General features: G+C 59.9%; 55 protein-coding genes and 1 pseudogene (2 of these 56 running past the window's edge). 20 read left to right on the top strand and 36 right to left on the bottom strand.

Going from position 1 to position 55,129, the window contains the following annotated elements; all coding sequences use genetic code 11:
• Window positions 1-1,126: the 3' portion of an acyl-CoA dehydrogenase gene (locus AC3IT6_RS13695; RefSeq protein WP_489356232.1), read on the top strand. It extends 2 nt beyond the left edge of the window; 1,126 of the gene's 1,128 nt are visible here — the last part of the coding sequence; its start codon straddles the left edge of the window (only 1 of its three bases is visible, at window position 1); the stop codon is at window positions 1,124-1,126.
• 13 nt (window positions 1,127-1,139) lie between these two features.
• Window positions 1,140-1,913 (top strand): enoyl-CoA hydratase, encoded by a 774-nt coding sequence (locus AC3IT6_RS13700; protein WP_057714717.1) that lies wholly within the window; start codon window positions 1,140-1,142, stop codon window positions 1,911-1,913.
• 133 nt (window positions 1,914-2,046) lie between these two features.
• Here AC3IT6_RS13700 and AC3IT6_RS13705 read toward each other — a convergent pair whose 3' ends face one another.
• From AC3IT6_RS13705 to AC3IT6_RS13715, 3 genes are all read right to left on the bottom strand, one after another.
• Entirely contained in the window at window positions 2,047-3,198 is a 1,152-nt protein-coding gene (locus tag AC3IT6_RS13705) for an acyl-CoA dehydrogenase family protein (protein WP_489356234.1), read from the bottom strand.
• Window positions 3,199-3,201: 3 nt separating this feature from the next.
• The gene (locus AC3IT6_RS13710) at window positions 3,202-4,308 is read right to left on the bottom strand and encodes an enoyl-CoA hydratase/isomerase family protein (RefSeq protein WP_489356236.1); all 1,107 of its coding nucleotides are present in this window, start codon (window positions 4,306-4,308) and stop codon (window positions 3,202-3,204) included.
• Window positions 4,309-4,471: 163 nt separating this feature from the next.
• On the bottom strand, window positions 4,472-5,365 hold the full coding sequence (locus AC3IT6_RS13715) for a LysR family transcriptional regulator (RefSeq protein ID WP_489356238.1): 894 nt from the start codon (window positions 5,363-5,365) through the stop codon (window positions 4,472-4,474).
• A gap of 101 nt (window positions 5,366-5,466) precedes the next feature.
• Between AC3IT6_RS13715 and AC3IT6_RS13720 the strand changes: the two genes are divergently transcribed.
• On the top strand, window positions 5,467-6,558 hold the full coding sequence (locus tag AC3IT6_RS13720) for a polyamine ABC transporter substrate-binding protein (protein ID WP_489356240.1): 1,092 nt from the start codon (window positions 5,467-5,469) through the stop codon (window positions 6,556-6,558).
• A gap of 20 nt (window positions 6,559-6,578) precedes the next feature.
• Window positions 6,579-7,538, top strand: coding sequence for an agmatinase (speB, locus tag AC3IT6_RS13725; protein WP_489356242.1), 960 nt, complete (start codon window positions 6,579-6,581; stop codon window positions 7,536-7,538).
• Window positions 7,539-7,669: 131 nt separating this feature from the next.
• On the opposite strand, the gene AC3IT6_RS13730 is transcribed toward speB, so the two are convergent.
• A complete protein-coding gene (locus tag AC3IT6_RS13730) occupies window positions 7,670-8,722 on the bottom strand; it encodes an aldo/keto reductase (RefSeq protein ID WP_489356244.1) in 1,053 nt (350 codons plus the stop codon).
• Between the two features lie 159 nt (window positions 8,723-8,881).
• Here AC3IT6_RS13730 and zapE point away from each other — a divergent pair, with 159 nt between their 5' ends.
• From zapE to AC3IT6_RS13745, 3 genes are all read left to right on the top strand, one after another.
• Window positions 8,882-10,000 carry a cell division protein ZapE gene (gene zapE, locus AC3IT6_RS13735; protein ID WP_489356246.1) on the top strand — a complete coding sequence of 373 codons (1,119 nt, stop codon included), beginning with the start codon at window positions 8,882-8,884 and terminating at the stop codon, window positions 9,998-10,000.
• 15 nt (window positions 10,001-10,015) lie between these two features.
• Entirely contained in the window at window positions 10,016-10,597 is a 582-nt protein-coding gene (locus AC3IT6_RS13740; RefSeq protein WP_489356248.1) for a DinB family protein, read from the top strand.
• Between the two features lie 117 nt (window positions 10,598-10,714).
• Window positions 10,715-11,206: a GNAT family N-acetyltransferase gene (locus tag AC3IT6_RS13745; RefSeq protein WP_150723745.1), complete on the top strand. Its 492-nt coding sequence runs from the start codon at window positions 10,715-10,717 to the stop codon at window positions 11,204-11,206.
• A gap of 81 nt (window positions 11,207-11,287) precedes the next feature.
• Here the strand turns inward: AC3IT6_RS13745 and AC3IT6_RS13750 are convergent, their stop codons facing one another.
• From AC3IT6_RS13750 to AC3IT6_RS13760, 3 genes are all read right to left on the bottom strand, one after another.
• Window positions 11,288-11,497, bottom strand: coding sequence for a hypothetical protein (locus tag AC3IT6_RS13750; protein WP_008053741.1), 210 nt, complete (start codon window positions 11,495-11,497; stop codon window positions 11,288-11,290).
• 144 nt (window positions 11,498-11,641) lie between these two features.
• Entirely contained in the window at window positions 11,642-13,378 is a 1,737-nt protein-coding gene (locus tag AC3IT6_RS13755) for a phosphoethanolamine transferase CptA (RefSeq protein ID WP_489356251.1), read from the bottom strand.
• Window positions 13,379-13,578: 200 nt separating this feature from the next.
• Window positions 13,579-13,761 carry a DUF6026 family protein gene (locus AC3IT6_RS13760; RefSeq protein WP_046042083.1) on the bottom strand — a complete coding sequence of 61 codons (183 nt, stop codon included), beginning with the start codon at window positions 13,759-13,761 and terminating at the stop codon, window positions 13,579-13,581.
• 272 nt (window positions 13,762-14,033) lie between these two features.
• Here AC3IT6_RS13760 and gnd point away from each other — a divergent pair, with 272 nt between their 5' ends.
• Entirely contained in the window at window positions 14,034-15,014 is a 981-nt protein-coding gene (gene gnd / locus AC3IT6_RS13765; RefSeq protein WP_489356253.1) for a phosphogluconate dehydrogenase (NAD(+)-dependent, decarboxylating), read from the top strand.
• Window positions 15,011-16,534 (top strand): glucose-6-phosphate dehydrogenase, encoded by a 1,524-nt coding sequence (zwf, locus tag AC3IT6_RS13770; protein ID WP_489356255.1) that lies wholly within the window; start codon window positions 15,011-15,013, stop codon window positions 16,532-16,534. The genes gnd and zwf overlap by 4 nt, the downstream gene beginning before the upstream one ends.
• Before the next feature lie 51 nt (window positions 16,535-16,585).
• On the opposite strand, the gene nhaB is transcribed toward zwf, so the two are convergent.
• The 3 genes from nhaB to AC3IT6_RS13785 form a co-directional block, all read right to left on the bottom strand.
• Window positions 16,586-18,088: a sodium/proton antiporter NhaB gene (gene nhaB / locus AC3IT6_RS13775; RefSeq protein ID WP_489356257.1), complete on the bottom strand. Its 1,503-nt coding sequence runs from the start codon at window positions 18,086-18,088 to the stop codon at window positions 16,586-16,588.
• A 78-nt stretch (window positions 18,089-18,166) separates the two neighbouring features.
• The gene (locus AC3IT6_RS13780; protein WP_489356259.1) at window positions 18,167-19,456 is read right to left on the bottom strand and encodes an NHL repeat-containing protein; all 1,290 of its coding nucleotides are present in this window, start codon (window positions 19,454-19,456) and stop codon (window positions 18,167-18,169) included.
• A 285-nt stretch (window positions 19,457-19,741) separates the two neighbouring features.
• The gene (locus AC3IT6_RS13785; protein WP_007970062.1) at window positions 19,742-20,008 is read right to left on the bottom strand and encodes a hypothetical protein; all 267 of its coding nucleotides are present in this window, start codon (window positions 20,006-20,008) and stop codon (window positions 19,742-19,744) included.
• A 342-nt stretch (window positions 20,009-20,350) separates the two neighbouring features.
• On the opposite strand from AC3IT6_RS13785, the gene AC3IT6_RS13790 reads away from it, so the two are divergent.
• Window positions 20,351-21,676 (top strand): sigma-54 dependent transcriptional regulator, encoded by a 1,326-nt coding sequence (locus AC3IT6_RS13790; RefSeq protein WP_489356261.1) that lies wholly within the window; start codon window positions 20,351-20,353, stop codon window positions 21,674-21,676.
• A gap of 55 nt (window positions 21,677-21,731) precedes the next feature.
• Here the strand turns inward: AC3IT6_RS13790 and fapF are convergent, their stop codons facing one another.
• The 8 genes from fapF to pnuC all read right to left on the bottom strand — a co-directional run bounded on the left by fapF (window position 21,732) and on the right by pnuC (window position 28,023).
• Complete coding sequence (gene fapF / locus AC3IT6_RS13795) at window positions 21,732-23,039, bottom strand: fibril amyloid transporter FapF (protein ID WP_151213578.1); 1,308 nt, start codon at window positions 23,037-23,039, stop codon at window positions 21,732-21,734.
• 46 nt (window positions 23,040-23,085) lie between these two features.
• On the bottom strand, window positions 23,086-23,847 hold the full coding sequence (fapE, locus tag AC3IT6_RS13800; RefSeq protein WP_489356264.1) for a fibril amyloid subunit FapE: 762 nt from the start codon (window positions 23,845-23,847) through the stop codon (window positions 23,086-23,088).
• Window positions 23,848-23,873: 26 nt separating this feature from the next.
• Window positions 23,874-24,554: a C39 family peptidase gene (locus tag AC3IT6_RS13805; protein ID WP_150753583.1), complete on the bottom strand. Its 681-nt coding sequence runs from the start codon at window positions 24,552-24,554 to the stop codon at window positions 23,874-23,876.
• A gap of 61 nt (window positions 24,555-24,615) precedes the next feature.
• The gene (locus tag AC3IT6_RS13810) at window positions 24,616-25,482 is read right to left on the bottom strand and encodes a heme utilization protein (protein ID WP_489356266.1); all 867 of its coding nucleotides are present in this window, start codon (window positions 25,480-25,482) and stop codon (window positions 24,616-24,618) included.
• A gap of 64 nt (window positions 25,483-25,546) precedes the next feature.
• Window positions 25,547-26,143 (bottom strand): fibril amyloid subunit FapB, encoded by a 597-nt coding sequence (fapB, locus tag AC3IT6_RS13815; protein ID WP_489356268.1) that lies wholly within the window; start codon window positions 26,141-26,143, stop codon window positions 25,547-25,549.
• A gap of 1 nt (window position 26,144) precedes the next feature.
• Entirely contained in the window at window positions 26,145-26,582 is a 438-nt protein-coding gene (fapA, locus tag AC3IT6_RS13820; protein ID WP_489356270.1) for a fibril amyloid chaperone protein FapA, read from the bottom strand.
• 356 nt (window positions 26,583-26,938) lie between these two features.
• Complete coding sequence (locus tag AC3IT6_RS13825) at window positions 26,939-27,463, bottom strand: AAA family ATPase (RefSeq protein WP_489356549.1); 525 nt, start codon at window positions 27,461-27,463, stop codon at window positions 26,939-26,941.
• The gene (pnuC, locus tag AC3IT6_RS13830) at window positions 27,460-28,023 is read right to left on the bottom strand and encodes a nicotinamide riboside transporter PnuC (RefSeq protein ID WP_489356272.1); all 564 of its coding nucleotides are present in this window, start codon (window positions 28,021-28,023) and stop codon (window positions 27,460-27,462) included. The genes AC3IT6_RS13825 and pnuC overlap by 4 nt, the downstream gene beginning before the upstream one ends.
• Window positions 28,024-28,437: 414 nt before the next feature.
• Between pnuC and AC3IT6_RS13835 the strand changes: the two genes are divergently transcribed.
• Both AC3IT6_RS13835 and AC3IT6_RS13840 read left to right on the top strand, forming a co-directional pair.
• Window positions 28,438-29,268 carry an undecaprenyl-diphosphate phosphatase gene (locus AC3IT6_RS13835; protein ID WP_489356274.1) on the top strand — a complete coding sequence of 277 codons (831 nt, stop codon included), beginning with the start codon at window positions 28,438-28,440 and terminating at the stop codon, window positions 29,266-29,268.
• Complete coding sequence (locus tag AC3IT6_RS13840) at window positions 29,265-29,693, top strand: DUF1294 domain-containing protein (protein ID WP_489356276.1); 429 nt, start codon at window positions 29,265-29,267, stop codon at window positions 29,691-29,693. Before AC3IT6_RS13835 ends, AC3IT6_RS13840 begins: the two co-directional genes overlap by 4 nt.
• An 11-nt stretch (window positions 29,694-29,704) precedes the next feature.
• Here AC3IT6_RS13840 and AC3IT6_RS13845 read toward each other — a convergent pair whose 3' ends face one another.
• The gene (locus tag AC3IT6_RS13845) at window positions 29,705-30,064 is read right to left on the bottom strand and encodes an MmcQ/YjbR family DNA-binding protein (protein WP_150723763.1); all 360 of its coding nucleotides are present in this window, start codon (window positions 30,062-30,064) and stop codon (window positions 29,705-29,707) included.
• The gene (locus AC3IT6_RS13850; RefSeq protein ID WP_223444554.1) at window positions 30,061-30,969 is read right to left on the bottom strand and encodes a LysR substrate-binding domain-containing protein; all 909 of its coding nucleotides are present in this window, start codon (window positions 30,967-30,969) and stop codon (window positions 30,061-30,063) included. The genes AC3IT6_RS13845 and AC3IT6_RS13850 overlap by 4 nt, the downstream gene beginning before the upstream one ends.
• A gap of 131 nt (window positions 30,970-31,100) precedes the next feature.
• Between AC3IT6_RS13850 and AC3IT6_RS13855 the strand changes: the two genes are divergently transcribed.
• Both AC3IT6_RS13855 and AC3IT6_RS13860 read left to right on the top strand, forming a co-directional pair.
• Window positions 31,101-31,712: an FMN-dependent NADH-azoreductase gene (locus AC3IT6_RS13855; protein ID WP_008053706.1), complete on the top strand. Its 612-nt coding sequence runs from the start codon at window positions 31,101-31,103 to the stop codon at window positions 31,710-31,712.
• A 167-nt stretch (window positions 31,713-31,879) separates the two neighbouring features.
• Window positions 31,880-32,917 carry an alpha/beta hydrolase family protein gene (locus AC3IT6_RS13860; protein WP_489356279.1) on the top strand — a complete coding sequence of 346 codons (1,038 nt, stop codon included), beginning with the start codon at window positions 31,880-31,882 and terminating at the stop codon, window positions 32,915-32,917.
• A gap of 107 nt (window positions 32,918-33,024) precedes the next feature.
• On the opposite strand, the pseudogene AC3IT6_RS13865 reads toward AC3IT6_RS13860, so the two are convergent.
• Window positions 33,025-34,211: pseudogene (locus AC3IT6_RS13865) on the bottom strand (MFS transporter).
• A 282-nt stretch (window positions 34,212-34,493) separates the two neighbouring features.
• Entirely contained in the window at window positions 34,494-36,080 is a 1,587-nt protein-coding gene (locus AC3IT6_RS13870) for an ABC-F family ATPase (protein WP_223444549.1), read from the bottom strand.
• 470 nt (window positions 36,081-36,550) lie between these two features.
• Between AC3IT6_RS13870 and lpxO the strand changes: the two genes are divergently transcribed.
• The 3 genes from lpxO (at window position 36,551) to AC3IT6_RS13885 (ending at window position 39,217) form a co-directional block, all read left to right on the top strand.
• Window positions 36,551-37,450, top strand: coding sequence for a lipid A hydroxylase LpxO (gene lpxO, locus AC3IT6_RS13875; RefSeq protein ID WP_458369902.1), 900 nt, complete (start codon window positions 36,551-36,553; stop codon window positions 37,448-37,450).
• Window positions 37,451-37,650: 200 nt separating this feature from the next.
• Window positions 37,651-37,998 carry a hypothetical protein gene (locus AC3IT6_RS13880; protein WP_223444546.1) on the top strand — a complete coding sequence of 116 codons (348 nt, stop codon included), beginning with the start codon at window positions 37,651-37,653 and terminating at the stop codon, window positions 37,996-37,998.
• 67 nt (window positions 37,999-38,065) lie between these two features.
• The gene (locus tag AC3IT6_RS13885; protein WP_150753594.1) at window positions 38,066-39,217 is read left to right on the top strand and encodes a PQQ-dependent sugar dehydrogenase; all 1,152 of its coding nucleotides are present in this window, start codon (window positions 38,066-38,068) and stop codon (window positions 39,215-39,217) included.
• 145 nt (window positions 39,218-39,362) lie between these two features.
• On the opposite strand, the gene AC3IT6_RS13890 is transcribed toward AC3IT6_RS13885, so the two are convergent.
• On the bottom strand, window positions 39,363-39,698 hold the full coding sequence (locus tag AC3IT6_RS13890) for a DUF2834 domain-containing protein (RefSeq protein ID WP_489356282.1): 336 nt from the start codon (window positions 39,696-39,698) through the stop codon (window positions 39,363-39,365).
• Between the two features lie 247 nt (window positions 39,699-39,945).
• Here AC3IT6_RS13890 and ilvA point away from each other — a divergent pair, with 247 nt between their 5' ends.
• On the top strand, window positions 39,946-40,959 hold the full coding sequence (gene ilvA, locus AC3IT6_RS13895) for a threonine ammonia-lyase, biosynthetic (protein WP_489356284.1): 1,014 nt from the start codon (window positions 39,946-39,948) through the stop codon (window positions 40,957-40,959).
• Window positions 40,960-41,036: 77 nt separating this feature from the next.
• Here the strand turns inward: ilvA and eco are convergent, their stop codons facing one another.
• Window positions 41,037-41,519, bottom strand: coding sequence for a serine protease inhibitor ecotin (gene eco / locus AC3IT6_RS13900; protein WP_223444542.1), 483 nt, complete (start codon window positions 41,517-41,519; stop codon window positions 41,037-41,039).
• A gap of 279 nt (window positions 41,520-41,798) precedes the next feature.
• Here eco and AC3IT6_RS13905 point away from each other — a divergent pair, with 279 nt between their 5' ends.
• On the top strand, window positions 41,799-42,065 hold the full coding sequence (locus AC3IT6_RS13905; protein WP_223444540.1) for a DUF1652 domain-containing protein: 267 nt from the start codon (window positions 41,799-41,801) through the stop codon (window positions 42,063-42,065).
• Here AC3IT6_RS13905 and AC3IT6_RS13910 read toward each other — a convergent pair.
• The 12 genes from AC3IT6_RS13910 to AC3IT6_RS13965 form a co-directional block, all read right to left on the bottom strand.
• The gene (locus tag AC3IT6_RS13910) at window positions 42,062-42,457 is read right to left on the bottom strand and encodes a hypothetical protein (protein ID WP_223444538.1); all 396 of its coding nucleotides are present in this window, start codon (window positions 42,455-42,457) and stop codon (window positions 42,062-42,064) included. The genes AC3IT6_RS13905 and AC3IT6_RS13910 overlap by 4 nt on opposite strands.
• Before the next feature lie 90 nt (window positions 42,458-42,547).
• On the bottom strand, window positions 42,548-42,814 hold the full coding sequence (locus AC3IT6_RS13915; protein ID WP_150757079.1) for a DUF2790 domain-containing protein: 267 nt from the start codon (window positions 42,812-42,814) through the stop codon (window positions 42,548-42,550).
• 290 nt (window positions 42,815-43,104) lie between these two features.
• Window positions 43,105-44,049, bottom strand: coding sequence for a carbohydrate kinase family protein (locus AC3IT6_RS13920; RefSeq protein ID WP_458369905.1), 945 nt, complete (start codon window positions 44,047-44,049; stop codon window positions 43,105-43,107).
• Window positions 44,050-44,055: 6 nt separating this feature from the next.
• The gene (gene xylB / locus AC3IT6_RS13925; protein ID WP_458369906.1) at window positions 44,056-45,561 is read right to left on the bottom strand and encodes a xylulokinase; all 1,506 of its coding nucleotides are present in this window, start codon (window positions 45,559-45,561) and stop codon (window positions 44,056-44,058) included.
• Between the two features lie 162 nt (window positions 45,562-45,723).
• Complete coding sequence (locus AC3IT6_RS13930) at window positions 45,724-47,196, bottom strand: mannitol dehydrogenase family protein (protein WP_489356288.1); 1,473 nt, start codon at window positions 47,194-47,196, stop codon at window positions 45,724-45,726.
• 16 nt (window positions 47,197-47,212) lie between these two features.
• Entirely contained in the window at window positions 47,213-48,316 is a 1,104-nt protein-coding gene (locus AC3IT6_RS13935) for an ABC transporter ATP-binding protein (RefSeq protein ID WP_489356290.1), read from the bottom strand.
• A 130-nt stretch (window positions 48,317-48,446) separates the two neighbouring features.
• Window positions 48,447-49,277 carry a carbohydrate ABC transporter permease gene (locus tag AC3IT6_RS13940; protein WP_489356292.1) on the bottom strand — a complete coding sequence of 277 codons (831 nt, stop codon included), beginning with the start codon at window positions 49,275-49,277 and terminating at the stop codon, window positions 48,447-48,449.
• Window positions 49,278-49,285: 8 nt separating this feature from the next.
• Window positions 49,286-50,185 (bottom strand): carbohydrate ABC transporter permease, encoded by a 900-nt coding sequence (locus tag AC3IT6_RS13945; RefSeq protein WP_489356551.1) that lies wholly within the window; start codon window positions 50,183-50,185, stop codon window positions 49,286-49,288.
• A gap of 187 nt (window positions 50,186-50,372) precedes the next feature.
• Window positions 50,373-51,683 (bottom strand): ABC transporter substrate-binding protein, encoded by a 1,311-nt coding sequence (locus AC3IT6_RS13950; RefSeq protein WP_489356294.1) that lies wholly within the window; start codon window positions 51,681-51,683, stop codon window positions 50,373-50,375.
• A gap of 346 nt (window positions 51,684-52,029) precedes the next feature.
• Window positions 52,030-52,935 (bottom strand): AraC family transcriptional regulator, encoded by a 906-nt coding sequence (locus AC3IT6_RS13955; RefSeq protein ID WP_489356296.1) that lies wholly within the window; start codon window positions 52,933-52,935, stop codon window positions 52,030-52,032.
• Between the two features lie 109 nt (window positions 52,936-53,044).
• On the bottom strand, window positions 53,045-54,343 hold the full coding sequence (locus AC3IT6_RS13960; RefSeq protein WP_489356298.1) for a glycosyltransferase: 1,299 nt from the start codon (window positions 54,341-54,343) through the stop codon (window positions 53,045-53,047).
• Between the two features lie 74 nt (window positions 54,344-54,417).
• Window positions 54,418-54,780 carry a response regulator gene (locus AC3IT6_RS13965; RefSeq protein ID WP_150723788.1) on the bottom strand — a complete coding sequence of 121 codons (363 nt, stop codon included), beginning with the start codon at window positions 54,778-54,780 and terminating at the stop codon, window positions 54,418-54,420.
• Window positions 54,781-55,037: 257 nt separating this feature from the next.
• Here AC3IT6_RS13965 and AC3IT6_RS13970 point away from each other — a divergent pair, with 257 nt between their 5' ends.
• Window positions 55,038-55,129, top strand: the start of a protein-coding gene (locus AC3IT6_RS13970) for a response regulator (protein WP_489356301.1). 3,400 nt of this gene lie beyond the right edge of the window; the window shows 92 of its 3,492 coding nt (coding positions 1-92); the start codon lies at window positions 55,038-55,040; its stop codon lies beyond the right edge, outside the window.

The raw sequence follows: 55,129 nt of genomic DNA on the forward strand, positions 1-55,129 counted from the left end.
GATCCCCAATGACGACCAACAACAAATCCGCGACATGGCCCGGGACTTTGCCCAGGAACGGCTGAAACCGTTCGCCGCCGAGTGGGACCGCGAGCATCGCTTTCCCAAGGAAGCCATCGGCGAGATGGCCGCACTGGGCTTCTTCGGCATGCTGGTGCCGGAGCAGTGGGGCGGATGCGACACCGGTTACCTGGCCTATGCCATGGCGCTGGAAGAAATCGCCGCCGGTGATGGCGCCTGCTCGACCATCATGAGTGTGCACAACTCCGTGGGCTGTGTGCCGATTCTCAACTACGGCACGGATGAGCAGAAAGAGCGCTTCCTCAAACCACTGGCCAGCGGTGCGATGCTTGGCGCTTTCGCCCTGACCGAGCCCCAGGCCGGTTCCGACGCCAGTGGCCTGAAAACCCGTGCGCGCCTGGAAGGCGATCACTACGTGCTCAACGGCTGCAAGCAGTTCATCACCTCCGGGCAGAATGCCGGGGTGGTGATCGTGTTTGCGGTGACCGATCCGAGCGCTGGCAAACGCGGCATCAGCGCCTTTATCGTGCCAACCGATTCGCCGGGCTACACCGTTGCGCGGGTCGAGGACAAGCTCGGTCAGCATGCGTCCGACACCTGCCAGATTCTCTTCGAAGACGTGAAGGTGCCGCTGGCCAATCGTTTGGGCGAGGAGGGCGAAGGCTACAGGATTGCCCTGGCCAACCTTGAAGGCGGCCGCGTCGGCATCGCTTCGCAATCGGTGGGCATGGCCCGCGCCGCCTTCGAAGCTGCGCGCGATTACGCCCGTGAACGCCAGAGCTTCGGCAAGCCGATCATCGAGCACCAGGCCGTGGCCTTCCGCCTCGCGGACATGGCGACCCAGATCGCCGTGGCGCGGCAAATGGTGCACTACGCCGCCGCCCTGCGCGACAGTGGCAAACCAGCGCTGGTCGAAGCGTCGATGGCCAAGTTGTTCGCCTCGGAAATGGCCGAGAAGGTATGCTCCTCGGCGCTGCAAACCCTCGGTGGCTATGGATACCTGAACGACTTCCCGCTGGAGCGGATCTACCGCGACGTGCGGGTCTGCCAGATCTACGAAGGCACCAGCGATATTCAGCGCATGGTCATTTCGCGCAATTTATAAGAAGGAGTCCCCTGTGAGTTATGAAACGATTTTGCTGGAAACCCACGGCCGCGTTGGCCTGATCACCCTCAACCGTCCACAAGCGCTGAATGCGTTGAACGCGCAGATCGTCAGCGAACTGAACCAGGCCCTCGATGGCTTCGAGGCTGACTCGAACATCGGCTGCATCGTCCTGACCGGTTCGAAAAAAGCCTTCGCCGCCGGGGCTGATATCAAGGAAATGGCCGAGCTGACCTATCCGCAGATCTACATCGACGACCTGTTCAGCGACAGCGACCGCGTGGCCAACCGCCGCAAGCCGATCATCGCAGCGGTCAACGGTTTCGCTTTGGGCGGTGGCTGCGAACTGGCGCTGATGTGCGACTTCATCCTGGCTGGTGACAACGCCCGATTCGGTCAGCCGGAAATCAACCTCGGCGTGCTGCCGGGCATGGGCGGTACCCAGCGCCTGACCCGCGCCGTGGGCAAGGCCAAGGCCATGGAAATGTGCCTGAGCGGTCGCCTGATCGATGCCGTTGAAGCGGAGCGTTGCGGCATCGTGGCGCGTATCGTGCCGAGCGATGAACTGCTGGACGAAGCGCTGAAAGTCGCGGCGCTGATTGCCAAGAAGTCGCTGCCGATTGCGATGATGGTCAAGGAAAGCGTCAACCGTGCCTTTGAAGTGAGCCTGGCCGAAGGCGTGCGCTTTGAGCGCCGGGTGTTCCATGCGGCGTTTGCGACGCAGGATCAGAAGGAAGGGATGGCGGCGTTTATTGCCAAGCGTGAGGCTGAGTTCCAAGGCAAGTGATGCGGCGTTCTTAGGGACGCCTTCGCGAGCAAGCCCGCTCCCACATTTGATCTGCGGTGTTCACAAATTCTGTGTTCGCCGCAGATCAAATGTGGGAGCGGGCTTGCTCGCGAAGCTTTTAAGCTTTACCGAGTCACACCAGGTAGTTCTTCAGTTCGCGGGCAATCACCATCCGCTGAATCTCGCTCGACCCTTCGTAGATCTGCGTGATCCGCGCATCCCGGTAGTACTTCTCCACCGGATAGTCTTCCAGATACCCATACCCGCCATGAATCTGAATGGCTGACGAGCAGACTTTTTCCGCCATTTCCGACGCAAACAGCTTGGCTTGTGACGCCTCCGACAGGCAGGGTTTGCCGGCCGTGCGCAGGCGTGCGGCGTGCAGGATCATCAGTCGCGCGGCGTTCAACTGCATGTGCATGTCGGCCAGCAGGTTGGCGATGCTCTGGTGTTCATTGATCGTTTTGCCGAACTGCACACGATCACGGGAGTAGGCCAGCGCCGCTTCGAACGCCGCGCGGGCTATGCCCAGTGCCTGGGCAGCGATGCCGATACGGCCGCCTTCGAGGTTGGACAGGGCGATGGCCAGGCCTTTTCCGCGCTCGCCGAGCAGATTGGCCTCAGGGATGGTGCAGTTGTTCAGGGTCACCGCACAGGTGTCGGAAGCGCGTATGCCCATCTTGTGTTCGGTGCGATCAACGATAAAGCCGGCAGTGTCGGTCGGCACCAGGAACGCCGAGATGCCACGTTTGCCCAGGTCCGGATCGGTCACGGCAAACACAATCGCCAGCTTGGCCCGCTTGCCATTGCTGACGAACTGCTTGGCGCCGTTGATCACCCACTGGCCGTCGCGCAGTTCGGCGCGGGTGCGCAGGTTGTGCGCCTCGGAACCGGCCTGGGGTTCGGTCAGGCAGAAGCAGCCGATGACCTTGCCGCTGGCCAGGTCCGCCAGCCAGGTCTTTTTCTGTTCTTCGCTGCCGTAGTTGAGCACCGGCCCGCAGCCCACGGAGTTGTGGATGCTCATGAAGGCGCCGGTAGCACCGTCGCCGGCGGAAATTTCTTCTACCGCCAGCGCGTAGGCCACGTAATCGACATAGGTGCCACCCCATTCCTCGGGGACCACCATGCCCAGCAGGCCCAGTTCACCCATCTTCGCCACCAGACCGTCATCGATCCAGCCGGCCTTTTCCCAGGCCTGGGCATGGGGCGCGATTTCGCCGCGGGCAAAATCCCGGGCCATGTCGCGGATCATGACTTGCTCTTCGCTCAATTCGATATCGTGCATGGCTCAGTTCTCGCTCTGGTCAAACTCGCTGAAGAAGCTCGCCACGTGTTCGGCGTCCAGCGCCTCGAGGGTGGGCGGGTTCCAGCGGGGTGTCTTGTCTTTGTCGATCAGCAAGGCGCGCACGCCTTCGATCAGGTCGCCGCGCTCGAACCACTGGCGGTCCAGGTGCAGCTCAAGGGCGAAGCATTGTTCCAGTGGCAGCTCGCGTCCGCGACGGAGCATTTCCAGGGTCACGGCCATGGCCAGCGGCGAGCGGGTTTCCAGCAGGTCGGCGGTGGTGACGGCCCACTCATGGCTGTCGGCGACCGCTACCTGACGCAGTTGCTTCACAATACTCGGCACATCGGGTTGGGCGAAGAAGTGGTCGATGGCCGGGCGCAAGGTCGCCAGTGGCGCATCAGGCAGATGCTGCCTGGCGAGTGTTGCCAGCAGGCCTTGCAGATCCTTGAGCGGCGTGTCGTGCCATTCGAGCTGGTCGAGTTTTTCGTCCAGCGTGCCCAGCTTGACGCTTTCGAGGTACCAGTCGGCCAGGCCGCAATACAGCGCATCGGCGGCACGAATCTGTACGCCGCTGACGCCGAGGTAAATCCCCAGTTCACCGGGGATGCGCGGCAGGAAGTAACTGCCGCCGACGTCCGGGAAGTAGCCGATGCCGACTTCCGGCATGGCCAGGCGGCTTTTCTCGGTGACCACGCGCAGGTCTGCGCCTTGCACCAGGCCCATGCCGCCACCGAGGACAAAACCGTCCATCAGGGCCAGTACCGGTTTGCGGTAGTGATGGATCGCGAGGTCGAGGGCGTATTCCTCGACGAAGAAATCTTCATGCAGGGTGTCGCCGCTTTTGAAGCTGTCATGCAGCGAGCGAATGTCACCACCGGCGCAGAAGGCTTTTTCCCCGGCACCGCGCAAGACCACGGCATGTACTTGCGGATCCTGGGCCCAGGCGTCGAGCTGGCGGTGCAGGTTGCGCACCATGTCCAGGGTGAGGGCATTGAGGCCGGCGGGGCGGTTGAGGGTCAGGTGACCAATGTGGTTGCGAACCTCGGCCAGCACTTCGTTTTGCATGGCATCCATGGACTGAGTCCCCGGAGCAGAAACCTGAGCAGTCATCACTAACTCCCTGCTTTTATTGTCTTTATCGAGATGCTCGCGCGCGAGCGATGGCGGATCGTATCAGTGCAAATTTGCCTTGTACAACCCGGATAACTGCAGGTTATCTGTGCATTTTTGCATGTCGATGTCCGATACTGTTACAGCGTAGACCAAGGCCAATTCAGGCAAACGCCGCGAGCAGATCCTCTTCGAACGCCTTCTGCGCCTCGCCGGCCACCTGTGCCCGATGCCGGGTCAGATGAAACTCGACATCGAAACTCATGTCGCCTCGGCGCACGGCCCTGAGCAAACCCTTGTCTTCCCAGCCACGAGCGAAGTGGCTGGGCAAGTAACCGACATGCCTGCCGGAAAGGATGAAGGCGAGGGTGCCTTCGACTTGTTCGGAGCGTGCTGAACACAACTTGCCCTGGAAGGGTTCGTCACTGCGCAGAAAACGGTAGGGGTGGTCGACCCGGTCGCAGGCTTGCAGATCCTGATCGTCCGGGTCCGGGTTGCTGAACAGCGGATGGCCGGGGGCGCAATACAGATGCTGGGTTTCAATGAACAATTGGCGGTAGTCAAACGCACTTTGCACTTGCGAGAAATAGCCGATGGCCAGGTCCAGGCGCTGTTGCAGCAGCAGGCGCTCCATTTCACCGGGCATGGCACTGATCAGTTCGATGCGCACTGACTCGTCCCGTTCACGGAAGCGCCGGATCGCCCCGGCCACCCGTTGCAGCACCGATTGATCCAGGGCTTCGGACAGACCCAGGCGCACTTCGCCGATCAAGCGCCCGGCCACGCCATTGGATTGATGACGGAAGGCTTCGATGGACTGGAACAATCCACGGGTGGCGCTGAGCAGTTGTTCGCCCTTGGGTGTGATCCGGAACCCGCCCTTGCCACGACTGCATAGCCGATAGCCAAGGCGCGTTTCCAGTTTGGCCATTTGCTGGCTGATGCTCGACTGGCTCAACCCCAACTCGCCTTGGGCGGCGCTGAAGCCGCCGCACTCCACCACGCTGACAAACAGACGCAACAATTGCAGATCCAGATCGTGGAGTTGGCCGAGCATCAAACATTACTCCGTCATAAAGTCAGGTTAATTAACTTGGTATTTTACCAATGTATCCGACGACGCATCCTGCAATCACTTCCTCTGGTCAGGTGTTCGTCATGGCTCCCATGTTCAAGCTGTGTTTACCCGCGCTGTTCCTTGCCATGGCCGCCTCGGTCCAGGCCGAAGACAAGGTGGTCAATCTGTACAGTTGGGCCGATTACGTCGCCCCCGAAACCCTGCAACGGTTCGAGCAGGAGACGGGTATCCATGTGCGCTACGACACCTTCGACTCTTCGGAAGTACTGGAGACCAAGCTGCTCACCGGCGGCAGCGGTTATGACGTGGTGGTGCCGTCCTCCAGCGTGCTGGCCCGGGGTCTTGCGGCGGGGGCGTTGAAACCGATTCCCCATGAAGGACTCAAGGGTTACGCCAACCTCGATCCGGACTTGCTGGAAAAACTCGCCGCCGTCGATCCAGGCAACCGTTACGGCGTGCCTTACACCTGGGGCACCCTGGGTTTGGGCATGAACGTCGAGGCGGTCAAGCAGCGCTTGCCGGATGCGCCGCTCAACAGCCTAGACCTCCTGTTCAAACCCGAGTACGCGAGCCAGTTGAAGGACTGCGGCATCGCCATTCTCGACTCACCCCAGGAAGTGATCGGACTGGCGCTGCATTACCTGGGTAAAGATCCCTACAGCACGGACAAGAACGATCTGTCAGCCGCCGAGGCGTTGCTGCATCAGCTACAGCCGAACGTACTGTACGTCGCCACCGGGCGGCAGATCAGCGACCTGGCCAATGGCAGCGTGTGCCTGGCGCTGACCTACAACGGCGACGCGAGCATGGCCGCCGACCAGGCACGCAAGGCCAACAAACCCTATGAAATCGCCTACCGGATTCCCAGGGAGGGCACCCTCGTGTGGCAGGACAACCTGGCGATTCCCAAGGACGCGCCGCACCCCGAATCCGCCCGCGCCTTTATCGAGTTCATGCTGCGCCCCGAGTCCGTCGCTGCACTGACTAATACGTTGTTCTTCGCCACGGCGAACCAGGCCGCCACTCCGCTGGTGGATGAAGCGGTGCGCACCGATCCGGACATCTACCCGCTGGCCGACGTGCGCGAACGGTTGTACGCCGACCGCAGCATGAGCCTCAAGGACATGCGCCAGCGCACCCGCTTGTGGACCACTTTCCGTAGCCGCCAATAAGAAAAGAGAAGGAGCCTTCAATGGACGTCCCGATGCAGAACGATCAAGCCATTACCCGCGACAGCCTATACGGTACGGCCGCCGAAAGTACCTACGCTGGTATCACCAGTTTCATGCGTCGGCGCTACAGTCGTGACCTGCGTGGCGTTGATGTGGCCGTCAGTGGCGTGCCGTTCGACACGGCCACCAGCAACCGCCCCGGCGCACGCTTCGGACCACGGGGCATTCGCGCCGCCTCTGCCGGGATCGCCTGGGAACGGCACTGGCCGTGGACGTTTGACCCGTTCGATCATCTGGCGGTCATCGACTACGGCGATTGCGATTTCGATTACGGCTCGCCGCAGTCGACGCCTGAAATGATTGAGGCCCACGCCGAGCACATCCTCAATGCCGGCACGGCGATGCTGACCTTTGGCGGCGACCATTTCATCACCTATCCGCTGCTCAAGGCCCATGCCCGCAAGCATGGGGCGTTGTCGCTGATCCACTTCGACGCCCACAGCGACACCTGGCCGGACGAAGAGGGCAAGCGCATCGACCACGGCACGATGTTCTGGCACGCGGCGAAGGAAGGCTTGGTCGATCCGTCGCATTCGGTGCAGATCGGCTTGCGCACCACCAACGATGATCACCAGGGCTTTCAAGTGCTCGACGCGCGGCAAGTGCATCGTCGTGGTTGCGAGGCGATTGTCGAAGCGATTCGCGCGCGGGTCGGCGACAACCCGGTGTACCTGACCTTCGACATCGACTGCCTCGATCCGGCGTTCGCTCCGGGTACCGGAACACCGGTGTGCGGCGGCTTGAGCACGGTGCAGGCGCTGGAGATTCTCGGCGGTCTGCGCGGGATCAACCTGGTGGGCATGGACGTGGTGGAAGTGGCACCGGCCTATGACAGCGCGGAGATTACGTCACTGGCGGCGGCGACGCTGGCGATGGAGATGCTGTGTCTGTATGCGGCCAGACATAAGGTCGACCGGTAATACTCAATCGAAATGTGGGAGCGGGCTTGCTCGCGAAAGCGGTGTGTCATTCAACAACAATGTCGACTGACTCAACGCCTTCGCGAGCAAGTCGGATCGCCGCACCGCCGCTCCCACAATTTTGATTTGTATCAGGCCACTGGAATGATTGGCAGGTCGAGGATCTGCCCCCCGCTGAACCGTGCGGACGAACCGGAAATGGATTCGTGCGGCACGCCTTTGGCCACGTCACTGACGCCGTCCAATCGTGCCATTTGCTCGGTACTCAACTGCACATTCAGCGCGCCCAATGTCGCGTCCAGTTGCTCCCGGGTCCGGGAACCGAGGATCGGGATCAGCGCCGTGGTCGAGCGCCTGGCCTTTTCCCGCAACCAGGCGATGGCCACGTGGGTCGGGCTGGCGTCCAGTTCTGCGGCGACATCGATCAAGGTGTCGAGCAGGGCGGTTTCGCGGGCGCTTTTTTCGGCGTGAATCAGCACGCCGAGCTTGTTCGCGCGATTGTCGCCCTCACTGTTGCGATATTTGCCAGTCAGGAAGCCGCCACCCAGCGGCGACCACAAGGTCGCTGCCAGACCCAGGGCTTCGGCCATCGGCAGTTGTTCACGCTCAGCAGTGCGTTCGGCGAGGCTGTACTCGACCTGGATCGCGGCAATCGGCGCAAAACCACGCACCTCGGCCAAGAGGTCGGCGCGGGCGATGCGCCACGCGGGGAAGTTCGACAGCCCGGCGTAATGAATCTTGCCGGCACTGACCAGGTCGTCGAAGCCGCGCAGGATCTCTTCCATGGGCGTGACGCCGTCGCTCATGTGCGCCCAGAACAGGTCGATATGCTCGGTCTTCAGCCGTTTAAGGCTTTCTTCGACGGCGCGCACCATGTTCTTGCGGCTGTTACCGGTGTGGGAAATGCCGGCCGCCGGTGTAGTCCCGAGGGTGTATTTGGTGGCGATGACCAGGCGATCCCGCTCTGCGGCGATGAATTCGCTGAGCATGGCCTCGGACTGCCCGCCCTGATAGCCGTTGGCGGTATCGATGAAATTGCCACCGGCTTCCAGATAGCCATCAAAAATCCGTCTGGCTTCGTCACGCTCGGCGCCATGGCCCCAACCGGTACCGAAATTACCGGTACCCAGTGCCAGTTCGGAAACACGCAAGCCGGTTTTACGACCGAAAACTTTGTAATGCATGGGATGACTCCAGAGGGATGGCGACAAGGTTTAATAGATTCTCAACAACATCTATTAAATATGATGCTAGTAATTTAAAGCGTCAAGGCGCTTTTCCTTTCTGCACAAAACTGCCGATCACCGGTCACGTTTTTCATTCGCAATGGCATACTGCCGCCCATGACTATCGATTCCCCCTTAAGCGCCTGGCAGCATGCCATCGAACAAAAGGACTTCGTCCAGGACGAGGCCCAGGAACATGCCGTGTGGGCCCTGCAAAAGTGCCACGAAGCCCTGCACGAAGGCCGCGCGCCCATTTCCGGCGTGTACCTGTGGGGGCCGGTGGGGCGGGGCAAGACCTGGTTGATGGACCAGTTCTACCAAAGCCTTCGAGTACCGGCGCGGCGCCAGCACTTTCACCACTTCATGGGTTGGGTGCACCAGCGCTCGTTTCAACTGACCGGCACCGCCGATCCGCTCAAGGCGTTGGCCCGTGAACTGGCCGAAGAAGTGCGCGTTCTGTGTTTCGATGAGTTGTTCGTCAACGACATCGGCGACGCGATTATTCTCGGGCGCCTGTTCCAGGTGATGTTCGAACAGGGCGTGGTGGTGGTCTGCACGTCCAATCTGCCGCCGGACCAGTTGTACGCCGACGGCTTCAATCGCGATCGTTTCATGCCCGCCATCGCGGCGATCAAGCAACACATGCAGGTGATTGCGGTGGATGGCGCGGAAGACCATCGCCTGCATCCGGGGGCCGGCTCGCAACGCTACTGGGTGGCCGAGCCCGGCAGGCCCGGCGCGCTGGATGAAGTGTTCCAGGTGTTGAGCGTCGGCCAGTCAGTATCGAGCGAGTCGATCCAGGTCGGTTACCGCACCCTTGAGGTGGTCAAGGCCAGCCCGACTGTGCTCTGGACCCGTTACGCCGCGCTGTGCGAGCAACCCTTCGCGGCCATGGATTTCATCGCCCTGTGCGATACCTACGGCGCTATTCTGTTGAGTGACGTGCCCAACCTCAGCGCACAGAAACGCGCCGGGCGCATTGCCCGTGGCACCGAGGACGGTGTCGAGCGGGTGGACGCGGGGGATCGCGAGTTGCCGCAGTTGTCGGTGCATGACGACGGGGTGCGACGGTTCATTGCCCTGGTGGACGAGTGCTACGACCGCAAGGTGCCGCTGTACCTTGAGGCGCAGGTGCCGATGGCGTCGCTTTACACCGAGGGTTATCTGGAGTTCCCGTTCCGCCGCACCCTCAGTCGATTGCAGGAAATGCAACTGCAACGGTTTGCCGAAGTTTGATCGGGAGCAGCGAACATGAATCAGCCCCTGTCACACCATTTGCTGACCATGGCCTATCAGAACGCCTGGGCCAACCACCGACTGGCCAAGGCCTGGCGTCAGTTGAGCCCACAGGAACTGAGCGCACCCCGGGTCAGCTTCTTCCCGACGATCCGCGCCACGCTCAACCACAACCTCACCTGTGACTGGTTTTATGTGGACGCCCTGGAGCGTGAACTGCGCGGCGACGATCCGCATCCCGATTGCCGGATGTTTTTCAAGGAAGACGAGCCCTGCCTCACGGCGACGGACCTGGTTGGTGAGCAGGCCCACGTCGACCGCCGGCTGATCGCCTACTGCGAACAGATGCGCGACGCCGACCTCGGCAAAATCGTGACCATCGCCCGCGACAACCCGCAACACGACAGTCGTTTGCGCCTGTTGTCCCATTTGTTTGAACACCAGATCCATCACCGCGGCCAGGTTCACGCCATGCTCAGCGGCACCTCGGTCCGGCCACCGCAACTCGACGAGTTTTTCTGCGCCGGAGAGTCGCACTTGCGCGCCGAGGATTTTGCCGAGCTGGGATGGACCGAAGCCTTGATCTGGGGCGCTTGAGCGCCAAAAATTTGCGCGGTTGCGATTGTCGGTACCACGGTGCTCGCGCTATGGTCTGCCGGCACTTCAGCGTGAAATACATGCTGGGGGCTACTTCATGTGTGATCGAGGATGGAAATGGACTCCGCAGAAATTCTTGTGCTTCAGGCCAGTTACACCAATCCGGTGCATGCCGAGGCTATTTGTCTGGTGTTGAACCACTACGCCGAAGACCCGATGGGAGGCGGCCAGCCGTTGCCAGCCAATGTACTGGCGCAACTCCCGGCAGAGCTCGCCAGGCGCCCCCACGCTTTCAGCGTGCTGGCCTTTGTCGGTGGCGAGCCGGCCGGGCTGGTCAATTGCTTCGAGGGATTCTCGACCTTTGCCTGCCGGCCGCTGGTCAATGTGCACGATGTGTCGGTGGTGAAAAAATTTCGCGGCCTGGGCTTGAGCCAGAAGATGCTGCAAAAGGTCGAGGACATCGCCCGTCAACGTGGCTGCTGCAAGCTCACCCTGGAAGTATTGGAAGGCAATGCCGTGGCGCAGGGTTCGTATGAAAAAGCCGGTTTCGCCGCCGGCATGTTCGACCCGGCTCATGGTCGAATGCTGTTCTGGACCAAGAGCCTCTGACTCAACAGGCAAAAAAAGGGCGCCGATCAGGACGCCCTGTAGTCTTCTCCGACTGTAGAGCCGCAGTCAGGAGGCCATGGATCATTTCGGTCTGTAGGTTTCAGTCATTTGTGCGGTTTGATCGTCCGGAACCCGCAGCTCAGTGCTTTGGATAGGGTGGCCCAGGGCTTCTTGCTGGGCCAGTCGCAGGCTTTCGTAGTAATAGCGCATGCGTTCGGCTCCACCTTCGGCAAAAGCGCTGGTTGAGCCCAAGGCCATCAGGCCGGCGAGAATCATTGCGGTGCGTTTCATGGTTTGCCTCCCACTACAGATGTCGGATGCCTTTCGTCCATGAATCTATGAAGCAGTGTCGAATTGGCATTATCCGCCGAATCCGTTAAATGGGAATTAACTTCACGAGCATGAAAAAGGGGCCGGAACCGGCCCCTGAAAGGATTACTGCTGGACGACCGTCGGTGGCGTCTTCGGCTTCATCAGACTGAAGTCGATCAACGCCCGTTGCTCACGTTCATACGGGTTGCCGATCATCAATGGACGAGCCTTGAAGCTGTCGCTGACCAGGCTCTTGCTGCGATCGAGTTCGTCGAAGCTCAGGCCTGCGAGGTCCGCCCAGGTGTGGATCAGGTGCGAACTGCTGTAAGGACGCGACAGATCACCGGCGAGGTTCCAGTCATGGGCTGCTCGCCATTTCGGGGAGGCCCAGGCCATGAACGGAATGGTGTACATCGGTGCTGTCGGCTTGTTCTCGTTGCGCCCCAGGGTGCTGTGGCCCACGGAATCGAACACGTCTTCGCCATGGTCGGAGAGGTACAGCAGGAAGCCGTTCGGGTCGGTCCTGGCGTAGTCCTTGATCAGGCTGGACACCACGAAATCGTTGTACAGCACGGCGTTGTCGTAGCTGTTGTACGTCGGCAACTGGTCATCGCGAATGCCGGCAGGTACGCCGTCACGGTCCTGGAACTTGTCGAAGGTCGACGGGTAGCGGTACTGGTAGCTCATGTGCGTGCCGAGCAAATGCACGACGATGAGTTTACGCGGTGCCGCATCGGCCAAGGCCTTGTTGAACGGCTCGATCACGTCGCCATCGTACTGGGCGGCGTTCTGGTTGCGGTTATTGTTCAGGTACACCTGCTCGTCGGCCTGTTCGGAGAAGGTCGTGAGCATGGTGTTGCGCTTGGTCATGGTCTGCTGGTTGGTGATCCAGAAGGTCTTGTAGCCCGCCTGTTTCATCATGCTGACCAACGATGGCGTCGACAGGTACAGGTCCGGGTTTTCTTCGTCGGCGAAGGTCAGGACCTGCTGCAGTGCCTCAATGGTGTAGGGGCGTGGCGTAATGACATTGTCGAAAACGTCCAGTTGATCCTTGAGCTTGTCCAGCTCCGGCGTGGTTGCCCGGGGATAGCCGTACAGGCTCATGCGCTGACGGTTGGTGGACTCGCCGATCACCAGCACCAGGGTCGCAGGCTGGTTGGCCATGGCGTCCTTGAGGTTGTGCAGCGGTGGAGTCTTGCTGGCGCTTTCCAGCATGTCCTGCATTCCGGCCAGGGTGTCGAGGTAACGGTGATAGGCCACGGCCATCTGCCATGGCACCGCAGGTTCGATGCGGGTTTCGAACTTCTCGAAACCGGCGGCGAAACTGCCGGTGCGCTGGGTCTGCTTGATCAGCGGATAGGCGACCACGGTGAACAGGAGGGCTGTTGCCGCGACCAGCGCCTTGCCACGGGGCAGGTACACCGGGCGCAGGCGTGTCCACAGGAACCAGGAAAAAGCGCTGTGGGCCAGGAACGCCGGGACCATCCACCAGGCAAAGTACTGGGTCATGTACTCGCCGGCTTCAGCCACGTTCGACTCGAACATGATGAAGATGACGCTCTGGGAAAATTCTTGCTGATAAATGAAGAAATATCCCAGGCTCGCCATGGAGCACGCCCACAGTACAACGCCAATCACGGCGGCCATGACACGGGTTTGCCGAGGGAACAGCAACATCGGCGCCAGCCAGATGGCGCTCATGACGAAGGCCTGGCGGAATCCGGTAAAGCCGGAGGTGCCAGTCAGCTGGATCAGTAGTTGGGTAATGCCGGAAAAGTACCAGAAGAATACAAACAGCCAGAGGAATCCGGCCCAATCAAATCCTGCCGCAGTCGTTTTGCTGCGTTTAAACAAAGACATTCAGCGCTCCAGCCGAGAATTCACTACCACCGCCGGGACTTGGATATCGCGGACGACGAACGAGGGCCGCGCGGAATCGGGCGACCTAAACGAGTAATTATTGTGAAACAATTGTGAAAATTATGTGAGTTGCCAGGAGTGGCAGGGCGTGAGCCGGTGCGGAAGCAGTGCAATCAGCTCCCGCTTGAAAGGAGGGGGTGTCAGGCCAGTGGAGCGCGTTGCGTCACAGCCAGGGGCTGCGTCTGACCGGTTTGCAGCAGCAGCCGCAAGTGCGCCAGTTCCTGTTTCAATTGATCGCGTTCGTCCTTCAACTGGCGCAATTCATCGCGACGGATTGTGACGTAAAGGGTTTGTGCTGGCAGTGCGGTATGTACTGTGCCCATTGCTCACCTCGCAAATGGCGTGTCTCAACTGTAGGTACGCCTCGAAATCCGGGGCTGACCTACTATCGGCGCCAATTTTGATTTCTTTTGCCCCCAAAGGGAACTTTTTTATTTTTCATGGTCGTTGTGTCTTCGGTTTGATTCCCGACGTTATCCATCAGGATCGGGCACAATGCCCGGAAACTTCACGCCAACGCTCTGGACTAACCTCATGAGTCGCGTTGGGCTATAACCTTTGACACACTTTTATTTGTAGTAGGGAGCATCAGCACATGCAACTCGGGATTATTGGACTGGGCCGCATGGGCGGCAATATTGCGCGGCGCCTGATGCTCAACGGGCACACCACCGTTGTTTATGACCGCAATACCGCCTTTGTCGAAGCCCTGGCCACAGAAGGCTCCACGGGCGTCACCGATCTGCCAGCGCTGGTCGCTGGCCTGGCCAGGCCGCGTGCGGTCTGGGTCATGCTGCCGGCAGGCGCACCGACCGAAGAAACCATCGACACCCTGAGCACCTTGCTCGAAGCCGGCGACACCATCATCGACGGCGGCAACACCTTCTATAAGGACGATATCCGTCGGGCGAAGACCCTGTCGGAAAAAGGCCTGCATTACATCGACGTCGGTACGTCCGGCGGCGTCTGGGGTCTGGAGCGCGGTTACTGCATGATGATCGGCGGCGATGCCGAGACCGTTAAGCGCCTCGACCCGCTGTTCGCAACCCTGGCCCCGGGCCTGGGCGACATCCCGCGCACCAGGGACCGCAAGTCCGACGACGAGCGTGCCGAACACGGCTACATTCACGCCGGTCCCGCCGGCGCCGGGCATTTCGTGAAGATGATCCACAACGGCATCGAATACGGAATGATGCAGGCCTTCGCCGAGGGCTTCGACATCCTCAAGACCAAAAACAGCGAGAGCCTGCCGCAAGACCAGCGTTTCGACCTGAACGTCGCCGACATCGCCGAAGTCTGGCGTCGTGGCAGCGTGGTGTCCTCGTGGTTGCTGGACCTGACGGCCGACGCCCTGGCCAGCGATCCGAAGCTCGACGGTTTTTCCGGGTCCGTGGCCGACAGCGGTGAAGGACAATGGACCATCGAAGCCGCGATGGAGCAAGCGGTGCCGGTGCCGGTGCTGTCGAACTCGCTGTTCTCTCGCTACCGCTCGCGTGGGCAAGGGACCTTTGGCGACAAGGTTCTCTCGGCCCAGCGCTTCGGCTTCGGCGGCCATGTGGAGACCTCGAAAAAATGACCCACTCGATCCGCAGAAAATCCAAGGCTGAACCCGCGCCGCCGACCACGCTGTTCCTGTTCGGCGCCCACGGCGATCTGGTCAAGCGCCTGCTGATGCCGGCGCTGTACAACCTCAGCCGTGACGGTTTACTCGGGGATGGACTGCGGATCATCGGCGTTGACCACAACGCCATCAGCGATGAAGGCTTCGCGAAAAAGCTCGAAGACTTCATCCGCAACGAGGTGGCCACCAGGACCGGCAAGGGCGATCAAGCCCTTGACCCGGCGCTGTGGGCCAAGCTCGCCAAAGGCATCAGCTACGTCCAGGGCGATTTCCTGGACGACAGCACTTATCAAGCGCTGGCGGCAAAAATCGCCGACAGCGGTACCGGCAATGCGGTGTTCTACCTGGCCACCGCGCCGCGTTTCTTCAGTGAAGTGGTACGCCGCCTCGGCTCGGCCGGCTTGCTGGGAGAAACCCCCGAGGCCTTCAGAAGGGTGGTGATCGAAAAGCCCTTCGGCTCCGACCTGCATACGGCCGAAGCCTTGAACGCTTGCCTGCTCAAGGTGATGACGGAAAAGCAGATCTACCGGATCGACCATTACCTGGGCAAGGAGACCGTGCAGAACATCCTGGTCAGCCGGTTCTCCAACAGCCTGTTCGAAGCGTTCTGGAACAATCACTACATCGACCACGTGCAGATCACCGCCGCCGAAACCGTCGGCGTGGAAACCCGTGGCAGTTTCTATGAGCACACCGGCGCGCTGCGGGACATGGTGCCCAATCACCTGTTCCAGTTGCTGGCGATGGTGGCGATGGAACCGCCCGCCGCATTTGGTGCCGATGCGGTGCGCGGCGAGAAAGCCAAGGTCGTTGGCGCGATCCGTCCCTGGACGGTCGAGGAGGCCCGCGCCAACTCGGTGCGCGGCCAATACGCCGCCGGTGAGATCGACGGCAGGTCACTGCCGGGCTATCGCCAGGAAAACAATGTCGCCCCCGACAGCAATACCGAAACCTATGTGGCCCTCAAGGTCATGATCGATAACTGGCGTTGGGTCGGCGTGCCGTTCTACCTGCGTACCGGCAAGCGCATGAGCGTGCGTGACACCGAGATCGTGATTTGCTTCAAGCCGGCGCCCTATGCGCAGTTCCGCGATACCGAGGTCGATGAGTTGCAGCCGACCTATTTGCGCATTCAGATCCAGCCGAACGAAGGTATGTGGTTCGACCTGCTGGCCAAGCGTCCCGGTCAGGCCTTGAAGATGGACAACATCGAGCTCGGGTTCGCCTACAAGGATTTCTTCGAGATGCAGCCGTCCACCGGCTACGAAACCCTGATCTACGATTGCCTGACCGGCGACCAGACGCTGTTCCAGCGCGCCGACAACATCGAAAACGGCTGGCGCGCGGTGCAACCGTTCCTGGATGCCTGGCAGCAGGACTCCAGTGTGCAGAGCTATGCCGCCGGGGAAAACGGCCCCAAGGCCGGCGAAGAATTGCTCACCCGTGACGGTCGCGTCTGGCACAGCCTCGGATAATACGTATCTCCTGTGGGAGCGAGCAAGCTCGCTCCCACAGGGTTTGGGGGGTTACAGCCAGTAGCTCACCGCATACCACCCGAGCACGCCCATCACCACGGTGTACGGCAATGCCATCCAGACCATTCGCCCGTAAGACAGGCGCACCAGCGGTGCAATCGCCGAGGTCAGCAGGAACAGAAACGCCGCCTGACCGTTGGGCGTCGCCACGCTCGGCAGGTTGGTGCCGGTATTGATCGCAATGGCCAGCGTTTCGAAATGCTCACGGGTCATCTCACCCGCCATGAACGCGCGCTTCACTTCGGTGATGTAAATGGTTGCCACGAACACGTTGTCGCTGATGGCGGACAGCAGGCCGTTGGCAATGAACAGCATGCCCGGTTGTTGGTCTGCCGGAAGCGTCAGCACCCAGTGGATCAGCGGGGCGAACAGTTGCTGATCGTGAATCACCGCGACCACAGCGAAAAACACCACCAGCAATGAGGTGAATGGCATGGCGTCCTTGAACGCGGTGCCCAGGCGGTGTTCGTCGGTGATGCCGGTAAAGGCGGTGATCAGCACGATCACCATCAAACCGATCAAACCCACTTCGGCGATGTGAAACGCCAGCCCGGCAATCAGAATCAATGCGGCAAAGCCTTGCACCAGAAGCGCTGCACGTTGGCGCGTGGTGCGCTCGGCATTGTCTTCGGCGGCGTAGTTGGCCAGCACCGCACGGACGTTATCCGGCAGCAGCGTGCCGTATCCGAACCAGCGCAGCTTTTCCAGCAGGACGCACGTCACCAGCCCGGCAACCAGTACCGGCAGGGATACCGGCGCAACCCGGGTAAAGAACTCGGCGAAGTGCCAGCCCATTTCATGGCCGATCAGCAGGTTCTGCGGTTCGCCGACCAGCGTACAAACGCCACCCAGCGCGGTGCCCACGGCACCGTGCATCAGCAGGCTGCGCAGAAAGGCGCGGAACTGTTCGAGATCGCCGTGGTGCAGGGTGGGCAGATGTTTGTCGTCGCTGAACTCGCTGTCCTGACGCGGATCGTTACCCGAGGCAACGCGGTGATACACCGAATAAAAGCCTACGGCGGCACTGATGATCACGGCAGTCACGGTCAAGGCATCGAGGAACGCCGACAGAAAGGCCGACAGAAAGCAGAACATCAGGGCCAGCAGGGCCTTGGAGCGGACCCCGAGCAGCAGGCGCGAGAACAGGTACAGCAACAGGTCCTTCATGAAATAGATACCGGCCACCATGAACATCAGCAGCAGGATCACCGGGAAGTTGTGCAGCAACTCGTCGTACAGTGCCTGGGGCGTGGTCATCTTCAGCAGCAGGGCTTCAATCATCAGCAGGCCGCCAGGCATCAGCGGATAGCATTTGAGCGCCATGGCCAGGGTGAAGATGAACTCCAGCACCAACAGCCAGCCGGCAGCCACCGGGCCTGCGGTCCACAGCACCAGGGCATTGAGAATCAGAAAGCTGACGATGCAGACCTTGTACCAACGGGGCGAGTGCCCGAGAAAGTTGTGCGCGAACGCCTGGGCCATTGAACCGGACATCGGCTGCTCCTTGTCTTGAGAAGCGCGCAACTTGCCGTAAGCGCGCGAGAAGATCAAGCGCAGGAAAAATGCCGGTGTTTATCCCTGGAAGCGAGCGATGACCGCCTTGTAGTTTCCTTGCAGCGAATAGCCTCCAACGACGATGTTGCCATTGGCTTGCGCGGCGATACAGGTGGCGGTATCCAGGCTGGGGCCGAGGCGGGTACGTGTATAGCCGCTGCCTTTGCCAAAACGGCGATCGGGAAGGCCGTTAGGCAGGTATCGCCCGAGAATGAAGTCTGCTTCGATGCCGCCGATGGTGGCACCCGCCGTCAGCACAGCGCCATCGGGCTGCAACTGCGCGGCGGTCCACTGGCATCCGCTGTAACCGATTTCCCGACGCTGCGGATGTCCTCCGTTGCAATGAGTGTCGGGTCGGCCGTTGCTGTGCATTTTAAATGTCAGGCAGTGCATTGGCTCGCTACTGCTGCCAAAACACAGGACGTCACCTTCGTTTTGCTGGACCACCCGGCTGACCCTGGCGCCATGCCCTTGCGCCTTGAAGGTCATGAATCCATCCACGGCAAAACGGTCGTCGAGGCGCCCGTCAGGGTGATAGCGTGCCAGCAAGCCTTCCTCGGGAAAGTTGATCGATCCACCGACCAGAATTCGGCCATCACGTTGTACCGTCAGGCTGCTGAGCCAGGTATTCATCAGCAGGTGCCTGACCATCACGAAGCCGCGGTCATTGAACGAGCAGTCCAGCGAGCCTTCGACATCCAGTCGTATCAACATACCGACGTGATCGGCCAGTTCGAAGTGATGGTTGGCCAGGATCAGGATCCGGCCGTCTTGTTGTACGTCGACATCGCAGGCTTCAGCGCCCGGCACACCGGGAGGGAGCCATTTATCGCGCATGCCCAGGGACAAACCGCCAGGCAATCGCACGACACGGCGGCCATTATCGCCAAAACTTCGAACCAGGCGACCGTCCTGATCCAGCAATGCCAGGGCCGGGAGCGTGCGGTGTGCGTTTTCGTATTGCAGGCCGGCCAACAGGATATTGCCGTCGGGCAAGATCAGGACCTTGGTGCCCATGGCTTCGAACCCCGGCTCGAATTGCCCGATGACACTGCCTTGTTTGCCGAACGTGAGGTCTGCGCAACCATCCTCCAGCAAGCGGGCCAGGCCAAAGCGGTTGCCATCGGCCATGCCGACTTTTGCAGCTACCAGCAAGCGACCTTGCGCATCGATCGCAACGCCATTGGCCAGGCTGAAAAGGCTGTCGGCGAAATAGACCTGGGTTTTGCCGTTGGCGGCAAACGTCGTATCGAGGGCCCCGGCGTTGTTCCGGGTGGTGGGGTAGGCAAAAGCGGACTGGATAGACATGCGCCGCATCTCCTTGCGAGTCGTCTTGGTCCAGAAGTTTGGGTGGCGACTTGTAAGGACAATATTCAATCCCTGAATGAAAGGATGCGCAACGGTAAGAACTAACAGACGGAGGGTCGTTGTGTGCCACAACAGTGTCTTTTCGAACCAATGGCGAGCCTGCAAAGTATCAGGCGTATGCAAAGTTCGAATTAAACAGTGGCAACTAGTGCGCGCGGCCAGAAAAACCTGCGAGCTAAAGACAGGAGGAGGGCGCGGATTACTCCGGAGTAATCCGCAAAACGATCAGTGCGGCATCGACCACGATTGCAGTGTGTAACCTTCCTCGCTCAATTCGGCGCGGGCCTGTTCCAGCAGCAATTCGAGTTGTGCGGGATCGGAATAAGCGCTGCTTGGGATCTGCTTGCGGCCAATGCTGGTGCTGGTGCGGTCGATAACGGTCAGGCTGAGTTCGCCATTACCGTCTTGTGGAGCCCAGGCCACGCATTTGAATGGTTTAAATGCGCGGTCGGCAATCAGAAGTGCTTCGTTGATACGCAGCGGGGCGTTCATGGGGTCTTCTCTCTGTATGCCCAATCAAGTGATGTGCCGACGGTTGGGCTTACCGTTCGGCTGGTTACTTGTACTGATGCCCGCAACCGGGGTTTGGGTCACACACAATCAAAAGAAATTTCCACTTTATTTCACAGGCTCAAGAATGAGCCTGACATTGAAAGCTGAATGAAAGGAAAGAGTCGTTAGGTAACTAACATAATCGCAACTTATAACTGGTTGCATTGCATGCCTATAGTCAAACGGTACAAGCCCCTGTCAAATTCTTGCTAATGTTACAGCCAGGTCCGCCAAATGACTGTTTTTAATAAATTTTCGTAAATTTGGCGCCAAGGAACAGTCATGAGTGATGCGCCTGCCTTACGACGTTTATTAGTGGTGGACCCCTGTGACGATTGCTATCGTCTGCTCCCTGGATTGCGCGCGATTGGTTGGGACGTTGACAGCTGCACGCTGGAGAACGCCGCTGACCGAACCTGCGACGTGGGCTTGTTACGTTTGCAGCCCTTTCACCTTGAGCACCCGGAGGCTGTCAAAGAGTTGATCACCCGCAGCGGCACCGAGTGGATAGCTGTACTCAATCAGGAAGTGCTGCGGCTGCAAAATGTCGGCGATTTCGTCTGTGAGTGGTTTTTTGACTTTCATACCTTGCCGTTCGATGTGTCCCGGGTTCAGGTAACACTGGGCCGGGCGTTTGGCATGGCACGGTTGCGCGGGCAGGGCACGGTCCATGTTGACCAGCCCGAGCACGAATTGCTGGGCGACAGCAAACCTGTCCGTGAACTGCGAAAACTGTTGAACAAACTGGCTCCGACCGAATCTCCAGTGTTGATTCGCGGTGAAAGCGGCACCGGCAAGGAACTGGTCGCACGAACCCTGCACCGTCTGTCCCAGCGTCACAGCAAACCCTTTATCGCGATCAATTGCGGCGCGATTCCCGAACACTTGATCCAGTCCGAGCTGTTTGGTCATGAGAAAGGCGCATTTACCGGTGCGCACCAGCGCAAGGTCGGACGGATAGAAGCCGCCAACGGTGGCACTCTGTTTCTCGACGAGATCGGTGACCTGCCACTGGAGTTGCAGGCCAACCTGCTGCGGTTCCTCCAGGAAAAACACATCGAGCGGGTGGGCGGCAGTCAACCGATTGCGGTGGATGTGCGGGTTCTGGCGGCGACGAACGTCGACCTTGAAGCGGCCATCGCGAAGAAACGCTTTCGCGAAGACTTGTATTACCGCTTGAACGTACTGCAAGTGTCGACCGTTCCGCTGCGCGAGCGCCATGGCGACGTGGCGACGCTGGCCAACCACTTCTCCCATTTCTACAGCCGTGAAACCGGGCGCCGCCCACGCAGCTTCAGCGACGACGCGTTGATTGCCATGGGCAAACACGACTGGCCAGGCAATGTTCGCGAACTGGCCAACCGCGTTCGTCGCGGGCTGGTGTTGGCCGAAGGCCGGCAGATCGAGGCCCGTGATCTGGGGTTGATCAGCCAGCACACAATCACCGCGCCGATGGGCACCCTCGAAGAATACAAGTCCCGGGCCGAACGCCAGGCATTGTGCGATGTATTGAACCGCCACAGCGATAACCTGAGCGTCGCCGCCAAAGTATTGGGTGTGTCGCGACCGACCTTCTACCGGTTGTTGCACAAGCACCAGATTCGCTGAGCCACCAGCCGGAAACCAAAAACCCGTTGCGATTGCAGCGGTTTTTTTGTTCGGGTCAGAAGTAGTAAGGGAGTTTCAGGCTGAACTGGAAGTCCGGGGCATCGTCCGTCATGCCGATGGACAGGTTGGGGACGATGGTCAGGTTGTCGGTGGCCGCAATGGTCATGCCGATGTTGAAGTAACCGGCGTTGGCATCGCTGGAGACCACCGATTGCCAATCTCCGCCATCTTCCTTGAGCTTGCTTTTGCGTTGCACCAGGTCGGAGACCGAGAACGACATACTCATCTTTTCGTTCAAGGCGAACGCAATACCGGCGCCAATCTGGAAGCTGTCGCCAATGCGTACTTTGCCCGGTGTCTTGACCGCCGGGTTGGAACTGATGTCGTCGAAAGACTCTTCCAGGTTGTGCGTGTAGGACAGGCTGCCGAACAGCACGGCCGGATCGAACGTCTTGACCAGCGAGATCCCCGGCGTAATCGACCAGACGCCGTTACCGGTAGGCAAGGATTCAGGCACGGCCAGGTTGGAGTTATCGGCCACCCGAACCAGCTTGATGCCGAACGGGTCTTTGCCGGTAGGCGCCTTGACGCGCAAGGTCACCACGGCATCCGGCGTGTTGGCCGATTCGTCGAGGAATTTGTAGGCGATACCGAAGTTGACGTCACCAATGGTCGGGTCTTCCTTGACGGTCTCTTCGGTGGTGACGTTTGCGGTGCCGCTATTGCCGCCACCGGACTGGTACGTGGACTCTCGGTAGACCACCGGCACGTTCAGGTCGAACTGCCAGCGATTGTTGAAGTTGTAGCGGCCGGTGAGGTCAAGTGTCCAGGTGTCGGCCTTGATCCGGTCCAGGTTGATGGCGCCCAGGAAGATCGAGTCCAGGGCGAGAAAACCGTTGAGGACAAGTTGGCGGGTATCGTATCGGGAGTAGGTTATCCCGGTTTCGACGCTGAACTTGCCACCGCCGAAGAACCCGCTGGCCTCGTCATACAGGTTCGAAACGCTTTGCGCCGGTTGCGAGTCATTGGCCAGCGATTGTCCATAAGAGCTGCCGCTGCCCCCGGCGGCGCCCCCTGAAGCCGCCGCGGCACCGGTGCCGGTGGCGACGTTTGGATTGCCCTTGAGGTCCGCTGGCGACTTGGCCAGGCGTTTGGGAGGGGGCGCAGCGGGCTGTTCTTCGACCTGACGGACCCGTTGTTCGAGCACCGCCAGGGCTTTTTGCTGTACTTCGTATCGTTGCTTCAACTCCAGAAGCTCTTGTTTGAGAGCCTCCAGTTCCGGGTCAGGTGCTGCCTGCAACATCGCCGCTGGGAGTAGAGCACTCAAGCATGCAACTGCACGCAGTGATACTGATCGGTGCATGGAATAAGCCGTCCATTTGTGCCCAATGGTCCAGACTCAGCGTAGTTCAATAGCCCATGGTCCGTAATGCAGCGAGTTGGTTGAGGTTGCAGTCCAATGCACCCGCACTCGGGCCATTATTGTTGAGCACTACGTTGAGTTGAGTCATGTTGTCGACCATATTGCTGCTGCCCAGCAACCGGGTGTTTTGCAGCAACCCGCCTTGGGCGACCTGTTGCAGGCTGGTGCCCTGGTTGTTGTTGGCGGTAATGGCCATCTGAACACCGCCGCTGGTCGCGGATACGGCGACACTGCCTGCGGCATTGCTGCCGGTAATGGTTTGACCGGCTATCAGCGCCTGGCCCTGGCTCGGTACCAGTGCAGGGGCCGTGCTGGCCTCTTTGACGTTGATGGCGATGTTGTTGTTTGCGCTGTTGCCATCGCCTGCGGCCCGTGTGACCTGGGTTATGCCCCGGGAAGTGCTCAGGGCAGCGCCCCCCGTCACGTGACCGCTGCCCGACCTGGACGAACCGCCATGACCGGATTGCTTGATGGTTGAAACATAGAACTCGGGTTTGACCGTTGCGGCCTGAAGCTGCATCGAGGTGGAGGCTCCGATCAGATCACCACTGGCATTGCGCCAGGTACTGCTCATGACGACACCGAAGCTGATGACCCGCCCCGGCATCACATATCGGCCACGCAACTCGGCCAGTTCCTGGTCCTTGATTTCGATGGGTCTGAACTCATCAGCAAAACCTGAAGTGTTCGCTGCCAGACAGACAGCGACCACCCAATACGAGGTTTTCATTTGCTGCTCCCGGAGCATCCTGCCCCCTGTCATCTTGTTGGCGATTAAAAGAAGTCGCTCTGTATGAAACCAAAATCCATCAATTCGGCATCTTTGACCGGGTTGAAGTTATCCATCTTGTTCTTGGCTGTCAGCGGTTCCGGTGGACTGCGTAACGCATTGGTTTTGTCGTAACCGGGACCGACGATAGCGAAAATAATGCCATTCCAGCCTTTGACAAAGTCATCATGGGAGTAGCGTTTGTGACCGAGTACCGGGTCGCCGATATAGACCCAGTGCTTGTCCGCCCGCTGCATCACCACGAAGTGCTTGTAGCCGCGAATTTCCATCAGCACCACCACCGGAATCGTCACGGCTTCGAGTCTTTCCGGCGGGATCCTGTAGCCCCGGGCACGCATGCCGATGCGTTCTATGTAGCGCTTCATGTCCAGCATGGAAAAACCCTGGGTACGCACAATGTCCTGGTCTGCGGTGACCAGCATGCCCTTGATGATGTGCTCCTCATCGACGTCGAGCCAATAGGCCTGGCGCAGTATCGTTGCCAGCGCGGCGGCGCCGCAGCTGAAATCGGTTTTCTGTTCGACGATGTCGCTGAACTTGCGCTCGCGCAAACTCTGTACATGCTTGTACACCAGCACGCCACCCGGCAGGGCGGCAACCGGCATCTGTGCAGCCTGGGTCAGGCCAGACAGGCAGAGCAGGGCGAACAGGACAGTCTTACGCATGATCGATACGCCTTGGGACTGTGGAAAAGCCCCGTCGCCGGGGCTTTCATTGCAATCGCGATTACAGACAGGACTTGCAGCCCGCGGCGATGGACAGCGAGTTGCTTTGCTGGTTGCCCACACCCGACGATACGTTCGCTCCGCCGTTGCCGGAGAAGTTGTTCATCGAGCCCGTTATCGAAGCATTGTTGGTTACAGGGGCTTTCCAGCCCTCTGGCGTCATCACTTGTTGAGTGGTTACGCCAGCCAGACCGAGTACACCCACGGCTACGAAATCAGTCTGGGTGCTGTCGTCATGGTTGGCGTTGTTGGTGACGTTCAGCCCGGACGTGCTTTGGTTGGCCGCCGCCGCCGCTAGTGCTACACGACCGCCGGAAACGGCAATCGCCAGGTTGTTTTTCTGTTGGTTGAAGGCGCCGGTGGTCACGTTGATGCCGAGGTTGCCGGAACCGCTGTTGCCTGCGTTATTGAGCGTTGTGTTGTTGGTGTTGGAGTGGTTCCTGGCGGTGTTGCCGGAGCTCTTCTGAGTCGCGCTGGAGACGGCGACCGCGGTGCCGAAGATGAAGCTTTCGTCAGCCGTGGCAAGGGCGGCGGCGTTGTCTTGCTGGTTGCCGTTACCGGCTGCGACGTTGGCGCCCATGTTGCCGTTGGAGTTGTTCAGGGAGTTATCGACTCTAGCGTCGTTTTGGGTGTCCCGGTTCAATACACTGCTGTCACTGCTTTCCTGCGAGTCCAGCACGGCAGCCCCGGCGCCTGCTGTAATCTGCAGAATTTGTTCCAGTGTCGGGCCTTTAGGCTGCTGGTTGTTGCTCTGGCCATCGCTCTGGCCGTTGCCTTGATCATCATCAAGGCTGCCTGCTTGTGCTGCGAATGCCATCACTGCTGCCAGAGCGAAAGCCAGAGGTTTGAGAGCAGTTGTCGGGTTCATGGTGTTTCTCCGTGCTCATTAGTTGGTCAGGTGTTGGTACTTTCCTGATCGCACTGTTTCGGGGTCAGTCAGCGACCCGGATGCTCAGGGTGTTAGCCATTCGGTTCCCCACCCCGGCACTCTGGTTTACCTGGATCACTCCCCGGCTGCCGGTGAAGGCCTGGTCGCTTGTCACGACCTGGCGACTGCCATTTGGGGCGCCAGTTGCTCCCGAGTTCGGTAACAACGCCACGTTCTGTTGAGAAAGGGCACTATCGTCGATGGCTTGCGGTGCAGCGCTGATGCTGATGCTGATGCTGATGCTGATGCGCATGGCGTTGGCCATCTGGTTGTTCGCCCCGGCGCCCTGGTTGACGCCCAGTACGCCGTTGCCATTACTGAAGGAGGAGCCGCCGATACTGGCCGTGGCGTCCATCGACGGATTGGCGGGCGTGGTGATTCTCTGCCGGACGCTGGTGGTCGCACCGGCCTGGGTACCTATGGCGATCGCGCGGACGTTGGCCTGCTGTTGTTGATCGCCAGCCGCCTGGTTGACGTTGAAGTTGCCGCGGTATTGAGTACCGGAGTCCTGGAGGGTGGCGTTGTTCACCGAACTGACGCCCGAGTCGGCCATCACACTGGTGCAGCCGAGCAGGGCAAGTAACAGCAGGGATCGACTCATCTCATTGGCCTCCCGCCATCCTGCCCAGTGAACCGAGGCCGCTGCTCATGGCGCGGTTGATGGTTCCGGAAATCGCGCTGCCACTGCCACCGCCGTGGCCGACGGACATGCCGGGCATACCGTTGGGGTTGGTGACGACGTTGAGGCCTTGCAGGCCACCCAGACTTTGCCCGTTGCTGTGGCGAAGGGCCGTTCCGGTGGTGACCCCGGCAATGTCGGCGTCGCTGAGTTCGCCGGTGACGCGGGCCGATGGGTTGGCGTTGAGGGTGTTCGGGTTTGGATCTCTGCCGCCGCTGCGACCAATGGGAGTCGGGTGAATGGTGCGATCAAGCACGATGACGCCGTTGCCTTCGGCTCGAACGTCAAAACTGAAAGCCGCGCCTGCAGCGCTCGCGATCAGCAGCAGGCACGTCAAGGCTTTTTTATCGAGTATCCCCACGACGTTCTTTCCTTCTCATGTGGGCTGGCTCTGGTCGGCTTTTTGAAGGAGAGAGCGAAAGCTGTGCCGGTTTTTGAATTTCTCGTTGATTCAATGGCTTATGGATGTTGTCCGGATGGCCTTTGCCGGGAATGTTTCAAAGGTGAGACGAAACCCTGCGCAGGCAGCCCTTATTTGCGGATAAATCGCTCTGGAACAAGGGTTTCAGCGGCGTTGTATCAATGACTTAACAAATCCGATGATCCTGCGGTGAAGGGTGCTGAAACAGGCGGTTTGAGGCAGGAAGGGTGTTTCAGGATCGGACACTTTTCCCCCGGGACAGGGGGGGATGGTGGGGAAATTGCCCCAAACGCCGGTCAGGCGTCGAGCAATCGGGTCACGGCGTTCAGTGCCTGGAATCGACGTTCTGCCCAATCTCCGCGCAGTACTTGAACCGGTTGTGCGTGGCGTTCAAGCCAGGCCAGGGTCTGCTCGAAAAATGCCTGGCGCTCACTCAGTCGGGGCTGGCAACGCTGGCCATCATCCGTCCATTCGATGTGTTCCGGCGACAGCAGCAAGTGCAAGTCGTAATGCCGGGCCAGTAGCGCTTGTTCGATCCAGGCGGGGCAGTCGCCAAACAGGGTTTGGCTCCAGAGGATATTGCTCAGCAGGTGCGTGTCGAGGATCAGCAAAGACGGTTGTTGCGCCCGTGCTTCGTCTTCCCATGCCAATTGACCGCGGGCGATGTGCGGAATGTCGGCCAGGGTGGTGTCCCGCGGATTCTGCTCGATGAACCAGCGTACATACTCGTCGACCAGAACCCCGCCGAAACGCTGTTGCAACTCGGCCGCCAGCCAGCTTTTACCGCTGGATTCGGGGCCTGTGAGCACCAGGACTTTCATGCGTGCAATGCCGGGTCGGCGCGCCATTGGCGCCAGCCCTGCACGGCGATAACGGCGAACAGCCCGTACAAGGTGGCGGTCAGGTACAGGTCCTTATAGATGAACAGCCCAACGAAAATCACATCCAGGGCGATCCACAGAGGCCAGCACTGGACACGTTTTTGCGCCATCCAGACCTGCGCCACCAGGCTGAATCCGGTCAGCGCCGCATCGAGCCAGGGTTGCGCGGCGTCGGTCCAGTGGGCCATGGCTGCCCCCAGCAACAGGCTGCCGAGTGCGCCGATGGCCAGGCTCAACGCCACGGAACGGGAATCGAGCCAACTGACCTCGCGGCCATGGGTCGTTTCGCCAACCCGTGTCCACTGCCACCAGCCGTAAAGCTGCAAGGCGGCATAGACGACTTGCAGCAACATGTCCGAATACAGCTTCACCTCAAAAAAGATCCAGCTGTATAGCAGCACCATGACCAGGCCGATGGGCCAGCACCAGGGGTTCTGCTTGACCGTCAGCCAGACGGCAATGACACCGAGGGCGGCGGCAAACAGTTCAAGCCCGGACATGGAGGTTCCTTTGTGAAATCGAAGAGGGGGCGGATTGTAACCGGATTGGCGTCGGGAATCCCGTGGCGCAGGGTGTGCTTCATTGGCGCGCGAAACGGTCCTGAAATCGGCCGTGTTCTTGCGGGTACAGCCGCGCTTTCTTGTTCCTGTCATAAACCATTGCCAGCATCCAGCCACGCTCTGCCGCACAAGCCTGTGCAAGCGGCACTCGATAACACGGCAGCGCCAATCGGACTTGTCTGATAGGATTTCGGCCCCGCACGGGTAAACCCGGAACAGGGTTGTTTTTTCACAGGATTTTTACGGTTCTGTGGTGATCCTTGATACGCGGGGCTTCAGCATCGCTGATCGCAATTCAAGCTTTTGAAAAATACTAACGGGGCATGCCGATGTGCATAGCCTTTTGGGGGATTGATGGATCTTTGGACCGCCTTTCAGGCATTGATTCTTGGGGTTGTAGAAGGGCTGACCGAGTTTTTGCCCATTTCCAGTACCGGCCACCAGATCATCGTGGCCGACATGCTCGGCTTCGGGGGCGAGCGGGCGATGGCGTTCAACATCATTATCCAGTTGGGTGCCATCCTGGCGGTGGTATGGGAGTTTCGACGCAAGATCTTCGACGTGGTCATCGGCCTGCCGACCCAGCCGGGCGCTCGGCGGTTTACCGCGAACCTGTTGATCGCGTTCTTTCCGGCCGTGGTGTTGGGTGTGATGTTCGCCGACCTGATCCACGAGTACCTGTTCAATCCGATCACCGTGGCTGCGGCGCTGGTCGTGGGCGGGGTCGTCATGTTGTGGGCCGAGCGCCGTCAGCATGAAGTCCACGCCGAAACGGTGGATGACATGACCTGGAAAGATGCCCTGAAAGTCGGTTTCGCCCAATGCCTGGCCATGATTCCGGGCACTTCGCGTTCGGGCTCGACGATCATCGGCGGGTTACTGTTCGGCCTGTCGCGCAAGACTGCTACCGAGTTTTCGTTCTTCCTGGCGATGCCGACCATGGTCGGCGCAGCGGTGTACTCGGGTTACAAATACCGTGACCTGTTTGTCCCGTCTGACTTCCCGGTGTTCGCGATCGGTTTCGTCACGGCGTTCGTCTTCGCGATGATCGCGGTCCGCGGGCTGCTCAAGTTCATCGCCAACCACAGCTATGCGGCGTTTGCCTGGTATCGCATTGTGTTCGGCCTGATCATCCTGGCGACCTGGCAATTCGGCTGGGTCGACTGGAGCGCGGTCAAGCCGTGAGTGACTCAAGCTCGCGCAATAACCCCGGGCGCCAGCCCGGGGGACAGATCCGCCAGCCACGACTGAAGTGGCTGGTGTTTGCAATCCTGTGCGCGTTGCCGCTGTCGGGTTCGGTGTCGTCATGGCTGCACGGGGTGTCGCTGATTCCCCTGGCGGCCTACGGCATCGTCAGCGTGGTGACGTTTTTTCTGTACTGGAGCGACAAGCGCAAAGCCCGCGCCGAGCAATGGCGTACGCCGGAGAATGTCCTGCATGCGCTGGAACTCGCCGGTGGCTGGCCCGGCGCCTTGCTGGCCCAGCAAGCGTTTCGGCACAAAACCCGCAAGGTCTCGTACCAGTTGGTGTTCTGGATCATCGTGCTACTGCATCAGGTGTTCTGGATCGACTACCTGTTCCTCGGCGCGCACTTGTTCGTCTTGTTCTGATAAACAAGGCTCTATAGCAACAGGCCGACTTGAGTGCGCTTTGGCAGTTTACTCACTACCAACTGGTGCGAACGCTGCAGCAAACCCTGTAGTTCTTCGCTGCCGAGCGGGTAGGGCGTTTCCATGATGATCCACTGGGCGCGCGCCAGATAAGGCGCCGGATGAATTCCCGGGCGGTCGCAATGACCGAGAAACAGATCCTTGTCGACCTTGAAGGCCAGGGAGTCACCCCGCAGGCCCTGCAAGGCGAACATCTTGTTCCCGGCAATCGAAAATACCCGCACGCCTCCCCATTTATAGTCTTCCCGTGCTCCGGGCAGGCTAAGGCAGAATTTCGCGACATCCTCTTCGCTCATCCGTCCGGCTTTCATAACAAGCGTTCCCCACAGGCATTGAATGACTCGACCAGATGGTCGATCCAGGCGCGTACCGCCGGCATGACCCCGCGTCGATGAGGATAGACCGCTTGCAGCCAGCCACCGGGCAACGACCAGTCGGGCAACAACTGCACCAGTGAACCGCTTTCCAGTTCCTGCTCGCAATACATCATGGGCAGCATGGTAAAGCCCAGGCCGGAGAGGGTGCTGGCCTTGCGCACGATAAAGTCATCGATGCCCAGCCGGGCCTCGAGCGCCAATTCACAACTTTTGCCTTTTTCATCCAGCAGGCGGATGTGCACCATGCGGTCGGCTTCCAGGGCGCCGAGCACCGGCAGGCTTTTCAGATCCTCGGGATGGTTGATCTCACGGCCAACGAGGAAGCCGGGACTGGCGACCATCAGCATCTGCGCCTGGCGCAGGCGGCGGGTGACCAGCAGCGGGTCTTCGTCGCCCAGTTCCCGTACGCGCAGGGCCACGTCAATGCCCTCGTTCACCAGGTCGACCCGCCGGTTGAGCAACATCACCTCCAGCTGGACTTGCGGAAAGCGTTCCAGAAAGTCGCTGATCACCTCCGGCAATATTTCATGGGCCAGCCCGACGGGGCAGGACACCCGTAAACGCCCGCGGGGCTCGCTGGACATACTGGCCACGGCCTCGTCGGCCATTTCCGCCTCCAGCAGCATCGCCTGGCAGTGCCGGAGGTAGCGCTCACCGACGGCAGTCAGCTTCAGTTGTCGGGTGGTGCGTTGCAGCAGCCGTGCGCCAAGGCGCTCTTCCAGCTCGGCGATGCGCCGTGACAATCGGGACTTGGGGATGCCCAGCAAACGCCCGGCTGCCGCGAATCCCCCGGCTTCCACGACTTTGGCGAAGTAATACAGGTCGTTGAGGTCTTGCATGATGTAAATCCGATTGTTCTATCTGTGGGACGAACTATCGCATTGTTACCGTCTAATCAGCTATTGGTTTCGTGTGTAGGATTAGTCCCATCAGATCGCCCTTGTGGGCGATCCTCACTTGGAGATCCCACATGAAACTGCTGCATATCGATTCGAGCATCCTGGGCGACAACTCGGCTTCCCGTCAGTTGAGCGGTGAAGTCGTCAAAGCCTGGCAAGCCGCCGAGCCAACCGCCGTGGTGACCTACCGCGACCTGGCCGCCGACGCCATCAGCCACTTCTCCGCCACCACCCTGGTCGCCGCCGGCACCACCGCTGAACTGCGCAACGCCGCACAACAGCACGAAGCCGAACTGAGCGCCTCGACCCTGGCCGAGTTCCTGGCTGCCGATGCCGTGGTGATTGCCGCACCGATGTACAACTTCACCATCCCGACTCAACTGAAGGCCTGGATCGACCGCATCGCGGTGGCCGGTCAGACCTTCCGTTACACCGAAGCCGGCCCTGAAGGCCTGTGCGGTGGCAAGAAAGTCGTGATCGTTTCGACCTCCGGTGGCATGCACGCCGGTCAGGCAACCGGTGTTGCCCACGAAGAGTACTTGAAGGTGCTGTTCGGTTTCATCGGCATCACCGACATCGAAATCGTCCGCGCCGAAGGCCTGGCTTACGGTGACGACGTTCGCAACAAGGCCATGAGCGCTGCCCACGCACAAATCAGTGAGCAGTTGTTCGCCGCAGCGTAAGGCTTGCGTAGAAGTAGGCACCGTTCAGGTAATGCCCCAAAAAACTCTGTAGTCTGGTTACGCAAGTACCAGCTACGGAGTTTTTTGTTTCTGGTCGTTTCAAATTGTGGCCTGACTTATGCAGTCAGGGTTCGCGTCACAAGTCCGGTAACAAGGTGGGGCATCCGATGATGCGTCTTTGTGCAACTTTACTGATTTGCCTGCTCAGCAGCCTGAATACAGTGCACGCCGCGCCTGCACCGCATCCTCACTGGAGCGTCGGCTTCCATGAGATGACTTTTCTCGACCCGCTGGACTTGCAGCCGATGCGCGCCATCGCCTTCTATCCTTCCAGTGATCGGGAGCACACCAGCAAGCTCGAGGGTTACACCGTCGAAGCCGGGGAGGACACCAAGGTCGCCATCGGCCGGTTCCCGATGCTGATGCTGTCCCACGGAAACACCGGTACCCCGCTGGCCCTGCACGACCTTGCCACGTCGCTGGCGCGCAAAGGCTTTGTCGTGGTGGCGGTGATTCACCCCGGTGACAACTCCAAAGACCACAGCCGACTCGGTACTTTGAGTAACCTGTACGGCCGGCCGATCCAGATTTCCGAAGCCATTACCGCGACCTTGGGCGACCGTATGCTGTCGCCGTTCGTCAATGCCGACCAGGTGGGGGTCATCGGTTACTCGGCCGGTGGCGAGACCGCATTGATTCTGTCCGGCGCGACCCCGGACCTGGATCGCCTGCGCCGTTACTGCCAGGAGCGCCCGGATGACCACGATGCCTGCAACACCCAGGGCGAATTGATTGTCGACCGCGACGACCTGCAACCGGTGGCCGATCCTCGCGTCCACGCCTTGATGCTGATGGCGCCGTTGAGCCTGAAGTTCGGTCGCCACACCCTGGCCGACGTGCATGTGCCGGTGCTGCTTTACAGCGGCGATGGCGACAAACTGGTGGCTGTCGACAAGAACGCCGCGGCACTGGCGCGCAAACTGCCGACGGCGCCTGACTTCAAGCTGCTGGCCGGGGCAGGGCACTTCGTGTTCATGGCGCCGTGCAATGACGAGCAGATCGTGATCATGCCCGCGCTGTGCACCGATGCCGATGGCGTCGACCGACAAGACATTCACCGCAATCTGATCTCTGAAGCCGGAAGATTCTTCTCGCGCACCCTGGGCAGGGCGACCCGGGCCGGGATGCAGACGGCTGATCAGTAATGCGCCAGATATCCTGTGGGAGCGGGCTTGCTCGCGAAGACGGTGGATCAGCCGGCAATGATGCTGTCTGACACGCCCTCTTCGCGAGCAAGCCCGCTCCCACAGGTTTAAGCCGTCGCGCGGCGCTTGAGTAGCAACGTCAGCCCCAATCCCGTCACCGACAACAATGCCGCACTGAAAAAAATCCACGCATAACCCAGGTTCAACGCCACTGCGCCCATCAACGGGCCGGCAATGGCCAGTGCCAGGTCGAAAAACACCGCATAAGCACTCAGGCCCGCGCCCCGGCTGGAGTTGGGCACCTGTTTGATAGCCTCGACACCCAGCGCCGGGTACACCAGGGACAGGCCGAATCCGGTCAGGCCGGCGCCAATGAGCGCGTACCCGGTCGACGGTGCCAGCCACAGCAGCACCAGGCCAACCGTCTCAATGCACATGCAGGCAATGGCCGAGGTGAACCCGCCGAAACGGCTGATGGCGGAAATGAACAGCAGCCGCGACAAAATGAAACACACGCCAAACACGGTCAGGCAGTAGGCCGCGCCGGTCCAGCCACGATTGACGTAATACAGGGTGATAAAGGTCGTCAGGGTGCCGTAGCCAATGGACGCCAGGCTCAGGCTCGCGCCAAACGGCGCAATGCGCCCGAACACCGCCCAGAATGGCAAACGTTCACCGCGCACCACCGGCACCGAAGGCTTGTTGCGAATCAGCACCAGTGCAGCCAGGGCCAGCAGCGACAGGGCAATGCCCAGGCTGGCGAAACCCAGTTGTTGCACCATGACTACACCCAGCGGCGCACCAATGGCAATCGCCCCATAGGACGCGATGCCGTTCCAGGAAATCGACCGCGCGGTATGCTCGGCGCCGACCTGGCCCATGCACCAACTGATGGTGCCGACGCCGATCAACCCTTGGGCGATCCCCAGCAACAGGCGCCCGGCGATCAGGATCAGCAGGCTGAGCAAGGGAAGGCCTTGCAACAGGGTCGACAGCAAGGTCAGCACGCCGCTGAGCACAATCCCGGACAAGCCATAGATAATTGCGCGCTTGGTGCCAACGCTGTCCGACATCCGCCCGGCCATGGGCCGGCTGAGCAGGTGGCGAGGTATTGCGAGCCGATGGTCAGCCCGGCCACGATGGCGCTGAACCCGAGCTGTTCGTGGACATAACCCGGCAATACCGCAATCGGCAAACCGATGCAGAGGAAGGCAATAAAGGTATAGAAAACGATGGAGACGATCTGCAGGGTGATCGCCATGGAGCTTTGCGGAGGCACTTGCTGCACAGACATGAGGGCTCGTTCGCGGGCGGCGGTGGGAGAACTGCATCATGGCGCGGCGTTGGGATAAAAGAAAGCAGGCTAACTACTTTTGCCGTGACATTATCGCTGTTCCTCATGGCCTCATCGCGAGCAAGCTCGCTCCCACATTTGGAATGCGTTCCCCCTGTGGGAGCGGGCTTGCTCGCGAAGGATTCGGCACCCAAGAAAATCCCACCCATGAAACGCAAAAAGCCCCGTCACATGGACAGGGCTTTTCACTTGAAGCTTGCAGCTAAAGGCTTGTAGCTGCCCTTAGAACACCACACCCTGGCTGCGCAGGTAGTCGTCGTAGGTGCCGCTGAAGTCGGTCACGCCGTTAGGGCTCAACTCGATGATGCGGGTGGCCAGGGACGATACGAACTCACGGTCGTGGCTGACGAAGATCAGCGTGCCCGGGTAGTTTTCCAGCGCCAGGTTCAGCGCTTCGATCGATTCCATGTCCAGGTGGTTGGTCGGTTCGTCCATCACCAGTACGTTCGGCTTTTGCAGGATCAGCTTGCCGAACAGCATGCGGCCTTGCTCACCACCGGAGATGACCTTGACCGACTTGAGGATCTCGTCGTTGGAGAACAGCATGCGGCCCAGGGTGCCACGGATGATCTGCTCGCCCTGAGTCCACTGGCCCATCCAGTCGAACAGGCTGACGTCGTCTTCGAAGTCATGGGCGTGGTCCTGGGCGTAGTAGCCCAGCTCCGCGCTTTCGGTCCACTTCACGGAACCGGCGTCCGGGGTCAGTTCGCTCATCAGTGTGCGCAGCAGGGTGGTCTTGCCGATACCGTTCGGGCCGATGATCGCCACGCGCTCGCCGGCTTCGACGGTGAAGCTGAAGTTCTTGAACAGGGTCTTGCCGTCGAAGCCCTTTGACATCTGCTCGATGGTCACGGCCTGGCGGTGCAGTTTCTTGGTCTGTTCGAAGCGGATGAACGGGCTCACGCGGCTCGATGGCTTGACTTCGGCCAGCTGGATCTTGTCGATCTGCTTGGCGCGGGAAGTGGCCTGCTTGGCTTTCGAGGCGTTGGCCGAGAAGCGGCTGACGAACGTTTGCAGTTCGGAGATCTGGGCTTTCTTCTTGGCGTTGTCCGACAGCAATTGCTCACGGGACTGGGTAGCCGCCGTCATGTACTCGTCGTAGTTGCCCGGGAACAGACGCAGTTCGCCGTAGTCCAGGTCAGCCATGTGCGTGCACACGCTGTTGAGGAAGTGACGGTCGTGGGAAATGATGATCATGGTGCTGTTACGCGCCTTGAGAATCGTTTCCAGCCAGCGAATGGTGTTGATGTCCAGGTGGTTGGTCGGTTCGTCGAGCAACAGCACTTCAGGATCGGAGAACAGCGCCTGGGCCAGCAATACCCGCAGTTTCCAGCCTGGAGCAACTTCGGACATCGGGCCGAAATGCTGTTCCAGGGGAATACCCAGGCCCAGCAACAGTTCGCCGGCGCGGGATTCAGCGGTGTAGCCGTCCATTTCGGCGAATTCGGTTTCCAGCTCGGCCACGGCCATGCCGTCTGCTTCGCTCATTTCCGGCAGCGAATAGATGCGGTCGCGCTCGGCCTTGACCTTCCACAGCTCTTCGTGACCCATGATCACGGTGTCGATCACGGTGAATTCTTCGTAGGCGAACTGATCCTGGCGCAATTTACCCAGGCGCACGTTCGGTTCCAGCATGACCTGGCCGCCGGACGGCTCGAGGTCGTTACCGAGAATCTTCATGAAGGTCGACTTGCCGCAACCGTTGGCGCCGATCAGACCGTAACGGTTGCCACCGTTGAACTTGACCGAAACGTTTTCGAAGAGCGGCTTGGCGCCGAACTGCATCGTGATGTTAGCTGTAGAAATCAAAGGTTTTTCCTGCGAAGCATTCAGAGTAGCTAGGGTTGCGGCAGTACCGGTTCAGTACCCGTTCCATTGCTCGGTCCCGGGACATTCATCCCGATCAGCAGTGGAAGATCCATCTGGCATTTAAGTGGACAGCAGCATGTGGCGCGCTTGGCCCGAGTCAACGTGCGCTGAAAGGGGAATTTCCCGCTCTCAACCTGGGGGCGCGTAAAGTTTGGCGGCGATTGTACTGGTCTGGCTCTTTAAACGATAGGGCGATGAGGCCTCTGCTACGCTTTGGCGGTTTTTGCGGACACATTTTCACAGTTACAGGTTAACTATTGGTTACAAACTGTGGCTAAAATGCCATCTAACAGCTGAACGGCGACCATCGGCGTGGCTCGATGGCTCCAAGGGGCAGCTGTTTCGTATTCAGCCGCTGCACAAGACCCGTGAGGGCGCAGTTTGTATACTTCCGACTTGTGACGATTTCCGTGAAACTGATCATAGCCGTTATCTACATTGTCTCTATTGCGTACGTCCACCTGCGTGGCCGAGTGCGCCACAAGCTGGGCCGCCAGTTGAGTGATCACTCGACGTTCCTGGCGCCGATCAACTGCTTTCTTTATCTGTTTTCGAAAATCCCCAACAAACCGTATCTCGATCCGGCTGATTTTCCCGACCTGAGCCCGCTGCAGGCGCATTGGGAAGAAATTCGTGCCGAAGGCCAGAACTTGCTTCACGCCGGCGAGATCAAGCGTTCGAACCAATACGATGACGTCGGTTTCAACTCGTTTTTCAAGACCGGCTGGAAGCGCTTCTATCTCAAGTGGTATGGCGATAGCCACCCGTCGGCCATGAAGCTCTGCCCGCGCACCACCGAACTGGTACAAGGCATTGGCTCGATCAAGGCGGCGATGTTCGCCGAATTGCCACCGGGCTCCAGACTGGTGCGCCACCGCGACCCGTATGCCGGTTCGTACCGCTATCACCTCGGACTGGACACACCCAACGCTGACGGTTGCTACATCAATGTTGATGGCCAGAACTACCATTGGCGCGATGGCGAAGCGGTGATGTTCGATGAGACCTACATTCATTACGCAGAGAACACCACGCCGCACAATCGCATCATTTTGTTCTGCGATGTCGAGCGGCCGATGAAGTATCGGTGGGCAGCGGCATTCAATCGCTGGTTCAGTCGTAATGTCATGTCGGCGGCCGGTGCACCGAACGAGGACGGAGACCGGATCGGCGGGCTCAATCGATTGTTCAGCAAGGTCTACAAGGTTCGCCTGCGCGCCAAGGAACTGAAAAAGCGCAACCGCAAGCTTTACTACCTCCAAAAGTGGTCGATCTTTGCCGGGTTGCTGGCGGTCTTCATTCTGATCTGAGAGGTGTGTTCGCGCTGACGACGTGATCGCGGACGCCATCGTACCTGTGGGAGCGGGCTTGGTCCGGGCGGCGTTCCGACGATGAGGCCGGAACATCCAGCCTGTTACATCTTGCCGGGGAGGTTTTTGTTAACAAAACCGAACCCCGGGCGTAGCGTGGTATCGAAGCCCTTATCCACGCGGACGCAGAGAGGCACCCCATGAACCGATACGTGTTTGGCGCCATTGTGCTGGCCTTGAGTGGCGTACTGGGTCCCTTGGTCCAGGCCGACGTGTGTGTTTCGTTGCAGTTGGCCCAGAACCTGCCGGGCAGCACCAGCAGCAACCCATACAACAGCCCGATTCGGCGGGCTAATCCCAACAGCATGCAAGGTACTCAACCCAGTGCCCCGGCCATACGCGGGCCGAATACTGTGCCGGTCCCGCGCCCGCCGACGCTGGACAACGGTGGCATCGGTAATCGCTACCCCGACCGGACAGCGCCTGCCGGCCCACCAAAATTCATTCCCAATCCTCCCCCACGAGACACCGGCACCAGCAACCGTTGAGTGGCAAGCATGGCGTCTGGCCGCTATTTTTCAGCAGATCTCACTTTCATCGGAAAAGGAATCCTGCATGTTGCGTAAGAACTTATTGGCAACCTTCTGTGCCAGCGTATTGATCAGCGCCACTGTCCCGGTGCTTGCCGCGCCCATCCGGACGATGAAAAGCGAAGAAGGCACCCTTGAGGTCACCCCCATCGTGACGGGACTGGAGCACCCTTGGGCCCTTGCATTTTTGCCGGATCGTAAAGACATGCTGGTGACCGAACGGCCGGGCAACCTGCGGCTGGTGACCGCCGACGGCAAGCTGTCGGCACCGCTCAATGGCGTACCCAAGGTCTGGGTCAAGGGGCAGGGCGGTTTGCTGGATGTAGCGCTGTCGCCCGATTTCAAGCAGGACCGGATGGTCTATCTGTCTTATGCCGAGGGTGACGCTCAGGGCGACAAGGCCGGCACGGCGGTGGGCCGCGGTCGGCTCTCCGACGATATGACGGCGCTCAAGGATTTCCAGGTGATCCTGCGTCAGGAACCCAAACTCTCGGTTGGCAATCATTTCGGCTCGCGGCTGGTGTTCGATCGCGACGGCTATCTGTTCGTGACCCTGGGGGAAAACAACGACCGCCCGACCGCCCAGGATCTCGACAAGCTGCAAGGCAAAGTGGTGCGCATCTACCCGGATGGCACTGTACCCAAGGACAACCCCTTTGTCGGCCAGGCCAACGTGCGCCCGGAGATCTGGTCCTACGGGCAGCGCAATCCGCAAGGCGCGGCGCTCAACCCGTGGAACGGCACGCTGTGGGAAAACGAACACGGCCCCCTGGGCGGCGATGAAGTCAACATCATCGAGCGCGGCAAGAATTACGGCTGGCCGCTGGCGACCCATGGCATCAACTACTCCGGTCAACCGATTCCCGAAGCCAAGGGTGAGACCGCCGAAGGCACCGTCGCCCCGAACCACGTCTGGGAAAAGTCCCCGGGTCTGAGTGGCATGGCGTTCTACGATGCCGATCGTTTCAAGGCCTGGCAGCGCAACGTGTTTATCGGCGCGCTGGTCAGCCAGGAACTGATCCGCCTGGAGTTCGAAGGCGACAAGGTGATCCATGAGGAGCGCATGCTCGGGGAGTTGAAAAAACGCATTCGCGATGTACGGCAGGGGCCGGATGGTTACTTGTATGTTTTGACCGATGAGGAGAACGGCGGGTTGTACAAGGTGGGCTTGAAGTAACCAACCGTTGGCGAGTTCTGCAGCCGCGAAAGTAAGTGGCTGCAGAACGGGTATTGAGTTTCAGGGAATCTGTTTTTTCAGTCCCGCACAGTGTAGGAGCGAGCCTGCTCGCGATTGCAATTTCAACCTCACTACAGGAGGTCGGTCAGATCTGCCGAGTCGCGGCAACTGGTCTCTTTCGATCCTGAAACCCGCGAACCACCAGATACAACAATGGCCCAATCGAAACAAACACTGCGGTGATCAGTAGATAAGGCAGCACCGAAAGCGCCGACTGCCCGCGCTTTCGTGCATCCTGGTACATCCAGAACCCCGCCAGCGTCGCCAGCAGGTAAAGATCGATCACCACCTGCGCAGTATCCGGGCGTGACATCAGGCTGATGCCGAAGTCGATCAGCGATTGTTCGGCCTGGAGCATCACCGAAACCGTGTAGCCGGCAAAAGCGATCAAGGCGATAAGGGGCAGGGCGATGGCCTTCATGTTTTCCTTCCGTGGGCAATGAATAGATTCAGTAGCCTATAGCGACCACCGCAAACTTGCCATTGACTTGCCATCAACGCCCGGCTAATTTCCAGCCATGACTTCCACTGTATTGCGCTGCCAGCCAAGCATTATTACCGCCATTCCTCATTTGGCGGACTAGCTCACGACTGCAGCACCCAACCCGCCCTCGAGGCGGGTTTTTACTTTCTGTCTCCCGGGCCCCGAACAATGTCAGGAGACGACCATGAGTTTTACCGCTGATCAACAGGCCCTGCTGGAACGCTACGTCAAAAAAATCCTCGCTGCGCCGGTGTATGAACTGGCCGTGCGCACGCCGTTGCAACCGGCACCGGCCTTGTCCGAAGCCTTGGGCAACCAGATCCTGCTCAAGCGCGAAGACCTGCAACCGACCTTTTCCTTCAAGATCCGCGGCGCCTACAACAAACTGGTGCAACTGAGCGAAGCGCAAAAGGCTCGCGGCGTGGTCACCGCCTCTGCCGGCAATCATGCGCAGGGCGTGGCACTGGCGGCGCGGGAGTTGGGGATCAACGCCACCATCGTCATGCCCTGCACGACGCCGCAACTGAAGGTCATCGGGGTGCGCAGTTGTGGTGCCGATGCGGTGTTGCACGGCGAAAGCTTTCCGTTTGCACTGGCCTATGCGCTGGAACTGGCCGGGGAAACTGGCTGCACCTTTGTATCGCCCTTCGACGACCCGCAGGTGATCGCGGGGCAAGGCACGGTGGCCATGGAAATCCTGCGCCAGCATCAAGGGCCGCTGGAGGCGATCTTCGTGCCGGTGGGCGGCGGGGGGCTGATCGCGGGTATCGCCGCCTACGTCAAATACTTGCGGCCGGAAGTTCGCATCATTGGCGTCGAGTCGGAACATTCCGCGTGCCTGCAAGCGGCGATGCATGCCAGCGAACGGGTCGTGCTGCCGAGCGTCGGCACCTTCGCCGATGGGGTGGCGGTGGCGCAGATCGGCGCTTACGGTTTTGAGGTCTGCCGGTTCTGCGTTGATGACGTGGTGACGGTCAGCAACGATGAGCTTTGCGCCGCAATCAAGAATATCTACGACGATACCCGCTCGATCACCGAACCTTCCGGTGCGCTGGCCGTGGCCGGGATCAAGAAATACGTCGCGCAGACCGGTGCCTTGGGGCAGACACTGGTAGCGATCGACTCGGGTGCCAATATCAACTTCGACAGCCTGGGGTACGTGGCCGAGCGCGCCGCGTTGAGTGGCGCCCCGGCATGACGCTTGGGCCGGTCTACAGCGGACGCCGCAAGCGGGTGCCGCAAGCAGGCGCCGCGAGGGTCCGCCGGATGGCCGGATTATTCCTGAACGGCTTTCTCGACCTTGGTCGACGCCGACCAGATTCGGTAGCGCACTTCGATGTCCTTGGGCACGTACAGCACGAGCGGCAACTTGCTGTTGTAACGCAGCAGGAAGCCGTCACCGACCACCGGTACAAAACCCTGTTTGCTGGTGCCGCCCGGGCAGGCCATCAGCGTGCTCATCGGGCCAATGACTTTTTCCAGGCGGTAGAACGGATAGCCCCAACCCTCGAGGTTCTTCTCCTCGAGAATGCCGCCCAGTCGCGGGTTATTGCAGTCGACGGTCATCGTCTTGCCGGCCAGGATCTCGACCTGGAAGTCGTTTTCCCGGGTCTGTGGCGCGAGGTGGATCACTTGGCGGGTAAACCCGCTTTCGGCCTTCGGATAGGGTGCGGTGTCTTCGAGTTTGGCGGCGTGCGCCACGCCGGCAAGCCCCAGTGCGACTAGCGCTGTGCAAGCGTTAACGGTCAACGAATTCATGATGCCTCCTTGCTTGAAGTGAAGGGCGGCATTTTCACTGTCGTGTGCAGTGAATGCAAACCCGGGATGCCCAGTGTGCAAATTGCAGGGTCGCCAGGGTCTATAATTGCAAACGGCATGAGAGGCTTTACAGGTAACCCGTCTGAACCCTTGAATTGCCGATGAACTGCACCGCGAAATTCAGGGTATGTTTTATGCTGTAGCTGTCCTTGAAGCTTGCCGGGATTTCAAATGAGCGAGCATTGATCGTCAAGCAGTCTTACAAAGGAGGGAGTCGCCATGTTTCTTTCTGCCTTGGAAATTCGCAATATCATCGAAAGCAGTTTTCTGCCCAAGCGCTGCCAGTGCACGTTGTCACCGGATCTGTCGATGACCGTCAAAATCTATGCAGACGGGCAAACCGATCAGCTCGATCTTTTGGTCACCGGTATCGATGCCTCCGGGCTCAATGGTTGTCGGGAAATCAACGAGTTGATTGCCCAACTGCGTACCAGACAGCATCACGTCGAGGTCGAGCCGCACTCCATGCTGGGCAAAGCGCTCTAGCTTGCCGTTTCGAGTTCCACGGACACGCGCCGGGTCTGGAAGAACGCCAGACCCAGCGCCAGTTCAAACCCTACTGCCAGCAAAATGCCTGGACCGACGTGACCGTTGAGCCATTCGGCAAAACCCAGCACGGCCAATCCCCAACAGCCGACGACGAAGCCTAGGCTCAGCGCATTGCGGGTTGCACAAGGGGGTTCGTTGCGAACCAGATAAGAGATCACGCTCAACGCCCCAAACAGCACGGCGGTGCGTCGCGCGACCAATCCCACCGTGAATGAAAACTCGATGTCCCAGAACGACAATAACCATTGCGGTGTCAGGCCCCAGACCAGGCTGAGCAAAAGACATAAGGCGGCGGTAAACGTCGACAGCGTGCGAAACGACAACTGCATGGCGAATCCTTGCGGCAGAGAGGGAGGCGCTAGAGCATAGCGCCGCAACCCTCAAAGGAATACCGCCAAGTGCCAAATCAGACTTTCCGGTCAGCCCTGGTTCTCGCAAGCGTCGGAAAGTTTACGGTAGGAAATTTCTGCGGGTTTTCCCGTGTCATCGATGTACTTCATCTCGGCCTTCACCACTTTGCACTCCAGGGTGTCCGGCTCGGTCAGTGAAATCACTTTGCTGACATGCAATGGCATGCCGTAGTGATAGGGCACGGCTTGGGAGGTCGTGGTGTCATTGGCCTGAGCCAGGCCGGCAAATGCGGTGCAGGCGAGGGCGGTGGTAACCAGCAGGGTGCGAGTGTTCATCAGCGATCTCCGGTGCGGACGGAATGTCAGTTCGATGTGTCGCTTGTCGAACTTGCCGCACTGGGCGTCAGAACAGTCTGAGGGCGTGCGGTCCAGTGAAGTGTTGGACCGCACGGTTAAACGAGGGTTAACCCGGCTGAACACCGCTTGTCGCGGATGCGCGATCCTGTGTATCAGTTAAGACCATCGGGCGCCTGATGGAAAGTCATCGCGAACAAGGGTGGACACAAATGCTGTGAACGACCCGCAACCCTGTGGGAGCGAGCTTGCTCGCGATGAGGCCCTCGAATTCAGCGCAATTCCAGTTGCTGCCGATAAGGCAAATCCGGCCCGGTCTTGCTGCACGTCAATGCCGCCGCCTGCACCGCGAACTTCAGCATGCGGTCGATCTGCTCGCGGCCAAGTTGCTTCACGCCTTCTACCGAGTCCAGTTGCTGTTCGGTCAACCAGGTAATCAGCGCCGCCTGAAAGGTATCGCCCGCGCCAACGGTGTCGGCGATTTTTACCCCACAGGCAGGAGTCGACCACGAACCGTGAGTTCGGCTGAACACGCTCGCGCCTTCGCCACCCCGGGTAAGGAACACCAGCTGACAGCGGTGCTGCAACCAGCCTTCGATCACCTGCGCCGGGTCCTGGCCGGGGTACAGCAGATGCAGGTCCTCGTCGCTGACCTTGATCAGGTCGGCCAGCTCCACCAGCGTCGCGATCCGCGCGCGCCAGAGCTCAATGTCCGGCTCTGGATTCAGGCGCACGTTCGGGTCGAGGCTGATCAGGCGCTTGCCGCTTTCCCGGCGCACCAATGCCAATAGCGTGTCGGCAATCGGCTGCACCACCAGGGAAAACGAGCCGATATGCAGGCCGCGTACCTCAGGCCCGAGTGCCGGCAGGTGCTCCGGTTGCAATTGTCGATCCGCGCAGCCTTCGCCACGGAAGCTGTACTGCGGCGAGCCATTAGCCCCGACCGCGACCATCGCCAGGGTGGTCGGAGCGGCAAAATCCAGCAGGTAGTCCTGGCACACGCCTTCATCTTGCAGTACCTGCAGCAGGCGCCGGCCCAGATAGTCGGTGGACAACCCGGCCAACAGCGCCGCGTCCACGCCCAACCGGCGCAAGCCCACCGCCACGTTGAACGGCGAGCCACCGGCAATGGCCTTGAAATTCACTTTGGACGCCAGACCGCTGGCGTCGTCTTCACTGAAAAAATCGAACAGCGCTTCGCCACACACCAGGTACATAGTTGTTCACTCTTTAATTAGGGTCACGACTTGCTGTTGATAGCGTTCATACGCCTGCTGACACGCTTGTACATTGTCGGCGACCGGCTGGGTTTCACTGGCCGGGTCGAGTTTCACGTAGCGCTCGCACAAGTCCGCCAGGCTGTGTTCGTGCCCGTTCGCCCGGGATACGCACCATGCCGCCTGAATCGCCGCACCGAGGGCCGCGGCCTCGCTTTGTTCGGTGCAGATCACGGGCGTGTTCATGATGTCGGCGACGATCTGCCGCCACACCGCGCTTTTCGAACCACCGCCGATCAGCCGAATGCTGCGGCTTTGTAAGCCATTGCGGCGTAGCAGGTCCAGTCCGTAACGCAAACCGAACGTCGTGCCTTCGACCACCGCGCGGCACAGGTTGGCCCGGGTCAGGTTGGTCATGGTCAGCCCCGACAGGCTGGCGTTGGCATGGGGCAGGGCGGGCACACGCTCACCGTTGAAGAACGGCAGCATGCAAACGCCTTCGGCACCGATCGGCGCCTGGGCAACGAGCTCATTGAACTGATCGATGTCGAGGTCCAGCAGGTCACGAATCAGGCCGGTGACATTGGTCAGGTTCATGGTGCAGATCAAAGGCAGCCAGCCGCCGCTCGAAGAACAGAAGGTGGCAACCGCGGAATCCACGGCGACGTTCGGCTGATCGGCATAGGCGTACACAGTGCCCGACGAACCGAGGCTCATGGTGATCGCCCCGGGCTGGATGTTGCCGGTGCCAATGGCGCCCATCATGTTGTCGCCACCGCCACTGGAGACCAGGGCCTTCGGGTTGATGCCCAGATGTTCGGCAATGCCCGGGAGAATGCTGCCGACCGCCTGGTGGGCATCGATCAACTCCGGCAGGGCGGCTTGCAGGCGTCCGCTGGGGTCGATGTCACGCAACAATTGCAAATCCCACTGGCGCGTACGCACATTGAAATACCCGGTGCCCGATGCATCGCCGTATTCGCTGCAACTGCGACCGGTGAGCCAATGGTTGAGGTAATCGTGGGGCAGCAAGATGCGGGCGATGCGGGAAAACACCTCGGGATGCTGCTCTTTGGTCCATAACAGTTTGGACAGGGTGTAGCCCGGCGCGATGACCACGCCGAGGCGTTCCAGCGATCCTTTTTCGCCACCCAGGTGGGCCAGCAGTCGGTCATTCTCAGGGGTGGTTTCGGTATCGCACCAGAGTTTGGCCGCACGCAACACCTTGCCCTGATCGTCAAGCAGCACCAGGCCGTGTTGCTGGCCGGACACGCCAATGCCGAGAATCGACTGGCCATCGACTTTGGCCGCGAGCAATGCGCGGCGGGTGGCAGTGGCGAAGGCTTCCAGCCACTGCTGGGTGTCCTGTTCGCGGCGGCCATTGGGGCCGCTGATCATCGTGTGGCTGGCTGCGCCCTGGCCAAGCACTTCACCGCTGGCCGCGTCGAGGATGATGGCTTTGGTGCCCTGGGTGCCGCAGTCGATGCCGAGGAAGAGTTGTCGGGTTGTCATGCAAGATCCTTGGTCGTCAGCTCGATACAAGTCTGGATTCAGTATCCCTGGTGCCTGTCCGGCCGTCTTCGCGAGCAAGCCCGCTCCCACACTGAAGCGCTGTCGAACACTACTGTGGGAGCGGGCTTGCTCGCGAAGACGGACTCAGACTCACCACCACATTTATGCCAGCACCCGCTCCAACGTCCGCGACACCCCAACCTCGCGCAAACTGTTGCAGCACCACTCAAACGCCGCGACAAACTCCGGCGAGCGCGCAATGGCCGTACCAAAAATCTCCTCGACCGCCAGCAAGCGCTGGGTAATCAGCACATCATCGGCCACCAGTGCCTGGCAGAACGCTGCCCGCGGATCTGCAATCGAGTAGGTCTCGCCTTGCTCATCCACGCCTTTGAGGTACAGCGCCCACGCCGCCACCACCAACGCTGCGCGCTTGGTCTCGCGGCCATCGGCGATCAGGCGGTTGATGGTCGGCACTGTGAATTTCGGAAACTTCGACGAACCGTCCGAACACACCCGTTCAAGCTGATCGGCAATCGCCTGATTGGAGAAACGCGCCACCAGGGTGTTCTTGTATTCGGTCAGGTCGATTCCCGGCACCGCCGGCAGCTGCGGCGTCACATCCAGGTCCATGTAGGCGCGCATGTAGCGCACGAACAGTGGGTCGTTCATGGCCTCGTGGACGAAGTGGTAACCCTTCAGAAACCCCAGGTAGGTCAGCGCCAGATGACTGCCGTTGAGCAGCTTGATCTTCATTTCTTCATAGGGCGTGACGTCGTCGGTGAATTGCACGCCGACCTTTTCCCAGGCCGGGCGACCGTTGACGAACCGGTCTTCCAGCACCCATTGCGCGAAAGGTTCGCAGACCACCGGCCAGGCATCGTCCAGGCCATGTTGGTCCGCCAGTTGCAAACGGTGCCGGGTGCTGGTCATCGGCGTGATGCGGTCGACCATGGCGTTGGGGAAACTGACGTTGGCGTCGATCCAGTCGTGCAATTGGCTGTCGTGCAAGGCGGCGAAGGCCAGCAGGGCCTTGCGGGTGACGGCGCCGTTGTGCGGCAGGTTATCGCAGGACATCAGGGTGAAGGCCGTTGTGCCAGCGGCGCGGCGCCTGGCCAGTGCGGCACAGAGGAAGCCGAACACGGTTTTCGGCGCATCCGGGTGCGCCAGGTCATGCTGGATCTGCGGCAGGTGCGCCATGAACTCACCGGTGCTGTCGTCGATGCAGTACCCGCCTTCGGTGATGGTCAGCGAGACGATGCGGATCTCGGGGCTGGCCAGTTTGTCGATCAACGCCTGGGCACCGTCCTCGGCCAGCAGCATGTCGCGGATGGCGCCGATCACCCGCACTTCGGTGTCGTCGCTATCGCCGAGTTCGAACAGGGTGAACAGATAATCCTGATCCTTGAGATCGTCACGGGCGCGGCGGTCTTCAGCGCGCAGGCCGACACCGCAGATGGCCCAGTCCAGGCCTTCGCCGGTATTCATCAAGGCGTCGGTGTAGTACGCCTGATGGGCACGGTGGAAACCGCCGACCCCGATATGCGCGATGCCTTGGCGGGTCTCGCTCAGGGCGTAGGCGGGCAGGACCACTTCAGGGGCGAGGCGGCTGAGGTTTTGTTTATTGAGTTTCATCGCAAGCTCTCTGAAATCAGGCAGCAACGCGCAGCGGGCGGGTCAACGCCACGCCGTCGGCATCGAATAAATGGCAGTGTTGCGCATCCAGATGCAGGCTCAGGGTTTCACCGTAGCGGCTGGCCAGATCGCCGCGAACACGCATGGTCAGGGCCTCGCCGGATGCCGCCAGGACGTGGCAGAAGGTGTCGCTGCCCAGGCGTTCGCTGACATCGGCGGTGACCTGCAAGGTGCAATCGCCGGGTTTGGCCAGTTCCAGGTGTTCCGGACGAATGCCCAGCGTCACCGCACTGCCGACGCTCAGATGCCTGCCGCTCAAGGGCAGGTTGATGCGGGTTCCGGCGTCCAGTTGCACTTCGCAGCCCTGGCTGTCGACGCGGGTGACCTTGCCCTTGAGGAAGCCCATTTTCGGCGTGCCAAGGAAACCGGCGACGAACAGGTTGGCCGGCTGGTGATAGAGATCCAGTGGCGAGCCGACTTGCTCGATCTTGCCGCCATTGAGTACGACCACTTTGTCGGCCATGGTCATCGCTTCGACCTGATCGTGAGTCACGTAGATCATCGTGGCCTGCAGTTCCTTGTGCAGGCGCAACAGTTCCAGGCGCATCTGCACCCGCAGGGCAGCGTCGAGGTTGGACAACGGTTCGTCGAACAGGAAGATTTTCGGGTTGCGCACGATGGCCCGGCCAATCGCCACGCGCTGGCGCTGGCCGCCGGACAGTTGCTTGGGTTTGCGCTCCAGCATCGGCCCCAGTTCAAGGATGCGCGCCGCTTCGCCGACCTTTTTCTCCACTTCGGCTTTCGCCACGCCGGCCAGGTCGAGGGCGAACGACATGTTCTTGCGCACGCTCATGTGCGGGTACAGGGCGTAGGTCTGGAACACCATCGCCAGGTCGCGCTTGGCGGGGCTGACTTCGGTGATGTCGCGGCCATCGAGCTCGATGGTGCCGCCGCTGACTTCCTCCAGCCCGGCGATCAGCCGCAGCAGCGTGGATTTACCGCAGCCCGACGGGCCGACGAAGACCACGAACTCCTTGTCATTCACTTCAAGGTCGATGCCCTTGATGATGGAAAAGCCTTCGAAGCCTTTTTGCAGATTCTTGATTTTCAGGTTGGCCATGATGATGGGCCTCCGTTTATTTTTCTGTAGGAGCGAGCTTGCTCGCGATAAATTTGTAGGCGGAGCGTTCTTCCTGTCTGCACGCGTTATCGTTCACGTCCATCGCGAGCAAGCTCGCTCCTACAGGGATTCATTTGACGGCGCCGAACGACAGGCCGCGTACCAGTTGTTTCTGGCTGATCCAGCCGAAGATCAGGATCGGCGCACAGGCCAGGGTCGAGACGGCCGACAACTTGGCCCAGAACAGCCCTTCGGGGCTTGAGTACGAAGCGATCAATGCGGTCAGCGGTGCGGCTTTCGATGAGGTCAGGTTCAGCGACCAGAAGGCCTCGTTCCAGCACAGGATCAGCGACAGCAGCACCGTGGACGCCAGGCCGCCCTTGGCGATGGGCAGCAACACCCGGAGCATTTCCTGCGCCAGCGTTGCACCGTCCAGTCGCGCCGCTTCGAGGATGTCCTTGGGGATGTCCTTGAAGTAGGTGTAAATCATCCAGACCACGATCGGCAGGTTGATCAGCGTGTAGATCACGATCAGCGCGATCCGCGTGTCGAGCAGGCCGAAACTCTTGGCCAGCAGGTAGATCGGCATCAGCACGCCCACCGGCGGCAGCATCTTGGTCGAGAGCATCCACAGCAGCGTGCCTCTGGTGCGCTGGGTTTCGTAGAACGCCATGGAGTAGGCCGCCGGCACCGCGATCAGCAGGCACAGGGCCGTGGCGCTGAAGGAAATCACCACCGAGTTCCAGGCAAAACTGAAATAGTCGCTGCGCTCGTTGATGTGCAGGTAGTTCGCAAGCGTCGGCATGAAGATGAACTGCGGCGGCGTGGCGAAGGCATCGATCTCGGTCTTGAAACTGGTCAGCACCATCCAGAAGATCGGGAAGAAAATCACGATCGTGATGGCCCAGGCCAACGTACCGAGCAGCAGGCTTTGCAGGCGACGGGATTGTTGAAGAGTCATGGCAGGCCTCAGGCTTTGTCGGTCAGGTTTTTGCCGATCATCCGTATCAGGATGATCGCGGCGATGTTGGCGATGACCACGGCAATCAGGCCGCCCGCCGAGGCCATGCCGACGTCGAACTGCACCAGCGCCTGGTTGTAGATCAGGTAGGCGAGGTTGGTCGAGGCGTAGCCGGGGCCGCCGTTGGTAGTGGTGAAGATTTCGGCGAACACCGAGAGCAGGAAGATGGTTTCGATCATCACCACCACCGCAATCGGCCGTGCCAGGTGTGGCAGGGTCAGGTGCCAGAAGATCGCGATGGGCCCGGCACCATCGAGGCGCGCGGCTTCTTTCTGTTCCTGGTCGAGGGACTGCATGGCGGTCATCAGGATCAGGATCGCGAAGGGCAGCCATTGCCACGAGACAATGATGATGATCGACAGCAGCGGGTAGTGCGCCAGCCAGTCCACCGGTTGCGCGCCGAACAGCTTCCAGACGTAGGCGAGAATCCCCGAGACCGGATGGAAAATCAGGTTCTTCCAGATCAGCGCGCCCACCGTGGGCATGATGAAAAACGGCGAGATCAGCAGCACCCGCACGATGCCGCGACCGAAAAACTCACTGGCCTCAAGCAACGCACTGATCAACACGCCGAGCACCACACTGATCAGCAGCACGCTGCCCACCAGCAACAGCGTGTTGGTGGCGCCGGGCAGGAAGCCCGAGTCGGTGAGGAAGTAAGTGAAGTTCTCCAGGCCGACGAACTCGTTCTCGCCGGGGTTGAGCAAGTTGTAGCGAATCGTCGAGAAGTAGACGGTCATACCCAGCGGTACGATCATCCACAACAGCAGCAATACCACCGAAGGGCTGACCAGGAACCAGCCGGGATTGGCTGAGCGACTTTTGCGCTGGGGTTGGACAATGTCCATGTGAGCTTTGGCAGTTGATGTATTCATGGTGATCAGAACCGATTAATTACAGGCATATGAAGATCAACTGTGGGAGCGGCGGTGCGGCGATCCGACTTGCTCGCGAATAGGCCAGTACATCCGACACAACTTTTGCGACTGGAATACCGCTTTCGCGAGCAAGCCCGCTCCCACATTGGATACGGGCTTACTTGGGATAACCCGCGCGCTTCATCTCGCGCTCGGTGGTTTGCTGGGCCGCTGCCAACGCCTGGTCGACCGTGGTCTGGCCGATCAGCGCTGCCGAGAAGGATTTGCCGACCTGGGTACCAATGCCCTGGAACTCGGGAATGGTCACCAACTGGATGCCGATGTACGGCACAGGCCTGGCGCCCGGCTTGCTCGGGTCCGCGGCCTTGAGCGATTCCAGCGTGACTCTGGCGAACGGCGCGGCGCTCAAGTACGCCTCGCTATAGGTCGAGGCCCGGGTGCCCGGCGGCACGTTGGCGATGCCGTCCTTTTCCGCAACCAGTGCGCCGTATTCTTTGGACGTGGCCCAGGCGCTGAAGGTTTTCGCCGCGTCCTTGGCCTTGGAGCTGGTCGGAATGGCCAGCGCCCAGGAGTACAACCAGGCCGAGCCCTTGTCAGTGACCTGATGTGGCGCAAAGGTGAAGCCGACGTGATCGGTGACCTTGCTTTGAGACTTGTCGGTGACGAAAGAGCCGGCAACGCTGGCGTCGACCCAGATCGCGCATTTGCCGCTGTTGAACAACGCCAGGTTTTCATTGAAACCGTTGCTCGACGCACCCGGCGGGCCGGATTTCTTCATGGTGTCGACATAGAAGTTCAGCGCGTTTTTCCATTCGGGACCGTTGAATTCCGGCTGCCACTTTTCATCGAACCAGCGCGCGCCATAGGCGTTGGCCACAGTGCTGATCAGCGCGATGTTCTCGCCCCAGCCAGCCTTGCCCCGCAGGCAGATGCCGTACTGTTCCTGCTCGGGTTTGTTCAGTTTTGCGGCGAATTCACCGATCTGTTCCCAGGTCGGGCGCTCGGGCATGGTCAGGCCGGCGTCCTTGAACAGGTCGGTGCGGTAATAGGTGATGGAGCTTTCGGCGTAGAACGGCAGGGCGTACAGCGAGCCTTTGACCGACAGGCCTTCACGCACCGACGGGAACACGTCGTCGAGGGCATAGCTTGAAGGCAAATTATTCATCGGCTCCAGCCAACCCTTGGCGCCCCAGAGTGCGGCTTCGTACATGCCAATGGTCAGCACATCGAACTGCCCGCCCTGGGTGGCGATGTCAGTGGTCAGGCGCTGGCGCAGGACGTTTTCTTCGAGGACCACCCAATTGAGCTTGATGTCCGGATGCTCGGCCTCGAAGGTTTTCGAGAGCTTTTGCATGCGGATCATGTCGCTGTTGTTGACGGTGGCGATGGTCAGGGTCTGTGCGCCAAGGCTGACGCTGCTTAGGGTCATGCAGGTGAGGGCAAGCAGAGCTTTTACCGAAGGTTGCATCGTGCACTCCTTTTCTGCACCCGGCGGGATACAGAAGGACAGTTATTGTTTTTGTGTCTTCCTGCGGAGGGAAGAATCTGTGCTGATTACATCCTTCAATGGCAGGCGAGACAAATCATCCGTCGCACCTTTATCGATACTTTTTTGCACTGAAGTTTTGGGGGGTAGACGCAGGGAAGGGCATTTCAGCGAAGGAGGGGTATTGAATCCGTACAGGTTTGAGGGGGTAACGCTGTACCTGTGGGAGCGGGCTTGCTCGCGAAGGCGGTGTGTCAGTTTGCAAAATATCGTCTGACACGACGCCTTCGCGAGCAAGCCCGCTCCCACAGGGATTTGAGGTGTGTCTTCAGCCGAGGTTTTGCTCGGTCAACCGCTGCACCACCAGCCGCCGGTAATGCGAAGGCGTCATGCCCTTGAGCTGCTGGAAGCGCCGGTTGAAGTTGGAAATATTGTTGAAGCCCGATTCGAAGCAAACATCGGTCACCGACTTGTCGCCATCGGCCAGCAACTCGCAGGACTTGCTGATGCGCAGGCGATTGACGAACTCGACGAAATTGCGCCCGGTGGCCTGCTTGAATACGCGGCTGAAATAAGTCGGTTTCATGCCCAGGTGCTCGGCGACTTCCTCCAGCGTCAAGTCCCGGGCGTAATGGGCGAAAATGTAATCCACCGCGCGGTTGGTGCGGTCGATGTTGTGTTCGTCGGCCAGTTGCGGGGTCGTGGCACCGGATAGCAATTGGTAGTCGTCGGTGGCCGCGAGCAATTCCAGCAGAATGAAAAAGTGCCCGAGCCGGGTGATGCCGGTGGTATCGGCAATGCGCTGCATCAAGTCCATGGCCTTGCCGATGGTGTGCTTGCAGCGAAACTCGATGCCGTACTGCGCGCGCTCGAGCAGCGGTGCCAGGGCCTTGAGTTCGGCGAACACCGGATAGCCGCTGTCGAACAACTCGTCGGTGAAGTTGACCAGCATGTCGCGCTTGGGCACCACCTCATCCTCGGCCACCTGGCTGATCCAGTTGTGGGGCAGGTTGGGGCCGGTGAGAAACAGTGTCTGGGGATAGAAGTTGCCGATGTAGTCGCCGATGAACACCTTGCCGGAACTGGCGACGATCAGGTGCAGCTCGTATTCCTTGTGGAAATGCCAGCGCACCAGCGGGCAGGGAAAACCGTGCTGGCGATAGATGATGGACAACCCGTTGCGGTCGTCCATCAGTTCATAGGAAGGATCGGTGACTCTGGCGGTGCGGGTCATGTCAGGGCGCTTTTGTAGTTATCCCGCCCGGATCATGCCTCTTGCCGGATCGATAGCGCTACTACCGCCGATGCGTCTGTTCATGCAAGGCGCGCGCAAGGAGGGTGGGCTACTCCTGATTAAGGCGGTTCTTCGCCTCGATCCATTGCGCCATGTATTGAGTGCTCTTGTGCTGGTGATGACGCAGCATGCTGCCGGTAAAGTTATCTCGTCTTATGTTTGCCAGATCCCGTTGGCAATCGACCAGTCGCTGGATCAACGCCGGGCCATGAACGGATTTCTGGTAGCGGCCGGCAAGCAGGGTTTGCCCGTGCGCCTGGGCGCCCAGCCAGCGGGTCTTGTCGTTGTGCAGTTGCACGGCATGATCGGCGAACTCGCGTGCCGAACGGGTCACTGCACCGGGCCATGCCTCTTCGCCATGCATTGCCTCGGCACCCACTGGCGTCGTCACATTCGGTGTGCCACAGAGCATCGCATCGACAATCTTGCCTTTGATTCCCGCGCCAAAACGCAGAGGCGCCATGCAGACCCGCGCCGACGACATGACTTGCAGGGCGTCTTCTGCCCAGTTCATCACATGAAAACCCTGGGCCGGGTTATGCAGGGCAGTCGCCTTGGGTGGCGTGTAGGCACCATAGATATGCAATTGAGCGCCGGGTATTTGCTCGCGAATCAGCGGCCAGATCGCGGTTTTCAGCCAGAGCACCGCATCCCAGTTGGGCGCATGGCGAAAGTTACCGATATGAAGAAAGTGTGCCCGGTCTTCAAACGGTACCGGCGCATTGGTCGGAACATCGACCATCAATGGGCACCAGTGCAACAGGTTGCGCGCAAACCTGAATTGCTCGACCAGCAATTCGATTTCCACCTCGGAAACCATCAGCGTCAGATCACAACGATAAAATGAGGCGATCTCGCGCTTCGCCATATCGGTATTGGCCATGTGTTCGAACTCTTCGCGCGATGCCGGGGCGAACAGGTCGCTGAAGTCATTGTTGTCGTCACTGGCCTTCAAGCGCTCCTTGAGGCGTTGATGCCGACCCTGCCGGAGGCTTTGCAGGTCGCAGCTTTCGAGCACGCGCAAGGCATCGGGGCAATGCTTCTCGACCCGCCAGCCGAACTGTTCCTCCATCATGAATTGATCGAACAACACGATGTCCGGCGCCAGTTCGCTGATGAATGCGTCGAAACTGCTGTTGTTCAGCTCGATGGGGACCTCGCGAATACCCAACGCCGTCAGGTCTGCGCGTTGCTCGCCGAAGCCCGCCGGGCTGCTGAAGGTGATGTCCCAGCCTTGTTCCAGGAACACATCGAGAATTTGCATGACATGCCCGCTGGCCGCCGAAGAGCGGGGCTCGGGCCAGACGTAACCAATGACCAGGACTTTGGTTGCGTGGGGCTCAATCATGGACGGGAATTCCTTGAAGCGAAGACAGGGCAGGGACGAAAAAGGCGCGCATTAAACCACAGCGCAGCGCAGTGTCACCCCAGAATGCCTTTGACCTTGTCGCGCAACTGATCAATGGAGAACGGTTTGCCGATCAAGTGCATGCCTTGAGGCACTTCGATGTTTTCGGCATACCCGCTGGCAAACAGTATTGGAAGGGCTGGGCGTAACGCACGAGCTTGATTGGCCAGTTCGCGGCCGTCCATGACCGGCAGGCCAACATCAGTCATCATCAGGTCAATGTGTTGGTTCACGTCCTTGAGTGTCTCCAGCGCCTGTTCACTGCCATCGGCTTCCAGCACCTTGAATTCCAGTTCCTCCAGTACGTCGACGATCAGCATGCGCACGATGGCATCGTCTTCGACGACAAGGATGGTGGAGGCGTTGGCGGATGACATAGTCGAATTCCCGAAAAAGATTGGCATTGCCGGTCGCTGGAAATCGTCGGCCTCTTGCATGAGTAAGTGGCGGATCCCGACAAGTTCCCTACGTTGTAAAAAAGAATTGCAGTGCAGGCCACGCAAGGATAACCCGTGGCCTGGAACGGGCGCAGCGCAATGTAGGGCCTTGCGCTCAAACATGTCAGAAAATTGGATCAATGTGCCAGTTTTGGGGCAAACTCCTTGAAATCTGACAGTTCGACAAGGCCTGCCCCATGCCCTCCGCGTCCTCGGTTGATGAACAACGATTTCGTAAACTCCTGAGCCGCAACATCAGCCTGCCTTTGGGGCTGGGTCTCATCAGCGC

It is taken from the genome of Pseudomonas sp. KH_017, assembly GCF_057840285.1.

What these genes read in the sequence shown, in the direction of transcription:
- AC3IT6_RS13740 (WP_489356248.1), top strand. Translation starts at nt 10,016, where the DNA reads ATGAATCAGCCCCTGTCACACCATTTGCTGACCATGGCCTATCAGAAC.
- AC3IT6_RS13705 (WP_489356234.1), bottom strand. Translation starts at nt 3,198, where the DNA reads ATGCACGATATCGAATTGAGCGAAGAGCAAGTCATGATCCGCGACATG.
- ilvA (WP_489356284.1), top strand. Translation starts at nt 39,946, where the DNA reads ATGAGTTTTACCGCTGATCAACAGGCCCTGCTGGAACGCTACGTCAAA.
- AC3IT6_RS13845 (WP_150723763.1), bottom strand. Translation starts at nt 30,064, where the DNA reads ATGAAAGCCGGACGGATGAGCGAAGAGGATGTCGCGAAATTCTGCCTT.
- AC3IT6_RS13780 (WP_489356259.1), bottom strand. Translation starts at nt 19,456, where the DNA reads ATGTCTATCCAGTCCGCTTTTGCCTACCCCACCACCCGGAACAACGCC.
- fapB (WP_489356268.1), bottom strand. Translation starts at nt 26,143, where the DNA reads ATGAGTCGATCCCTGCTGTTACTTGCCCTGCTCGGCTGCACCAGTGTG.
- zwf (WP_489356255.1), top strand. Translation starts at nt 15,011, where the DNA reads ATGACCCACTCGATCCGCAGAAAATCCAAGGCTGAACCCGCGCCGCCG.
- AC3IT6_RS13760 (WP_046042083.1), bottom strand. Translation starts at nt 13,761, where the DNA reads ATGGGCACAGTACATACCGCACTGCCAGCACAAACCCTTTACGTCACA.
- xylB (WP_458369906.1), bottom strand. Translation starts at nt 45,561, where the DNA reads ATGACAACCCGACAACTCTTCCTCGGCATCGACTGCGGCACCCAGGGC.
- gnd (WP_489356253.1), top strand. Translation starts at nt 14,034, where the DNA reads ATGCAACTCGGGATTATTGGACTGGGCCGCATGGGCGGCAATATTGCG.
- AC3IT6_RS13790 (WP_489356261.1), top strand. Translation starts at nt 20,351, where the DNA reads ATGAGTGATGCGCCTGCCTTACGACGTTTATTAGTGGTGGACCCCTGT.
- zapE (WP_489356246.1), top strand. Translation starts at nt 8,882, where the DNA reads ATGACTATCGATTCCCCCTTAAGCGCCTGGCAGCATGCCATCGAACAA.
- fapE (WP_489356264.1), bottom strand. Translation starts at nt 23,847, where the DNA reads ATGCTCCGGGAGCAGCAAATGAAAACCTCGTATTGGGTGGTCGCTGTC.
- AC3IT6_RS13855 (WP_008053706.1), top strand. Translation starts at nt 31,101, where the DNA reads ATGAAACTGCTGCATATCGATTCGAGCATCCTGGGCGACAACTCGGCT.
- AC3IT6_RS13850 (WP_223444554.1), bottom strand. Translation starts at nt 30,969, where the DNA reads ATGCAAGACCTCAACGACCTGTATTACTTCGCCAAAGTCGTGGAAGCC.
- AC3IT6_RS13750 (WP_008053741.1), bottom strand. Translation starts at nt 11,497, where the DNA reads ATGAAACGCACCGCAATGATTCTCGCCGGCCTGATGGCCTTGGGCTCA.
- AC3IT6_RS13915 (WP_150757079.1), bottom strand. Translation starts at nt 42,814, where the DNA reads ATGAACACTCGCACCCTGCTGGTTACCACCGCCCTCGCCTGCACCGCA.
- AC3IT6_RS13825 (WP_489356549.1), bottom strand. Translation starts at nt 27,463, where the DNA reads ATGAAAGTCCTGGTGCTCACAGGCCCCGAATCCAGCGGTAAAAGCTGG.
- AC3IT6_RS13720 (WP_489356240.1), top strand. Translation starts at nt 5,467, where the DNA reads ATGGCTCCCATGTTCAAGCTGTGTTTACCCGCGCTGTTCCTTGCCATG.
- AC3IT6_RS13965 (WP_150723788.1), bottom strand. Translation starts at nt 54,780, where the DNA reads ATGTCATCCGCCAACGCCTCCACCATCCTTGTCGTCGAAGACGATGCC.
- AC3IT6_RS13885 (WP_150753594.1), top strand. Translation starts at nt 38,066, where the DNA reads ATGTTGCGTAAGAACTTATTGGCAACCTTCTGTGCCAGCGTATTGATC.
- nhaB (WP_489356257.1), bottom strand. Translation starts at nt 18,088, where the DNA reads ATGTCCGGTTCAATGGCCCAGGCGTTCGCGCACAACTTTCTCGGGCAC.
- fapF (WP_151213578.1), bottom strand. Translation starts at nt 23,039, where the DNA reads ATGCACCGATCAGTATCACTGCGTGCAGTTGCATGCTTGAGTGCTCTA.
- AC3IT6_RS13785 (WP_007970062.1), bottom strand. Translation starts at nt 20,008, where the DNA reads ATGAACGCCCCGCTGCGTATCAACGAAGCACTTCTGATTGCCGACCGC.
- AC3IT6_RS13715 (WP_489356238.1), bottom strand. Translation starts at nt 5,365, where the DNA reads ATGCTCGGCCAACTCCACGATCTGGATCTGCAATTGTTGCGTCTGTTT.
- AC3IT6_RS13860 (WP_489356279.1), top strand. Translation starts at nt 31,880, where the DNA reads ATGATGCGTCTTTGTGCAACTTTACTGATTTGCCTGCTCAGCAGCCTG.
- AC3IT6_RS13810 (WP_489356266.1), bottom strand. Translation starts at nt 25,482, where the DNA reads ATGAACCCGACAACTGCTCTCAAACCTCTGGCTTTCGCTCTGGCAGCA.
- AC3IT6_RS13890 (WP_489356282.1), bottom strand. Translation starts at nt 39,698, where the DNA reads ATGAAGGCCATCGCCCTGCCCCTTATCGCCTTGATCGCTTTTGCCGGC.
- AC3IT6_RS13950 (WP_489356294.1), bottom strand. Translation starts at nt 51,683, where the DNA reads ATGCAACCTTCGGTAAAAGCTCTGCTTGCCCTCACCTGCATGACCCTA.
- AC3IT6_RS13805 (WP_150753583.1), bottom strand. Translation starts at nt 24,554, where the DNA reads ATGCGTAAGACTGTCCTGTTCGCCCTGCTCTGCCTGTCTGGCCTGACC.
- AC3IT6_RS13905 (WP_223444540.1), top strand. Translation starts at nt 41,799, where the DNA reads ATGTTTCTTTCTGCCTTGGAAATTCGCAATATCATCGAAAGCAGTTTT.
- AC3IT6_RS13955 (WP_489356296.1), bottom strand. Translation starts at nt 52,935, where the DNA reads ATGACCCGCACCGCCAGAGTCACCGATCCTTCCTATGAACTGATGGAC.
- AC3IT6_RS13880 (WP_223444546.1), top strand. Translation starts at nt 37,651, where the DNA reads ATGAACCGATACGTGTTTGGCGCCATTGTGCTGGCCTTGAGTGGCGTA.
- AC3IT6_RS13960 (WP_489356298.1), bottom strand. Translation starts at nt 54,343, where the DNA reads ATGATTGAGCCCCACGCAACCAAAGTCCTGGTCATTGGTTACGTCTGG.
- AC3IT6_RS13910 (WP_223444538.1), bottom strand. Translation starts at nt 42,457, where the DNA reads ATGCAGTTGTCGTTTCGCACGCTGTCGACGTTTACCGCCGCCTTATGT.
- AC3IT6_RS13940 (WP_489356292.1), bottom strand. Translation starts at nt 49,277, where the DNA reads ATGACTCTTCAACAATCCCGTCGCCTGCAAAGCCTGCTGCTCGGTACG.
- AC3IT6_RS13935 (WP_489356290.1), bottom strand. Translation starts at nt 48,316, where the DNA reads ATGGCCAACCTGAAAATCAAGAATCTGCAAAAAGGCTTCGAAGGCTTT.
- AC3IT6_RS13730 (WP_489356244.1), bottom strand. Translation starts at nt 8,722, where the DNA reads ATGCATTACAAAGTTTTCGGTCGTAAAACCGGCTTGCGTGTTTCCGAA.
- AC3IT6_RS13755 (WP_489356251.1), bottom strand. Translation starts at nt 13,378, where the DNA reads ATGTCTTTGTTTAAACGCAGCAAAACGACTGCGGCAGGATTTGATTGG.
- AC3IT6_RS13930 (WP_489356288.1), bottom strand. Translation starts at nt 47,196, where the DNA reads ATGAAACTCAATAAACAAAACCTCAGCCGCCTCGCCCCTGAAGTGGTC.
- AC3IT6_RS13835 (WP_489356274.1), top strand. Translation starts at nt 28,438, where the DNA reads ATGGATCTTTGGACCGCCTTTCAGGCATTGATTCTTGGGGTTGTAGAA.
- AC3IT6_RS13710 (WP_489356236.1), bottom strand. Translation starts at nt 4,308, where the DNA reads ATGACTGCTCAGGTTTCTGCTCCGGGGACTCAGTCCATGGATGCCATG.
- AC3IT6_RS13945 (WP_489356551.1), bottom strand. Translation starts at nt 50,185, where the DNA reads ATGGACATTGTCCAACCCCAGCGCAAAAGTCGCTCAGCCAATCCCGGC.
- AC3IT6_RS13745 (WP_150723745.1), top strand. Translation starts at nt 10,715, where the DNA reads ATGGACTCCGCAGAAATTCTTGTGCTTCAGGCCAGTTACACCAATCCG.
- eco (WP_223444542.1), bottom strand. Translation starts at nt 41,519, where the DNA reads ATGAATTCGTTGACCGTTAACGCTTGCACAGCGCTAGTCGCACTGGGG.
- speB (WP_489356242.1), top strand. Translation starts at nt 6,579, where the DNA reads ATGGACGTCCCGATGCAGAACGATCAAGCCATTACCCGCGACAGCCTA.
- pnuC (WP_489356272.1), bottom strand. Translation starts at nt 28,023, where the DNA reads ATGTCCGGGCTTGAACTGTTTGCCGCCGCCCTCGGTGTCATTGCCGTC.
- AC3IT6_RS13920 (WP_458369905.1), bottom strand. Translation starts at nt 44,049, where the DNA reads ATGTACCTGGTGTGTGGCGAAGCGCTGTTCGATTTTTTCAGTGAAGAC.